The 57671-nt window shown below is 71.7% G+C and carries 48 protein-coding genes and 1 tRNA gene (1 of these 49 cut by a window edge); 26 read left to right on the top strand and 23 right to left on the bottom strand.

The features are described from left to right. The 3 genes from malQ to ACZ60E_RS18715 all read right to left on the bottom strand — a co-directional run. Window positions 1–1095: the 5' portion of a 4-alpha-glucanotransferase gene (gene malQ, locus ACZ60E_RS18725; RefSeq protein WP_469441723.1), read on the bottom strand. The gene continues 1083 nt to the left of window position 1, outside the view; 1095 of the gene's 2178 nt are visible here — the first part of the coding sequence; the start codon lies at window positions 1093–1095; the stop codon falls past the left edge of the window. Beyond that, window positions 1095–1364: a hypothetical protein gene (locus ACZ60E_RS18720; protein WP_384802493.1), complete on the bottom strand. Its 270-nt coding sequence runs from the start codon at window positions 1362–1364 to the stop codon at window positions 1095–1097. Before ACZ60E_RS18720 ends, malQ begins: the two co-directional genes overlap by 1 nt. Before the next feature lie 508 nt (window positions 1365–1872). Then, window positions 1873–2409 (bottom strand): HNH endonuclease, encoded by a 537-nt coding sequence (locus tag ACZ60E_RS18715; protein ID WP_107016193.1) that lies wholly within the window; start codon window positions 2407–2409, stop codon window positions 1873–1875. A 229-nt stretch (window positions 2410–2638) separates the two neighbouring features. Here ACZ60E_RS18715 and ACZ60E_RS18710 point away from each other — a divergent pair, with 229 nt between their 5' ends. The 3 genes from ACZ60E_RS18710 to ACZ60E_RS18700 all read left to right on the top strand — a co-directional run bounded on the left by ACZ60E_RS18710 (window position 2639) and on the right by ACZ60E_RS18700 (window position 4629). Then, window positions 2639–3766, top strand: coding sequence for a mechanosensitive ion channel family protein (locus ACZ60E_RS18710; RefSeq protein ID WP_384802481.1), 1128 nt, complete (start codon window positions 2639–2641; stop codon window positions 3764–3766). 236 nt (window positions 3767–4002) lie between these two features. Beyond that, entirely contained in the window at window positions 4003–4344 is a 342-nt protein-coding gene (locus ACZ60E_RS18705; RefSeq protein ID WP_469441721.1) for a hypothetical protein, read from the top strand. 9 nt (window positions 4345–4353) lie between these two features. Beyond that, window positions 4354–4629, top strand: a complete 276-nt coding sequence (locus ACZ60E_RS18700; protein WP_469441720.1) for a Uma2 family endonuclease — start codon at window positions 4354–4356, stop codon at window positions 4627–4629. Between the two features lie 193 nt (window positions 4630–4822). On the opposite strand, the gene ACZ60E_RS18695 is transcribed toward ACZ60E_RS18700, so the two are convergent. Together ACZ60E_RS18695 and ACZ60E_RS18690 are read right to left on the bottom strand one after the other, a co-directional pair. Further along, on the bottom strand, window positions 4823–5044 hold the full coding sequence (locus ACZ60E_RS18695; RefSeq protein ID WP_469441718.1) for a hypothetical protein: 222 nt from the start codon (window positions 5042–5044) through the stop codon (window positions 4823–4825). A gap of 28 nt (window positions 5045–5072) precedes the next feature. Further along, a complete protein-coding gene (locus ACZ60E_RS18690; protein ID WP_469441716.1) occupies window positions 5073–5567 on the bottom strand; it encodes an ATP-binding protein in 495 nt (164 codons plus the stop codon). A 226-nt stretch (window positions 5568–5793) separates the two neighbouring features. Between ACZ60E_RS18690 and ACZ60E_RS18685 the strand changes: the two genes are divergently transcribed. Together ACZ60E_RS18685 and ACZ60E_RS18680 are read left to right on the top strand one after the other, a co-directional pair. Continuing rightward, window positions 5794–6606 (top strand): helix-turn-helix domain-containing protein, encoded by an 813-nt coding sequence (locus ACZ60E_RS18685; protein WP_469441715.1) that lies wholly within the window; start codon window positions 5794–5796, stop codon window positions 6604–6606. A 2-nt stretch (window positions 6607–6608) separates the two neighbouring features. After that, complete coding sequence (locus ACZ60E_RS18680) at window positions 6609–6803, top strand: DUF397 domain-containing protein (RefSeq protein WP_469441712.1); 195 nt, start codon at window positions 6609–6611, stop codon at window positions 6801–6803. Window positions 6804–6816: 13 nt separating this feature from the next. Here the strand turns inward: ACZ60E_RS18680 and ACZ60E_RS18675 are convergent, their stop codons facing one another. Beyond that, complete coding sequence (locus tag ACZ60E_RS18675; protein WP_384802469.1) at window positions 6817–7206, bottom strand: hypothetical protein; 390 nt, start codon at window positions 7204–7206, stop codon at window positions 6817–6819. 125 nt (window positions 7207–7331) lie between these two features. Here ACZ60E_RS18675 and ACZ60E_RS18670 point away from each other — a divergent pair, with 125 nt between their 5' ends. The 14 genes from ACZ60E_RS18670 (at window position 7332) to ACZ60E_RS18605 (ending at window position 27001) form a co-directional block, all read left to right on the top strand. After that, window positions 7332–8429 carry a glycoside hydrolase family 43 protein gene (locus ACZ60E_RS18670; protein WP_469441710.1) on the top strand — a complete coding sequence of 366 codons (1098 nt, stop codon included), beginning with the start codon at window positions 7332–7334 and terminating at the stop codon, window positions 8427–8429. Window positions 8430–8640: 211 nt separating this feature from the next. Further along, window positions 8641–9855 carry an ROK family transcriptional regulator gene (locus ACZ60E_RS18665; protein ID WP_384802462.1) on the top strand — a complete coding sequence of 405 codons (1215 nt, stop codon included), beginning with the start codon at window positions 8641–8643 and terminating at the stop codon, window positions 9853–9855. 101 nt (window positions 9856–9956) lie between these two features. After that, window positions 9957–11294: an ABC transporter substrate-binding protein gene (locus tag ACZ60E_RS18660; RefSeq protein ID WP_469441706.1), complete on the top strand. Its 1338-nt coding sequence runs from the start codon at window positions 9957–9959 to the stop codon at window positions 11292–11294. Window positions 11295–11300: 6 nt separating this feature from the next. After that, the gene (locus ACZ60E_RS18655) at window positions 11301–12263 is read left to right on the top strand and encodes a carbohydrate ABC transporter permease (protein ID WP_469441703.1); all 963 of its coding nucleotides are present in this window, start codon (window positions 11301–11303) and stop codon (window positions 12261–12263) included. Between the two features lie 2 nt (window positions 12264–12265). Next, window positions 12266–13189, top strand: a complete 924-nt coding sequence (locus ACZ60E_RS18650) for a carbohydrate ABC transporter permease (RefSeq protein ID WP_384802452.1) — start codon at window positions 12266–12268, stop codon at window positions 13187–13189. A gap of 2 nt (window positions 13190–13191) precedes the next feature. Continuing rightward, on the top strand, window positions 13192–14457 hold the full coding sequence (locus tag ACZ60E_RS18645; RefSeq protein ID WP_453792827.1) for a 6-phospho-beta-glucosidase: 1266 nt from the start codon (window positions 13192–13194) through the stop codon (window positions 14455–14457). Window positions 14458–14501: 44 nt separating this feature from the next. Next, complete coding sequence (locus ACZ60E_RS18640) at window positions 14502–15476, top strand: N-acetylglucosamine kinase (protein WP_469441816.1); 975 nt, start codon at window positions 14502–14504, stop codon at window positions 15474–15476. A 202-nt stretch (window positions 15477–15678) separates the two neighbouring features. Next, window positions 15679–17136, top strand: a complete 1458-nt coding sequence (locus tag ACZ60E_RS18635) for a hypothetical protein (RefSeq protein ID WP_469441701.1) — start codon at window positions 15679–15681, stop codon at window positions 17134–17136. Between the two features lie 14 nt (window positions 17137–17150). Next, entirely contained in the window at window positions 17151–18170 is a 1020-nt protein-coding gene (locus tag ACZ60E_RS18630; protein WP_469441699.1) for a glutamate ABC transporter substrate-binding protein, read from the top strand. A gap of 124 nt (window positions 18171–18294) precedes the next feature. Then, entirely contained in the window at window positions 18295–19617 is a 1323-nt protein-coding gene (locus tag ACZ60E_RS18625) for a coiled-coil domain-containing protein (RefSeq protein ID WP_107016184.1), read from the top strand. Then, window positions 19614–22436, top strand: a complete 2823-nt coding sequence (locus ACZ60E_RS18620) for a serine/threonine-protein kinase (protein WP_469441696.1) — start codon at window positions 19614–19616, stop codon at window positions 22434–22436. The genes ACZ60E_RS18625 and ACZ60E_RS18620 overlap by 4 nt, the downstream gene beginning before the upstream one ends. Before the next feature lie 3 nt (window positions 22437–22439). Then, window positions 22440–23987 (top strand): PP2C family serine/threonine-protein phosphatase, encoded by a 1548-nt coding sequence (locus ACZ60E_RS18615; RefSeq protein ID WP_469441693.1) that lies wholly within the window; start codon window positions 22440–22442, stop codon window positions 23985–23987. A gap of 155 nt (window positions 23988–24142) precedes the next feature. Further along, entirely contained in the window at window positions 24143–25489 is a 1347-nt protein-coding gene (locus ACZ60E_RS18610; RefSeq protein ID WP_384802431.1) for a vWA domain-containing protein, read from the top strand. A gap of 114 nt (window positions 25490–25603) precedes the next feature. Further along, window positions 25604–27001 (top strand): FHA domain-containing protein, encoded by a 1398-nt coding sequence (locus ACZ60E_RS18605; RefSeq protein ID WP_469441690.1) that lies wholly within the window; start codon window positions 25604–25606, stop codon window positions 26999–27001. Window positions 27002–27055: 54 nt separating this feature from the next. On the opposite strand, the gene ACZ60E_RS18600 is transcribed toward ACZ60E_RS18605, so the two are convergent. Next, the gene (locus tag ACZ60E_RS18600) at window positions 27056–28051 is read right to left on the bottom strand and encodes a methyltransferase domain-containing protein (protein ID WP_469441688.1); all 996 of its coding nucleotides are present in this window, start codon (window positions 28049–28051) and stop codon (window positions 27056–27058) included. A gap of 175 nt (window positions 28052–28226) precedes the next feature. Between ACZ60E_RS18600 and ACZ60E_RS18595 the strand changes: the two genes are divergently transcribed. From ACZ60E_RS18595 to ACZ60E_RS18580, 4 genes are all read left to right on the top strand, one after another. Continuing rightward, complete coding sequence (locus tag ACZ60E_RS18595) at window positions 28227–28640, top strand: globin (RefSeq protein WP_107016178.1); 414 nt, start codon at window positions 28227–28229, stop codon at window positions 28638–28640. 226 nt (window positions 28641–28866) lie between these two features. Further along, window positions 28867–32421: an FtsX-like permease family protein gene (locus ACZ60E_RS18590; RefSeq protein ID WP_469441686.1), complete on the top strand. Its 3555-nt coding sequence runs from the start codon at window positions 28867–28869 to the stop codon at window positions 32419–32421. 1 nt (window position 32422) lies between these two features. Next, window positions 32423–35395: an FtsX-like permease family protein gene (locus ACZ60E_RS18585; RefSeq protein ID WP_469441813.1), complete on the top strand. Its 2973-nt coding sequence runs from the start codon at window positions 32423–32425 to the stop codon at window positions 35393–35395. Between the two features lie 109 nt (window positions 35396–35504). Further along, the gene (locus ACZ60E_RS18580; protein WP_469441685.1) at window positions 35505–36518 is read left to right on the top strand and encodes an ABC transporter ATP-binding protein; all 1014 of its coding nucleotides are present in this window, start codon (window positions 35505–35507) and stop codon (window positions 36516–36518) included. A 96-nt stretch (window positions 36519–36614) separates the two neighbouring features. Here ACZ60E_RS18580 and ACZ60E_RS18575 read toward each other — a convergent pair whose 3' ends face one another. The 7 genes from ACZ60E_RS18575 to ACZ60E_RS18545 form a co-directional block, all read right to left on the bottom strand. Then, window positions 36615–37313, bottom strand: a complete 699-nt coding sequence (locus tag ACZ60E_RS18575) for a DUF8185 domain-containing protein (protein ID WP_469441683.1) — start codon at window positions 37311–37313, stop codon at window positions 36615–36617. After that, window positions 37310–37729, bottom strand: a complete 420-nt coding sequence (locus ACZ60E_RS18570) for an acyl-CoA thioesterase (RefSeq protein WP_469441681.1) — start codon at window positions 37727–37729, stop codon at window positions 37310–37312. Before ACZ60E_RS18570 ends, ACZ60E_RS18575 begins: the two co-directional genes overlap by 4 nt. A gap of 5 nt (window positions 37730–37734) precedes the next feature. Beyond that, complete coding sequence (gene ettA / locus ACZ60E_RS18565) at window positions 37735–39399, bottom strand: energy-dependent translational throttle protein EttA (protein ID WP_384802407.1); 1665 nt, start codon at window positions 39397–39399, stop codon at window positions 37735–37737. A gap of 279 nt (window positions 39400–39678) precedes the next feature. Next, complete coding sequence (locus ACZ60E_RS18560; RefSeq protein WP_453792837.1) at window positions 39679–41094, bottom strand: Cys-Gln thioester bond-forming surface protein; 1416 nt, start codon at window positions 41092–41094, stop codon at window positions 39679–39681. Between the two features lie 303 nt (window positions 41095–41397). Continuing rightward, a complete protein-coding gene (locus ACZ60E_RS18555; protein WP_469441679.1) occupies window positions 41398–41964 on the bottom strand; it encodes a single-stranded DNA-binding protein in 567 nt (188 codons plus the stop codon). Between the two features lie 314 nt (window positions 41965–42278). Continuing rightward, window positions 42279–44240 (bottom strand): YfjP family GTPase, encoded by a 1962-nt coding sequence (locus ACZ60E_RS18550; protein WP_469441812.1) that lies wholly within the window; start codon window positions 44238–44240, stop codon window positions 42279–42281. Window positions 44241–44245: 5 nt separating this feature from the next. Continuing rightward, window positions 44246–45853, bottom strand: a complete 1608-nt coding sequence (locus ACZ60E_RS18545; RefSeq protein ID WP_469441677.1) for a dynamin family protein — start codon at window positions 45851–45853, stop codon at window positions 44246–44248. Window positions 45854–46164: 311 nt separating this feature from the next. On the opposite strand from ACZ60E_RS18545, the gene ACZ60E_RS18540 reads away from it, so the two are divergent. After that, a tRNA-Arg gene (locus tag ACZ60E_RS18540) sits at window positions 46165–46237 on the top strand. A gap of 100 nt (window positions 46238–46337) precedes the next feature. Here ACZ60E_RS18540 and ACZ60E_RS18535 read toward each other — a convergent pair. The 4 genes from ACZ60E_RS18535 to ACZ60E_RS18520 are packed head-to-tail and all read right to left on the bottom strand — an operon-like array spanning window position 46338 to window position 51699. Beyond that, on the bottom strand, window positions 46338–49463 hold the full coding sequence (locus tag ACZ60E_RS18535; RefSeq protein WP_469441676.1) for an ATP-binding protein: 3126 nt from the start codon (window positions 49461–49463) through the stop codon (window positions 46338–46340). Beyond that, the gene (locus ACZ60E_RS18530; protein WP_384802393.1) at window positions 49460–50071 is read right to left on the bottom strand and encodes a hypothetical protein; all 612 of its coding nucleotides are present in this window, start codon (window positions 50069–50071) and stop codon (window positions 49460–49462) included. The genes ACZ60E_RS18535 and ACZ60E_RS18530 overlap by 4 nt, the downstream gene beginning before the upstream one ends. 30 nt (window positions 50072–50101) lie before the next feature. Continuing rightward, window positions 50102–51187, bottom strand: coding sequence for a hypothetical protein (locus tag ACZ60E_RS18525; protein WP_469441672.1), 1086 nt, complete (start codon window positions 51185–51187; stop codon window positions 50102–50104). A gap of 8 nt (window positions 51188–51195) precedes the next feature. Then, window positions 51196–51699 (bottom strand): DUF4365 domain-containing protein, encoded by a 504-nt coding sequence (locus ACZ60E_RS18520; protein WP_469441671.1) that lies wholly within the window; start codon window positions 51697–51699, stop codon window positions 51196–51198. 216 nt (window positions 51700–51915) lie between these two features. Between ACZ60E_RS18520 and ACZ60E_RS18515 the strand changes: the two genes are divergently transcribed. Both ACZ60E_RS18515 and ACZ60E_RS18510 read left to right on the top strand, forming a co-directional pair. Further along, on the top strand, window positions 51916–53517 hold the full coding sequence (locus tag ACZ60E_RS18515) for a serine/threonine-protein kinase (protein WP_469441670.1): 1602 nt from the start codon (window positions 51916–51918) through the stop codon (window positions 53515–53517). A 196-nt stretch (window positions 53518–53713) separates the two neighbouring features. Beyond that, on the top strand, window positions 53714–53980 hold the full coding sequence (locus tag ACZ60E_RS18510; RefSeq protein WP_384802381.1) for a chaplin: 267 nt from the start codon (window positions 53714–53716) through the stop codon (window positions 53978–53980). Between the two features lie 146 nt (window positions 53981–54126). On the opposite strand, the gene ACZ60E_RS18505 is transcribed toward ACZ60E_RS18510, so the two are convergent. The 5 genes from ACZ60E_RS18505 to ACZ60E_RS18485 all read right to left on the bottom strand — a co-directional run bounded on the left by ACZ60E_RS18505 (window position 54127) and on the right by ACZ60E_RS18485 (window position 57321). Further along, entirely contained in the window at window positions 54127–54993 is an 867-nt protein-coding gene (locus tag ACZ60E_RS18505; RefSeq protein ID WP_384802378.1) for a tyrosinase family protein, read from the bottom strand. Continuing rightward, window positions 54977–55480, bottom strand: coding sequence for a tyrosinase family oxidase copper chaperone (locus ACZ60E_RS18500; protein ID WP_469441668.1), 504 nt, complete (start codon window positions 55478–55480; stop codon window positions 54977–54979). Before ACZ60E_RS18500 ends, ACZ60E_RS18505 begins: the two co-directional genes overlap by 17 nt. Before the next feature lie 41 nt (window positions 55481–55521). Continuing rightward, on the bottom strand, window positions 55522–56028 hold the full coding sequence (locus ACZ60E_RS18495) for a hypothetical protein (RefSeq protein ID WP_384802372.1): 507 nt from the start codon (window positions 56026–56028) through the stop codon (window positions 55522–55524). A gap of 199 nt (window positions 56029–56227) precedes the next feature. Next, window positions 56228–56725, bottom strand: a complete 498-nt coding sequence (locus ACZ60E_RS18490; protein WP_384802369.1) for a DUF5949 family protein — start codon at window positions 56723–56725, stop codon at window positions 56228–56230. 299 nt (window positions 56726–57024) lie between these two features. Then, complete coding sequence (locus tag ACZ60E_RS18485) at window positions 57025–57321, bottom strand: hypothetical protein (protein WP_384802366.1); 297 nt, start codon at window positions 57319–57321, stop codon at window positions 57025–57027. Between the last annotated feature and the right edge of the window lie 350 nt (window positions 57322–57671).

The following is a 57671-nucleotide window of genomic DNA, read 5'->3' as shown; positions in this document are numbered from 1 at the left end:
GCGGTCCATCAACTCGGCGCGGGCGCGGGCGGTTTCGGCCGAGCGCGGGTCGCGCAGGCCCTGCGGCCACCGCGTCCAGTCGGAGCCGTACACCTCCGCGAGGGCGTACCAGGTGGCGTGGTCCTCCAGCGCCTCGCCCTCCTCGGCGAGGAAGTCGCAGTAGGCGGCCCGGCGGCCGGGCCCGAGCGGCACCTCGCGGACCAGTTCAAGAGCCTCGCGCTTCAGCTCCCAGACGGCGTCGCGGTCGATCAACGCGCCTTTGTCGAGCACGGATTCGCGCAGCCGGCGGGCCCGTGTCAGCAGCGCGAGCAGCCGTTCACGGTCGCTCTCGTCGACGTACGCGAACTCGGGGATGTCCTCGACGCGCAGATACACGGGGTCGGGGTAGCGGCGCGAGGACGGCCGGTACGGGGACGGGTCGGTGGGTGCGCCGGGCACGGCCGCGTGCATCGGGTTGACCTGGACGAACCCGGCCCCGAGCGCACGCCCCGCCCAGGCCGTCAGCTCGGCGAGGTCGCCGAGGTCGCCCATGCCCCAGGAGCGCCGGGACAGCAACGAGTAGACCTGCACGAGCAGCCCGTACGTACGTCCGGTGGGCGCGGGCAGCTTCGCCGGGGCGACGACGAGATGGGCCCGCGCGATACGCCCGTCAGGAGCGGCGGCCTCCAGCACGTGCACCCCGGTCGGCAGCCGCTCGACGGTCTCCCGGACCTCGCCCTGCTCGGTGAGGACACTCAGCCGGGTCCCGGCGGGGAGCGCGGCGAGGGCGGCTTCGAGCGAGGAGCCACCGGGGGTTCCGGGGGTTCCGGGGGTTCCGTCCGGCGTGGCGGGACCCGAGCCGCCTTCGTCGGGTACGGACTCGGGCGCGGGCGTGCCCCCGGCCCAGCTCACCACCGTCGGCGGGAGCAGCCGTTCCCGGAGTTCCGTCTCGCGGGCCGCGAGGGAGGCGCGGACGGCGGCCGGTGTGCCCGCGGCGACTCCCAGCGCGGTGAGCGCGGCGACGACCGCCGTGTCCGAGGCCGCGACCGTGCGGTCAGGGGACGGACTGTAGGACGTGGCGACGCCGTACAGCGCGGCGAGCCGGGAGAGCGGCATCAGACCCCCGACGGGTCCAGGCCGGCGGCGGCACCCAGGGGAGTCGGCTCACTCGTCAGGGGCGCGGCGTCGGCGAGCGGAGGTTCACTGGTGAGGGGCGCGGCGGCGGCCAGCGGCGGTTCGCTGGTCAGCGGCGCCTCGGCGCTGGAACCCTCGGCGCCGGCGTTGAAGATGCAGTAGAGCGGGTGCGGGTCGGATCCGGGGTCGGCGGGCACGTCCGCCGGACGTTTGGAGAGGGCCGAGAGCAGAAGCTGTGCCGATGCGGCCACGGGGGCCTCCTTGGTCGTCGTGCGGGCGGGTCAGGGCTGCCCCTACCCAGCGGGCGGGCCCGCAGACGTGAGAGCGAGGACATCGTGCTCCTCTTCACATTCTGTCCCGGATCACCAGAATCACCAAGAGCGCCCGCGCGAACACAAAGAGCGACCGCCGGGCGCTCCTGAAATGGCCCATTCACCCACTATGCGCATTGAGTGCACCCGCCCCGCGGTGCTCCTGGCGGCTGTCGCGGGCGTCGGCTTCACAGGCGTACGTCCGGTGTTCCCCGACGACGTGCGCCACCCGCGGGAGGGCCTGCCGCGCGACGCCTACGGCATGGCGTTCCCCACCACCGGCGTGGACCTGGTGGGCGCGGCCGTCCTGCTGGCGCTGCCGATCAGCCTGAGCGGCTTGGCCGTGGGCGCCGCCGAGTCCGCCGACCACCCGGCGCCCGGGGCAGCACACAGCCCCGGGTCCCACCGGGACCGGGGCCGGCCCGGGGCAAACCAAAGGCCCGGGTCGTCAGGCGGAAATGCCGTCGATCCGGGCCATCGCGTCCTCCGCGCCGTACGGCTGCAGGTAGGGCAGCCAGCGCGGATCCCGGTGCCCGGTGCCGATGATGCGCCACGCGAGCCCCGACGGCGGGGCCGGTTTGTGGCGCAGGCGCCAGCCGATCTCGACCAGGTGGCGGTCGGCCTTGGTGTGGTTGCAGCGGCGGCAGGACGCCACCACGTTGTCCCAGACGTGCTGACCCCCGCGGCTGCGCGGGATGACGTGGTCGACGCTGGTTGCGACGCCACCGCAGTACATGCACCGGCCGCCGTCCCGGGCGAACAGTGCCCGGCGGGTCAGCGGAACGGGCCCCCGGTAAGGGACCCGCACGAACCTTTTCAGCCGGACCACGCTGGGCGCGGGGACGGTGACGGTGGCGCTGTGCATGAAGGCGCCGGATTCCTCAAGAGAAACTGCCTTGTTCTCAAGGACCAGGACGAGCGCGCGGCGGAGCGGTACGACGCCGAGGGGCTCGTACGACGCGTTGAGGACCAGGACATGCGGCACGGACGGCCTCCTTGTACGCCGGCGGCGCGTGGCTCGCGCCGGGACGATCTGCAGTCAGTCTCCCCTCATGCCTGGTGGAAGCGCCACCATGTCCCGGTAACGGGCTGGGAGTGTTTTCGACCACATCTCCTTCATCCCCACGTGAGCACAGTCTCTCCCTCGAACATTGCAACGATCCGCACACGGTGCCCCGTTAGTGTGGTGTTTCCGCCCGTCGGCATTCCACCAAATGTCCCCTGCCACGGGCGGGCCGCTACGCCTGGAGGTACCTGCCGTGTTCTTGTCCGTCCTGTCGGCCGCCGATCCCACCGAGGAACCGACGTCACCGACGCTCCAGGACGCCCAGGAAAGCGCCACCAACGCCGCCAGCTGGGTGGAGCAGAACTGGTCCACCTGGCTCAGCATCGGACTGCGCATATTGCTCATCGTCATCATCGCGGTGGTGCTGAGAGTGGCCGTGCGGCGGACCATCACGAAGTTCATCGACCGGATGAACCGAACGGCCCAGGCGGTCGACGGCACGGCGCTCGGCGGCCTCCTGGTCAACGTCGAACGCCGCCGCCAGCGCTCCCAGGCCATCGGTTCCGTCCTCCGTTCGGTCGCGTCCTTCCTGATAGTGGGCACGGCGGCGCTGATGATCCTGGGCACGTTCCAGATCAATCTGGCGCCGCTGCTGGCCTCCGCCGGTGTGGCGGGCGTGGCGATCGGTTTCGGCGCCCGCAACCTCGTGACGGATTTCCTCTCCGGCGTTTTCATGATCCTTGAGGATCAGTACGGCGTAGGGGACACGGTCGACGCGGGGGTGGCGTCCGGCGAGGTCATCGAGGTGGGCCTGCGGGTCACCAAGCTCCGCGGCGACAACGGCGAGATCTGGTACGTCCGCAACGGCGAGGTCAAGCGCATCGGCAACCTCTCCCAGGGCTGGGCCACGGCCGGCGTCGACGTCACGGTCCGCTCGGACGAGGACCTCGACCGCGTCCGCTCGGTCCTCGCGGAGGTCGGCGAGGCGATGAGCAAGGACGAGCCCTGGAACGAGCGCCTGTGGGGCCCGATAGAGGTACTGGGCCTGGACAGCGTCATCCTGGACTCGATGGTCGTACGCGTCAGCGCGAAGACCATGCCGGGCAAGGCCCTCTCCGTCGAACGCGAACTGCGCTGGCGCATCAAGCAGGCCTTCGACCGCGCGGACATCAGCATCGTCGGCGGCCTCCCGATCCCGGCAGAGGACGCCCCGGCCGCCGACCCGACGGCGGGCATGGCGGCCCCGTCGGCGTACTCCAACACAGGCTCGGCACAGTCCCAGGCGGCGTCCCCCCTGACCCCGCCGGCCGTCGTTCCGTCGAGCGGGGCGAAGTAGGGGCGAGAGGTTTCTCATACGGGCTGATGCGCGTGCGGGGCGGTTTCCGGTGCGATCCGGAAGCCGCCCCCGCTCGCATTCACAGCCCGGCACGACCGCCTTAACGGTTCAGCGTGCTCGTTCGGGTGAACCCCCACAGCATTCGCAGGTCACATGGGGTGCGGGTGCCTCATGGTTCTGCCCGGGGCACCCGGAACGGGCGTAGCCTGGCAACAGCGTGGCGAGGAGAAGCATCAGTGAGTGCCGAACTCAGCATGGAGCCGGTCATGACGCAGCAGGACCCCATCGATCTGCTGATCGCGTTCGAGGAAGCGTCCGAGACGCCGATCCGACCCGAGTACGTCGAAGGGACGGTCATCGTGCCGCCGGCACCGAACGACAACCACAATGACGGCGCTTTCGAGTTGTCCTTCCAGTTCCGCGCCGCCGGACTACGCCTGGTGGGCATGGGCAACGGCTACCGGGCAGCCCACAAGGACGGCCGCACCATGGCCCTGCTCATCCCGGACTTCTATGTACGCCGCCGCAAGGCGACGGAGCTGGACGAGTCGTATCGCAGGGCCCACAAGGGCTGGTAACCCATCGACATGATCGCCCTGGTCGGCGAGGTGACCTCCACCAACCACGAGACGGACACCGGCCCCAAGTTGCGCACCTACGCCGCCGCCGACGTCCCCCTCTACATCGTGATCAACCGTCACCGGAGGACGGCCCACTGCCACTCCGACCCGATCACCCCCGGCGACGACCCCACAGAGGCGTACTACGCCACCGAGGTCAAGGTCGAACTGGGCCGCGCACTCCCGCTCCCGGCCCCGTACCCGACACTGGAGACGGCCCCTTTCCTGGAGCCGCCGGAGTAGCCGAGCCGGTCGGCGAACGCGGCGCCCGACGCGCAACTCCGCACGGTTCGCCAAGTGCCGCCCGGCATGATCAGGCAGGCTTTCAGCCGAACCAGTTCACCTGCACCAGCGCGATCCGCTCGCCTCGCGCATCGGTGATGCCGCCGTCGGCAGACCGTCCAGCAGGTCGTCCTGGAACAGTGCCCACTGCCAGTCAGCCACCCGCGACCTCACGGTGCGCCGTGCGCACGATTTCCCCGGCCTCCCGGATCACCCGCTCACGAGTCGCGGGGTACCGCTCGATCTCGACGACGACGCCCCACTGCCGGTAGAACATCCGGATCGGTACGACGCTGTCCTCGTCCCCGGCACGGACGAACGCCTTCTGCAGATCCTCGAAGAATTCGGGAAGCCGCGACGGTACAACAGTGGCCACGGCCTGACGCAGCGCCGGAAGGATCAGTTCAGGCCGGGGAATGAGCGGACCGTCCTGGTCCGCGTACGGCGTGATCATCGGCCGCCCCTTCTGCTCGTCGCGCGCCCCTGTGGCACGCGCCCACGCCCGTGAGTCCCCACTCCGCGTAGACGGTCTTGTCGGCGCCGCGTACCTCTACGCCCCACCGGTCCGCCAGGGCCGCGACGAGCAGCAGTCCGCGGCCGAACTGGTCGGTGTCCTGCGCCGGGCGGGGCCACGGCAGCCGGTCCCCTCGCGGGTCGCCGACCTCGACGCGGAGCGCGGCGGCGCCGAGTGAGATCCGCGCGCGGATCAGCCGGTCCTGGAGGCTGCCGTGCAGCAGGGCGTTGCTCATCAACTCCGAGACGACCACGGCGACATCCCCGGCGCGGTCGGGATGCCCCCACTCCCCGACGAGCCGCGCGGCCCGCCGCCGGGCGAGCGTGACGCTGTGGGCGAGGGGGGTGTAGTCGAGGGAGTCCTCGCGAAGGAGGGGTTCAGCCATGGGACACGTACCTCTCGGGCAGCAAACGACTCCGCTGAGTCAGCGATTGAGCACTGAAAGTAGAGAGGCAGCAATCTCGGATGCAAGTCACTCGGAGATATTTGTCTCCAAAGAGTGAAGGTGGCATCCGGCCTGGGGTGAGCGGGGCGACACTGAACCCATGAATGGGACAGCGCAACTAGGGAACCGGGTATCAACTGTCCTTGGGCGCAAGCTCGGTGGCGAGTTGCTTCGGCTACGTGACGCCTCGGCGAAAACCCAGCATCAGGCGGCCGAGGTCATCAACGCGACCAACTCGAAGATCGTGAAGATGGAACGGGGATGGGTGCCCATGCGGGACCCGGACATCCGTGTTCTGTGCGAGTTGTACGGGCTGGAGGACCGCGACACGCTCGCCCGGCTCCTGGAACTGGCGAAACTGGACCGTGAACGCCGCAAGGCCAAGGGCTGGTGGCAGCATTCGCCCAACGCCGGCGGTCTGGCCGAGTACGTCGCCATGGAGGACGCGGCGACCCACATCCGCAACTGGCAGTCCTCGCTCGTGCCCGGCCTGTTCCAGACGTCCGAGTACACCCGTGCGCTCTCCGTGAGCGAGGGCGACTGGGAGGATCCGAACGACATCGAACGCTGGGTCGAGGTCAAACAGAGGCGTCAGGAGCGGCTTTTGGGTGCACGCCCGGTCACGGTGTACGCGATGGTCTGGGAAGCCGCGCTACGCCAACAGGTCGGCGGCACCACTGTCATGCATGCACAACTGGAGCACCTGCTGGACCTCACCGCACTGCCGAACGTACGCCTGCAAGTGGTTCCGTTCCGCGCCGGTGGACACCCTTGCATCGCCGGACCGTTCAGCATTCTCTCCTTCGCCGAGACCGAGGCACTCGACGTGGTTCAGGTGGACTCCCTGACAGGCCCAATGTGGGTCGAGGACGAAACGAAGGGCACCATGTACAGCGAGCGCTTCAACCGCACAGCTCGCCTGGCTCTGGCCCCGCGCGACTCCATCACCCTCATCGACGGCCTGCGCAAGGAGATCTGACCGTGTCCGACTTCCACTTCGTGAAGTCCAGCTACAGCACCTTCTCCGGCGAGTGCGTAGAAGTCGCCCTCAACGCCCCGCACACCGTCGCCGTCCGCGACTCCAAGTCCCCCGACGGCCCGATACTCCACCTCTCCCCCACGGCGTGGGCGGAGTTCACCGCCGCACGAGCGCTCGACGGTCCCCACCGACACTGAGCACGCGCACGGCCTACCCCCGGACGTGCGCGAACATCGCTTCGTACCGCGCGTACATCAGGCCCAGTTCCTGCGGCCGGTCCCGTACGTCCAGGAACTCAAGGACGAGCGAGAGCAAGCGATCCACGGCCTCTCCATGCTGCTCCGGAGTCAGGTGGCCCTGGTCCTTCCAGTCGTTGAGCGGCATGTCGGGGAACTGGTCCAGAAGCACGAGCTTGTGCCAGTAGAAGCTGTTCAACTCGCCCCTGCGGACCACCAGCCACTCCGTGAAGCCCCGCATCAGCCCGCCCGACCTTCCGGCGTCGACCCCCGTGAGGAACATGGCCGTCGAGTGATAGGTGCCGTTCAGGCCGTAACTCTCAGGATGTTCGACCAACTTCTCGATGAGCTGCTTGTCGTTCACTCGTCCCCCTGGACCCCGTAATCGAATGCCGTACCTCTGGCCCCGCCATATTGACGGCTGCCCCCCACCCGGAGATGATCCGAGAGCGCTCTCTGACGTGGACACGATCAGGAGGAACCCCCCGGATGTCTCCCACCCGCAGCCGGCTCGCCCGCCTGGTTCCGTTCGGGCTTGCCGCCGTTCTCCTCCTCGCTCTCGGGCAGGCCGCGGCCACCGCCGGGCCCGCCGAGGCCGTCACCGCGGGCACCCTCGGCCGCACCACCCTCGGTGGCGCCGACCCCAGTGTCATCAAGGTCGGTGACCTCTACGTCGCCGCCAAGTCCGTGGACGGCGGGATCGCCGTGCGGACCGCGGCCACCCTGGAGGGCATCGCCGCCGCGCCCAAGCAGCAGGTGTGGCGGGACACCGGCGGGCTCGGTGAGGTCTGGGCGCCCGAGATCGTGCACCACGACGGCGCCTACCGCATCTACTTCGCCGCCGGCACCGGCGCCGCCCACCGGATGTACCACATCAGCTCGGCCAGCCCGGCCAGCGGCTACTCCGCCGCCACCAAGGTCGCCCTCCCCGGCGACAAGTGGGCCATCGACGGCGCCCCCTTCACCTTCAACGGCCAGCGCTGGTTCGTCTGGTCCGGCTGGGCCGGTGACACCAACGTCGAGCAGAACCTGTACGTCGCCCGGCTGAGCGGCCCCACCACCTCCACCGGCGACCGGTACGTCATCTCGCAGCCCCGCGAGTCGTGGGAGCGGATCGTCGGCAACCCGTACATCAACGAGGCGCCCCAGCCGATCGTCGACCCCAACGGGCAGCTGCACATCGCGTACTCCGCGAACGGCAGCTGGAGCGACCAGTACTGCATCGCCGACCTGCGGCTGCGCGCCGGCGGCGATCCGACGTACGTGTGGGACTGGTACAAGTCCAACGGCTGCCTGTTCGGGTCCCACCGCGCGACCATGATGTCCGGCTGGGACCCGACGCTGAACGTCGACGGCCCCGGCCACCACACGTTCGTCCTGCCGCGTGGCGACGCCACCGCCGGGCCGCCGTCGGGCAACCGTTTCCCGACGATGTTCCACGCGGTCGCGAAGGGCACGCCGTACTCGTGGTCGAACCGCTACTGGTACACCGGCACGGCCGTCTGGTGGGGCAACACCACCTACAGCCGCGCCAACGTCCCGGGCTCCCCCACCAACACCGGGTTCAGCCTCAAGTTCTTCGAGTGAGCCTCCACGGACGCCCTCGCACCACCCCGCCCCCGCAGGTAACGACTCTGTTGCCGCGGGGGCAACCTGTTGACGCCTCCCCCGCCCCCGGCCTACCTTCCTCCCATCGATAGGAAAGTTTCCTAACAGTGATCGCAGCGGTGATCCTTCGGTGGACTTTCCGGTAATCACACTGGGAAGCTGGTCAGCCGAGAGGCAGGTGTCGACAGTCATGGCAGCAACATCCGGTACCCCGGGCACCCCGCGCGTGCTGCGCGCCATGAACGACCGCGCCGCGCTCGACCTCCTGCTGGAGCACGGCCCGCTCTCCCGGACCCGGATCGGCAAGCTGACGGGGCTCTCGAAGCCGACCGCCTCCCAGCTGCTCGCCCGGCTGGAGGCCGCGGGGCTCGTCGTCGTCACCGGGACCAGCGAGGGGCGCCCCGGGCCCAACGCGCAGCTGTACGCGGTGAATCCTTCCGCCGCGTACGCCGCCGGGCTCGACGTGACCCCCGAGCGGATCCTCGCCGCCGTCGCCGATGTGACGGGGCGGACGGTCGGCGAGTACGAACTGGCGACCCCGGGACGGCGCGCCGCCCACACCGTCGTACGGCAGGTCACCGACGCCCTCGACGGCGCGGTGAAGGCGGCGGGGCTGGCCCGGGCCGACATCCAGCGGCTCGTCATCGGCACCCCCGGCGCCTTCGACCCGAACACGGGCCGGCTGCGCTACGCCTCCCACCTGCCCGGCTGGCACTCCCCCGCCCTGCTCGACGAGCTCGCGGCGGCGCTGCCGATGCCCGTCGAGTACGAGAACGACGTCAACCTCGCCGCCGTCGCCGAACAGCGGCTCGGCGCGGCCCGGGGCCACGACGACTTCGTCCTGCTGTGGAACGAGGGAGGCCTGGGCGCCGCCCTGGTGCTCGGCGGACGGCTGCACCGCGGCTGGACCGGCGGCGCGGGCGAGGTCGGCTTCCTGCCCGTCCCCGGCGCGCCCCTCGTCCGGCACGTCACCAAGGCCAACAGCGGTGGCTACCAGGAACTGGCCGGTTCCCAGGCCATTCCGAAACTCGCCCGCGAACTCGGCATCAAGCCCATCCCCACCGGCCCGTACAGCGAGGTCGCCGCCGCACTCGTCGAACAGGCCGCGGACATCGACGCGGGCCCGCACCGGGAACTCCTCAAGACATACGCGACCGGTCTCGCCACCGGTCTCGCCTCGCTCGTCTCCGTCCTCGACCCCGAACTCGTCGTCCTCAGCGGCGCCTCGCTCAGCAGGGGCGGCGAACCCCTGCGCGCGCTGGTGCAGGCCGAGCTGGAGGAGCTGGCCGCGTCCCGGCCCCGGCTCGTCGTCGGCGACGTACACGAACAGCCCGTGCTGCGCGGCGCGTTGGAGAGCGCGCTCGCCGCCACCCGCGACGAGGTCTTCGACACCTCCGCCCACTGACCAGCCCCCGACCGGCCCGATGAAGGGCCACTGAACACCCCTCACCCCGGCTCCGCCCTCTTCCCCCGTCCAGCCCGCCCTGCTCATAGGGAGACCCCGTCATGCCCGGAATGCCCCGTAAAGCGGTGCTCGCCGCCGCGTCGATAGTCCTCCTCGCCACCGGCGGCACCGGCTGTACCGGCTCGTCCGGTTCCGGTGCCACGGACGACCCGAACGCGAAGACCACGATCACCTTCTGGCACGGGTGGAGCGCGCCCGCCGAGGTGAAGGCGATCGAGGAGAACATCGCCCGCTTCGAGAAGGCGCACCCCAACATCAAGGTGAAGGTCGTCGGCAACATCAACGACGACAAGCTCAACCAGGCGCTGCGCGCGGGCGGTTCGAACGGGCCCGACGTCGTCTCCTCGTTCACCACGTCCAACGTGGGCAAGTTCTGCTCGTCCGGCGCCTTCGCCGACCTCAAGCCGTTCATCGAGAAGTCGAAGCTCGACCTGGACGCGATCATCCCGAAGCCGATGCTGGAGTACACCCAGTTCGAGGGCACCCGGTGCGCGCTGCCGCTGCTCGGCGACGCGTACGGCCTCTACTACAACAAGGACGCCTTCGCGGCGGCCGGCATCAAGACGCCCCCGAAGACCTGGACCGAGTTCGCGAAGGACGCGAAGAAGCTCACCGAGGCCAAGGGCGACTCGTACGAACAGCTCGGCTTCATGCCGAACTTCCACGGCTACGAGACCGTGGTGGACCACTACATGTCGCAGTGGGACCACTCCTACTTCGACGACAGCGCCAAGTCGAACATCGCCGACGACCCGGCCTTCGCGGAGATGTTCACGTACCAGAAGAAGCTCGTCGACGATCTCGGCGGCTTCCAGAAGCTGGAGAAGTACCGCAACACGTTCGGCGACGAGTGGGGCGCCAAGCACCCCTTCCAGACCGGCCAGGTGGCGATGCAGCTCGACGGCGAGTGGCGGCTGGGGATGGCGAAGGACGCGGGGGTGAAGTTCGAGATCGGCACCGCCCCCATGCCCGTCGCCGACGACGAGGTGGACGAGTACGGCAAGGGGTTCCTGTCCGGCACGATCATGGGTATCGCGCCGCAGAGCAAGAAGCAGAACGCGGCCTGGGAACTGATGAAGTACATGACGACCGACACCGAGGCCGTCGTGTCGTTCGCCAACGCCATCCACAACGTGCCGTCCACGTTCGACGCGCTCAAGTCGCCCGACCTGAAGGTCGAGGACGGCTTCAAGACCTTCGTGGACATCGCCCAGCACCCGCAGTCGAACACCCCGCCGGCCTCCGTCAACGGCTCGACGTACCAGACGACACTCCAGGACTTCGGCTACCAGTACGAGTCCGGCAAGGTGAAGGATCTGAAGGCCGGTCTGAAGAAGACCGCCGACCAGATCGACCGTGACATCGAGCAGGCGAAGTAGCGCCCGATGTCCACACTCCCCGCCTCCACGGCCTCACCCACCCTGCGGACGAAACGCAGGAAACAGGCTCTGCGCACGGCCGCCTTCATGTCACCGTGGCTGATCGGCTTCAGCGTCTTCTTCGCCTACCCGCTGATCTCGACCGTGTACTTCTCCTTCATGAAGTACGACGGCTTCGGCGTCCCGGAGTTCCGGGGGCTGGAGAACTGGAGTTACGTCTTCAACGACTACCCCATGTTCTGGCCGGCGCTGCGCAACACCCTGTGGCTGGTGCTCGTCATGGTCACCTTCCGGGTCGTCTTCGGCCTGGGGATCGGCCTGCTGATCACGAAGATCAAGACCGGTACGGGTGTCTTCCGCACGCTGTTCTACCTGCCCTACCTCGCGCCGCCGGTCGCCGCCACGCTGGCCTTCGTGTTCCTGCTCAACCCGGGTACGGGACCCGTGAACTCGGTGCTCGGCGACCTCGGTCTGCCGACGCCCGGCTGGTTCACGGACGCCACCTGGTCCAAGCCCGCGCTCACCATGCTGGCCCTGTGGGGCGTCGGCGACCTGATGGTCATCTTCATGGCCGCGCTGCTCGACGTACCGACGGAGCAGTACGAGGCCGCCGAGCTGGACGGCGCGTCGGCCTGGCAGCGGTTCCGGTTCGTGACGCTGCCGAACATCTCGCCGATCGTGATGTTCGCCGTGGTCACGGGCGTCATCCAGACGATGCAGTACTACACGCAGCCGCTGGTCGCCGGGAAGGTCGCCTCCGGGATCATCGGCGGCTCGGGCCAGCAGTTCGAACCGGGGTACCCCGACAAGTCGACGCTCACCCTGCCGCAGCTCGTCTACAACCTCGGCTTCCAGCGGTTCGACTACGGCTCCGCGTGCGTGGTCGCGCTGGTGCTGTTCGCGCTGTCCATGGCGTTCACCGCGTTCCTGATGCGGCGCCGCGGCGGACTCATCCAGGCAGGTGACTGACCATGACCCAGACGACTGAAGCCCACGTACCGCTCACGACGGCGGAGTCGGGGCCCGAGTCCCCGAAGCCGCCCGTCACGGCCGCCGAGCGCACCGCCCGGCGCAAGGCGCTCCTGGAGTGGATCGCCGTGCACGCGCTCGGGGTCGCCGCCGCGCTGTTCTTCGTGCTGCCCTTCGTGTTCGTCGTCCTGACCTCGCTGATGAGCGACGACCAGACGCTCACCAGGGACCTCGTCCCGGACACCTGGGAGTGGGGCAACTACACGAAGGTATTCGACACCCCCGGCTTCCTCACCTGGTGGAAGAACACCCTCCTGTACGCGGGCGCCGGCACCGCGCTGACGGTCGCGTCCTCGATCCCGGTGGCGTACGCGCTCGCCAAGTTCCGCTTCCGTGGCCGGAACCTGTCGCTGATGCTGGTCATCTCGATGATGATGCTGCCGCCGCAGGTCATCATCATCCCGATGTACCTGTTCTGGGCGAAGCAGCTGGATCTGTCGGGCACGCTGTGGCCGCTGATCATCCCGATGGCGTTCGGCGACGCGTTCTCCATCTTCCTGCTGCGGCAGTTCCTGATGACGATCCCGAACGAGTACATCGACGCGGCGAAGGTCGACGGGTGCGGGGACCTGAAGACCCTGCTGAAGGTGGTGCTGCCGATGGCCAAACCGGGTATCGCGGCCGTCGCGCTCTTCCAGTTCTTCTACGCCTGGAACGATTACTTCGGACCGCAGATCTACGCGTCCGAGAACCCCGGCGCCTGGACCCTGAGCTACGGCCTGGAGTCCTTCAAGGGCGCGCACCACACCGACTGGAATCTGACGATGGCCGCGACCGTCCTGGTCATGGCACCCGTGATCCTTGTGTTCTTCTTCGCACAGAAGGCGTTCGTCGAAGGCGTCACGCTCACCGGAGTGAAGGGCTGAGAATGAAACTCGCAGTAGTGGGCGGGGGCTCCACCTACACCCCTGAACTCATCGACGGCTTCGCGCGGTTGCGCGACACCCTGCCCGTCGAGGAACTGGTCCTCGTCGACCCGGCGCTCGACCGCCTCGAACTCGTCGGCGGGCTGGCCCGGCGCATCTTCGCCAAGCAGGGGCACCCCGGGCGGATCACCACGACCGACGATCTCGACGCGGGTGTCGAGGGCGCCGACGCCGTGCTGCTCCAGCTCCGCGTGGGCGGCCAGGCCGCCCGCAACGAGGACGAGACCTGGCCGCTGGAGTGCGGCTGCGTCGGCCAGGAGACCACCGGCGCGGGCGGCCTCGCCAAGGCGCTGCGTACGGTCCCGGTGGTGCTGGACATCGCCGAGCGCGTCCGGCGCTCCAACCCGGACGCCTGGATCATCGACTTCACCAACCCCGTCGGCATCGTGACCCGCGCCCTCCTCCAGGCCGGTCACAAGGCGGTCGGACTGTGCAACGTGGCGATCGGATTCCAGCGGAAGTTCGCCACGATGCTGGGGGTCGCCCCCACCGATGTGCATCTGGACCATGTGGGCCTCAACCACCTCACGTGGGAAACCCATGTGCGCCTCGGTGGCCCGGAGGGCGAGAACGTCCTCCCGAAGCTGCTCGCCGAGCACGGCGACACCATCGCCGGCGACCTGCGCCTGCCGAGCGGCGTCCTCGACCGCCTGGGAGTCGTCCCGTCCTACTACCTGCGCTACTTCTACGCGCACGACGAGGTCGTACGGGAGCTGGGTACGAAGCCGTCGCGGGCCGCGGAAGTCGCCGAGATGGAGCGGGAGTTGCTGACGATGTACGGCGACCCGGCGCTCGACGAGAAGCCGGCGCTGCTGGGCAAGCGGGGCGGGGCCTTCTACTCGGAGGCCGCCGTCGACCTCGCCGCGTCGCTGCTGGGCGGGGGCGGCAGCCCGTACCAGGTGGTGAACACCTACAACCGGGGGACGCTGCCGTTCCTGCCCGACGACGCCGTGATCGAGGTGCAGGCGGCGGTCGGGCACTCGGGGGCCGCCCCGCTGCCCGTGGCGCCGGTGGACCCGCTGTTCGCGGGGCTGATGGCGAACGTGACCGCGTACGAGGACCTGGCCCTGGAGGCCGCCCTGCGCGGGGGCCGCGAGCGGGTGTTCCGGGCGCTGCTCGCCCATCCCCTGGTCGGCCAGTACGCACTGGCCGACGGCCTCACCGACCGGCTGATCGCGCACAACCGGGAGCACCTCGCGTGGGCATGAGCGCGTCCCACACGGGGCCCGAAGACACCGACCCCGCCGCCCGTATGGAGGCCGAACACACCGTCCTCGCCGTGGACGCGGGGAACAGCAAGACCGACGTCGCGGTGGTGGCGGGCGACGGGAGCGTGCTCGGCACGGCGCGCGGCGGCGGGTTCCGGCCGCCCGTCGTCGGCGTCCGGGAGGCGGTGGACACGCTCGCCGACGCCGTCGGCCGGGCCTTCGCCGCCGCGGGCGTCAGCGCGGTCGGCCATGTCTCCGCGTGTCTCGCCAACGCCGATCTGCCCGTGGAGGAGGAGCAGTTGGCCGCCGCGCTGCACGCGCGCGCGTGGGGGGCGACCGTGGACGTCCGCAACGACACCTTCGCGATACTGCGCGCCGGTGTCGAGGAGCCGCGGGGCGTCGCCGTGGTGTGCGGCGCGGGCATCAACTGCGTGGGCATGCGACCCGACGGCCGGGTCGCCCGCTTCCCCGCCCTCGGCCGGGTCTCCGGCGACTGGGGCGGCGGCTGGGGCCTCGCCGAGGAGGCGCTGTGGCACGCGGCGCGCGCCGAGGACGGCCGGGGCGCCCCGACCGAACTGGCCCGCGCCCTGCCCGCGCACTTCGGCCTGGACACGATGTACGCGCTGATCGAGGCCCTGCACCTGGGCCGCGTCGAGGACGCGCGGCGCCACGAGCTGACGCCGGTCCTGTTCGCCACGGCCGCGGACGGCGACCCGGTGGCCCGCGCCCTCGTCGACCGGCTGGCGGACGAGGTGGTGTCCATGGCGGTCGTCGCCCTGACCCGCCTCGACCTGCTGGGCGAGGAGGCGCCCGTCCTGCTCGGCGGCGGTGTGCTGGCCGCCCGCCACCCCCAACTCGACGACCGCGTACGGGAGCTGCTGGCCGAGCGGGCCCCCAAGGCCGTACCCCGGGTCGTCACCGTCCGCCCGGTCCTCGGGGCCGCGCTCCTCGGCCTCGACCACCAGGGCGCCCCGGCCCGGGCGCACGCCCGCGTGAGGGAGTTTTACGAGAGGGTCTGAGCACGCCGGGAACCGAACAGTTCGGGTTGGCGTATTCATGAACAGGGGGGTGCGGGATCTTCGCCGGGCCGCAATCCGACCAAGATCGCGTCAAGGCCTGTTCGGATGTCGGTCCCGGCGGCGATACTTGCGGCCGTGCGTCTCTTCCCGTGCTCCTCGGCGCCGGGCGGAGGTGACCGGCGACGACCATGGGGGAGGTCAGGTGACACACCAGCAGCACAGCACCGCGGCGCCACCGCAGGGGCGGGCGGGCGCGTCGCCTGCGGTCCCGCCGCAGGCCACGCCGCCGGGGTCGCAGGGCCGGCCGGGCGCGCCCGACGCCGGGCCCCCGAGGCGCACGGCGTGGGCGGAGGGCGTCGACCGGCTGCGGGCCGGGGCGACCACCGAGCCGGGGCGGCTGCGCATCATCGGCGCGGTCCTCGCCGTCCTGGTCGTCGCGTTCGGCGCGCTCACCGCCTGGGAGATGACGGACCGTTCCGCCGCCGCCGACGACGTGCTGCACAGCAGCCAGCCGCTGAGCGCCGACGCCGCGGACATCTACCGTTCCCTGGCCGCCGCCAACACGGCGGCGTCCAGCGGCTTCCTCGCGGGCGGCCAGGAGACGAAGAGGTCCCGCGACGACTACGAGCGCAACATCGGCCAGGCCGCCGACAAACTGGTGACGGCGGCGGCCAACTCCCAGCCCGGCTCCACCTCGGCGAAGACCATCACCGAGCTGAACACGATGCTTCCCGTGTACAAGGGCCTGGTCGAGCGGGCCCGCGCCAACAACCGGCAGGGCTACCCCCTTGGCGGCGCCTACCTGCGGTACGCGAACGCGAAGATGCAGATCATGCTCAAAGACGCCGAGCGGCTCTACAAGGTGGAGAACCAGCGGCTGCGCTCCGACTACGACGACGCGACGCCCTATCCGTGGATCGCGATCGGCGCCGGCGTCGTGGCCGTCGGCGGTCTCGTGTGGGCGCAGCGACGCAACTACCGCCGCACCAACCGCGTGCTGAACCACGGCCTGGTCGCCGCCACCGCGGCCACCACGGTCGTCCTGCTCTGGCTGGTCGTCGGCCACACCGTCGCCCGCGCCGGGCTGAACGATTCGTACGACCACGGTGTGCGCTCTCTGACCACGCTGAACGACGCCCGGCTCGCCTCGCTCAAGGCCCGCAGCAACGAGAACCTCACGCTGGTCTCCCGCGGCGCGGAGACCAAGGACGTGGTCACCGAGGCCGGGACCGAGTCGGTCGACACGTTCGACTACGACTTCGAGAAGCAGATGAAGGACCTCACCGCGAAACTGGCCGCCGCCGAGGACCTCGCCGACGACGCCGCGGGCGTGAAGCCGGTCGAGGCCGCGACAGGCAACATGAAGGTCTGGAAGCAGCGGCACGCGGAGGCCCGCGAGAAGGACCAGCTGGGCGACTACCAGGGCGCGCTGGTCCGGATCATCGGCTCGAAGGCCGACAAGCCGACGGGCGAGTGCTTCGACAGCGTGGACAAGAATCTGGCGGCAGCGCTCACGCACGAGCGCGCCGAGTTCGAGCAGGCGGCCGGTGACGGCCGGGGCGCGATGAACGGCCTCGTGGTGGGCGCCGCGGTGCTCGCCGTGCTGGCCGCGGCCGGCGCGGTGCTGGGCATCGGGCGCAGGCTGTCGGAGTACCGGTGAGAGGGGGCATGACGATGAACGCACGACGTCTGCGGGCCAGCCTGAGGGGCTGGGGCGGTGTGGCGGCCATGGCGGTCGTCTGTGCCCTGGCGGTGGTCTTCGCACTGCTGCTGCCGGTGACCCAGTCACGTGGGGACGACGCCGAGGACCTCGCCGCGCCGGGCACGGCCAGGGGCGACCAGGTCAGGGCCGCAGAGGATTGCCCCGACCCCGAGAAGCAGAGTCTGTCGCCGTCCTCGGGCGACCAGAACGGCAAGACGGTCCAGAAGATCAAGACGCGCGGCTACCTGGTCGTCGGCGTCGACCAGAACAGCTACCGCTTCGGCTACCGCGACCCGAACAGCGAGTCGGACAACGCCGAGCTGGAGGGCTTCGACATCGACCTCGCGCACGAGATCGCGAACAAGATCGTCGGAGACAAGCCGAACAACGTCCGCTTCCGGGCCATCCCCACCGATCAGCGCATCAAGGCGATCCAGGGCGAAAAGGTCGACATGGTGGTACGCACCATGACGATCAACTGCGACCGGCTAAAACAGGTCGCCTTCTCCTCGCCGTACTTCGAGACCGGCCAGCAGGTGCTCGCCCCGAAGAAGTCGGACATCACCGGGCTCGACAAGTCCCTGGCGGACAAACGCATCTGCACGGCGAAGAGCTCGACCGCCCTGGAAGCGCTGAAGGCGGCCGAGGGGGACGGCACCCTCCCGGCGTCCGCCAAGTTCAGGGACCGCACCGTGCCGAACCAACTCGACTGTCTGGTACGGCTGCAGCTCGGCGAGGCCGACGCCGTGGTGACCGACGGGGCGCTCGCCGCGAGCCAGGCCGCACAGGACCCGACGGTCGGGCTCAAGGGCAAGCCGTTCACGGACGAGTTCTACGGCGTGGCGATGAAGAAGGGCGCCGACGATCTGGTGCGCCGGGTCAACCAGATCCTCGTGGACTACCGCAAGGACGGGTGGCAGACGTCGTACGACAAGTGGCTCGCCGAGAGCCTCGGTGAGTCGTCCGGGCCACCCCCGGTCCAGTACAAATGACCATGACACTCCCGTAGTTCCACGGATGATGCGGATGATTTCGCACCGGGACGACGAGATGAGCGGCGCGGGACGAGCGGTACAGGACAGACCAGCGCGGGCAACAGGAAACGAGGGGTGATCGATGGGCGTCGCGGGACCATCCGGGCCGGTACTGGACCGGGACGAGGTGGACCGTGCGCTGGCGCGGCTCGGCGCGGAGCACGAGGCCATCGAGACCTCCCTCCTCGCCCTTCAGGACCACGCGGGCCGCAGACTCCTCGAAGGTGCCGAGCTGACGGGCACCACCAAGGAGCGCTGGGGCACCGCCGAGGCGTCGATCACCCTGCTCTGGTCCTACTTCGACGCGTACGCCGACGCGCTGCGCTCCGCCCGCGAGATCCGCTCCCGCAGACGCTGGTCCAGCCGCGACGACCTCGTGGAACTGACGGAACTGCTGCGCGGCGAGAGCGTCACGGTGGCCGGCAGCGCCTCCGCGACGGCCGCCGCGCCCACGATGGCGGGCACGGGCCGGCTGAGCGAACGTTTCACCCTCGCCGAACTCGTCGAGCGGATGAACGAGTTGTACGCGACCTCGCTGGACATGGTCGTCACGGCCGACGCCGTCTGGTCGGCACTGCCCGCGCGGATAGATTTACTGGCCGCAGAGCTGCAGCGCACCCGCAGGCTCGCGCACTCCGTGGGCGTACGGCCCGGTGAGCACCCCTCGGGCGACGACCTGGAGCGGATCACCCGCACCCTGACGTCGTTGCGCGAGCAGGTGGTGTCCGACCCGCTGGCCTTCTGGGCTCCCGCGCAGGGGAGTTCGGCGCCGGGCGGCGGCCGTCCCGACACGACGCGCTACGACCGCGAGGCGCGCGCCCTGGAAGAGGTGCGCCGCGAGATCGACGCCGTGCTCACCGTGCGGCAGGACGCGGAGGCGCGGCTGGTGCGGCTGCGGGACGTGCTGAGCCGCGCGGACCGCACGCTGGCCGAGGCGAGGAGCGCGCGCGGCGAGGTGCTGGCGAAGATCGCCGCCTCCGAGGTGCCCGCGGTGAGCGGCCCGCCGACCGCGCTGCAGGAACAGCTGGCCATGGCCTCCGAGTACCGCAGGCACGCGCAGTGGCACCGTCTGTCGCCCCTGCTGGAGTCCCTGGAGGAGAAGGCCGAGGACGAACTGCTGCGCGCCCGCGAGTCGTTGACCGCGGTCACCGCGCCGCTCGCGGTCCGCGCGGAGCTGCGCGGCCGGCTCGACGCGTACAAGGCGAAGGTCGCACGGCTGGGCTTCGCCGAGGATCCGCTGCTGGTGGAGCGGTACGACGCGGCGCGCCGCATGCTGTGGAGTGCGCCCTGCGACTTGCGCGTGGCGGAACAGGCGGTGCTGCGCTATCAGCAGGCAGCCGCCGAAGTACTGGTGCCGAGGGTCCCCGGGGACGGCGGGCCACAGGACCGGAGGGGGGAGTCATGAGTCAGCCGAACGAAAGCCGGCCGAGTCAGGAGAGTCAGCAGAAGCAGTGTCAGCGGCCCGGCTGCCCCGGGTCGTACGAGGACATGGGCGGCGGCGAGCTGTACTGCGACACCTGCGGTCTGGCGCCGGTCGTCTCGTCGACCGGCATGGTGGGTTCGCCGCCGACCGGGATCACGGCGGGCGGCAGGGGCTCCCGCGGTTCGGGCAGCGGGAGTTCACGCTCCGGCTCCCGTGCGTCCGCCCGCTCCACGTCACGTTCCGCGCAGTCCCGGCGTTCGGTGTCGGGCCGCCTCTCGCGGGCCGTCTCGGGGCGGTCGACGGGCCGTTCGGTGTCGGTGCGCAGCTCCGGTTCGGCGGCCGGGTCCTCCAGTCGCGGCCGGCTCGGCGTCGGCCTCGTACAGGTGCCGGACGTGCCGCGGCCCGATCCGCGCGCGATGGTGCAGGAGAACCCCGAGGTTCCGGAGCGGAAGCGATTCTGCTCGCGGTCCGACTGCGGGGCGCCGGTGGGGCGTTCGCGCGGGGAGCGGTCCGGCCGTACGGAGGGTTTCTGCACCAAGTGCGGCCACCCGTATTCGTTCGTGCCGAAGCTGCAGACCGGCGACATCGTGCACGGTCAGTACGAGGTCATGGGCTGTCTGGCGCACGGCGGGCTCGGCTGGGTCTATCTCGCCGTGGACCGGGCGGTGTCCGACCGCTGGGTGGTCCTCAAGGGCCTCCTCGACACGGGCGACCAGGACGCCATGGCCGCCGCGATCTCCGAGCGCCGCTTCCTCGCCGAGATCGAGCACTCGAACATCGTGCGGATCTACAACTTCGTGGAGCACCTCGACCAGCGCACCGGCTCCCTCGACGGCTACATCGTCATGGAGTACGTCGGCGGCAAGTCCCTCAAGGAGATCGCCAACGACCGCCGTACCGCGACCGGCAAGCGCGACCCGCTGCCGGTGGAGCAGGCCTGCGCGTACGGCATCGAGGCGCTGGAGGCGCTCGGCCATCTGCACAGCCGCAACCTCCTGTACTGCGACTTCAAGGTCGACAACGCGATACAGACCGAGGACCAGCTCAAGCTGATCGACATGGGCGCGGTGCGCAGGATGGACGACGACGAGTCGGCCATCTACGGCACGGTCGGCTACCAGGCCCCGGAGGTCGCCGACGTCGGCCCCTCGGTCGCCTCCGACCTGTACACGGTCGCCCGCACCCTGGCCGTGATGACCTTCGACTTCCAGGGCTACACGAACGTGTTCGTGGACTCCCTGCCCGACCCCGACAACATCGAGGTCTTCCGCACCTACGAGTCGTTCTACCGGCTGCTCGTACGGGCCACCGACCCCGACCCGGCCCGCAGGTTCGCCTCCGCGCAGGAGATGGCCGAGCAGCTCACGGGGGTGCTGCGCGAGGTCGTCTCCATGCAGACGGGCCGGGCGCGGCCCGCGCTGTCCACCCTGTTCGGACCCGAACTGAAGGTCACGGACACGGAGTTGTTCGGCAAGCTGAGCGGCGACGTGTCGCGGCTGGGCGTACGGGTGGAGCCCGTACGGGAGAAGCGGGGGAAGCGGGAGAGGAAGGGCGCGCCGGCCGTGCCGGCCGGGGCGAACGGCTCACCGCAGCTGCCTGCCGGAGCATACGGATCACCGGCTCCGAGGGCCGGAACGAACGGTTCGCCGCAGCTGACGGCGGGAGCGAACGGCTCACCCGAGACCCGGACGGGTGCGGGTACGGGTACGGGGGCAAGTACGGGTACGGGTGCGGGGGCAAACAGTTCCCCTCTTCTGGCGCCCGCTCCGGCCTCCCTCGTGAAACCGCTGAACACCTCGGCCGCCTCGCTCGCGCTCCCGGTCCCCCATGTCGACCCCGGCGATCCGAACGCCGGCTTCCTGGCCGGCCTCATGACGTCCGCGCCCGGGGAGCTGATCAGCGCCCTGCAGTCGGCGCCCGCCGGCTCCCCCGAGCTGCGGCTGCGCGAGCTGCGGGCCCGCCTGGAGCTGGGCGAGCTCGACCAGGCGACCAGGGCGCTCGAAACGCTGGAGACGGACCACCCCGACGACTGGCGGGTCGTCTGGTACCGGGGCGTCGCCGCGCTCGCGGCCGGCGACCACGAGATGGCGGCGGTGTCCTTCGACGCGATCTACGACGCGTTCCCGGGTGAGCCCGCGCCCAAGCTGGCCCTCGGCCTGTGCGCGGAGGTCCTCGGACAGCTGGACAACGCCGCCGAGTACTACCGCCTGGTGTGGACGACCGACCCGAGCTATGTCAGCGCCGCGTTCGGCCTGGCGCGCGTCCAGCTCGCGGCGGGCGACCGCACCGGCGCCGTACGGACGCTGGAGTCGGTGCCGGAGTCCTCGATCCACTACACGGCGGCCCGGGTCGCCGCGGTCCGGGCGCGGCTGAGGCAGCGCCTGGCCGAGGCCGCTCCGCGCCCGCCGGGAGCGCCGGGGGCTCCGCTCGGGGCTCCAGGGGCCCCTGTGACTCCTGGGACTTCTGAGGGCCCTGTGGCGCCGTTCCTGGACGACCTGACCTCGGCCGCGGCCCAGGTCGAGGCACTGGACGGGTACGGCCTGGACGCGGTGCGCCGCGAGCAGTTGTCCACAGAGGTCCTTGGCTGCGCCCTGGACTGGGTACTCTCCGGTATCCAGGGTTCCGCCCCGTCGAACACGGGTGCGCGGACCGTACTGCTCGGCAGTGACCTGGACGAGCGGGGCCTGCGCTTCGGACTGGAGCGTTCGTACCGGACCTTGGCCCGGCTCGCCCAGGGTGGCGAGGAGAGGATCGATCTGGTGGAGCGCGCCAACCGCTACCGCCCCCGGACGTGGGTGTAATTCATGTCGCAGATGCCCCAACTGGCCGCCTGCCCCAGCTGTGAGGAACCGCTGGAGTCGGGAGACCGCTTCTGCGGTGCGTGCGGCTACGACCTGTCGGCCGTGCCCGCGCCGCCGGACGACCAGCCCACGATCACCATGAACGGCTCGGCGCCACGGCCGCCTTCGGCCGTGGCCGGGGCGGCGCCCGTGGCCCCGGTGACCGCCGTGGACTGGCCCGTCGCGCCCGAGGCCGACAGCTCGGGCACACCGGCGGCCGTGGTGCTGCCGGCGGACATCGAGGGCCGCGAGTCGGGCGGCTCCGACAGCCCCGGCGTGCGCTTCGACCGCCCCGCCGGTTCGCCCGTCCCACCGCGCGCGCAGTCGTCCGCCCTGCCACCGGAGCGGTCGCAGCCCCCCTCGCCCGCCCAGCCGCATGCGCGACCGCAGTCGCCGGCCCAGGGGCACGGGCAGGGGCATGACCAGCCGTCGGCCCACGCGCCGGCCCGCGCCGCGGCCGAGCCGGACGAGTACCCGCTCGCCGCCCCGTTGCCTCCCGAGATCCCGGCGGACGAGATGCCGACCGTCGAGGTGCCCACGATCGAGGCGTCGCCCGCCGACCCGCGGACGGCCGACCTCGTGACGCCCGCCACCGGTCTGAAGGTCTGCGTGGCGTGCCGCGCGGGCCAGGTCGACCGGGACGGCTACTGCGAGAACTGCGGCCACGCGCAGCCGCGCGAGCGCGACCACATGGAGCAGGAGCTGGACGCGGTCGCCGCGGTCAGCGACCGCGGGCTGCGCCACCACCGCAACGAGGACGCGTTCACGGTGTCCGCGACCGCGCTGCCCGACGGTTCGCCCGCGGTCGTCGCGATCGTCTGCGACGGCGTCTCCTCGGCGACCCGCCCCGACGAGGCCTCCCTGGCGGCCTCCCGCACCGCGAACGAGTCGCTGCTCGCCGCCCTGCCCTGCGGCACGCACCCGCAGCAGGCCATGCACGACGCGATCCTCGCCGCCGCCGAGGCGGTCAACTCCCTCGCGGACCCCGCCGCCCCGTCCCAGGAGCACCAGCCGCATGTGAACGCCCCGGCCTGCACGCTCGTCGGCGCCGTCGTCACCCCCACCCTGCTGGTCGTCGGCTGGGTCGGCGACAGCCGCGTCTACTGGGTGCCCGTCGACCGGTCGGCACCGCCCGCCCGGCTCACCGAGGACGACTCCTGGGCGGCCCAGATGGTCGCCGCGGGCCTGATGAGCGAGGCCGAGGCGTACGCGGACGACCGCGCCCACGCCATCACGGGCTGGCTCGGGGCGGACGCGTACGAACTGGAGCCGCACACCGCTTCCTTCAAACCGGACCGGCCCGGCGTGGTCGTGGTGTGCACCGACGGACTGTGGAACTACGCCGAGGGCGCCGAGGAGATGGCCGAGGTCATCCCGGCCGACGCCGCCGACCGGCCGCTGCACAGCGCCCAGGTCCTGGTGGGCCACGCCCTGGACGGCGGGGGCCACGACAACGTAACAGTGGCCGTGCTTCCGTTCCCGGCACCGCAACAAGGGGCAGGATCGGCCTAAGAGGCCCAAGCGGTACGAAACGGTAGAGACAGCAGCGACGGTAGGGACGACCGGGAGAGGGCAGGGGCCTCGGCCCGGTCGGGGCCGGAGGGGACCGGTCCGCCTACCGACATCACCCACGACCTGTGGGAGTCCTGAGGGGGAGCAGAGAACGCATGGCCAATTTCTCGAAGTCGAACGTGCCGCAGTTCTCGGTGGAGGTCTACCAGAACGAGTACCTGCCGGAGGGCGGCCGCGAGGTCAACGCGATCGTGACGGTCACCTCCACCGGCGGCGGCACGGTCGGGAGTGCCGTCGCGGCACCCCATCTGTACACACCGGGACAGAGCCCGGACGCGGCCGTGGCGATCATGGTCGACTGTTCCGGGTCCATGGACTACCCGCCGACCAAGATGCGCGGCGCCAGGGACGCGACCTCCGCCGCGATCGACGCCCTGCGGGACGGCGTGCACTTCGCGGTCATCGGCGGAACGCACGTGGCCAAGGAGGTCTACCCGGGCAACGGTGAACTGGCCGTCGCCGACGCCCGGACCCGTGAACAGGCGAAACAGTCGCTGCGCAAGCTCAGCGCGGGCGGCGGCACCGCGATCGGCACCTGGCTGAAGCTGGCCGACCGGCTGCTGTCCTCGGAGGACGTCACCATCCGGCACGGCATCGTGCTCACCGACGGCCGCAACGAACACGAGTCGCCCGAGGACCTCAAGGCCGCCCTGGACGCCTGCGCCGGCCGTTTCACCGCGGACGCCCGGGGCGTCGGCACGGACTGGGAAGTGAAAGAAGTCACGGGGATCGCGTCCGCGCTGCTCGGCACCGCCGACATCGTGGCCGATCCGGCGGGCCTGTCCGCCGACTTCACGCAGATGATGGAGACGGCCATGGGCAAGGAGGTCGCGGACGTGGCGCTGCGGCTGTGGACCCCGGTCGGCACCTCCATCAAGTTCGTCAAGCAGGTCGCGCCGACGGTCGAGCCGCTGACCGACCGCCGTACCGAGGCGGGCCCGCGCGCCGGGGACTACCCCACGGGCTCCTGGGGCGACGAGTCCCGCGACTACCACGTGTGCGTGGAGGTGCCCGAGGCCGGCCTGGGACAGGAGATGCTCGCCGCCCGGGTCTCCCTGGTGATCCCGCACGGCGACGGCACCGCCCAGACCCTGGGCGCACAGGGGCTCGTACGGGCCGTGTGGACCGACGACATGACGGCGTCCACGTCGATCAATCCGCAGGTCGCGCACTACACGGGTCAGGCGGAACTGGCGCAAGTCATCCAACAGGGCCTGGATGCCCGTAAAGCGGGAGATGCCGACGGGGCAACGGCCAAACTGGGCCGCGCGGTTCAGCTCGCGAGTGCCTCCGGAAACGCGGATACGGCGAAACTGCTTGCGAAGGTGGTGGACGTGGTCGATGCCGCGGCGGGTACTGTGCGATTGAAGGCGAAGGTCGCGGAGGCCGACGAGATGACTCTCGAAACACGGTCCACAAAGACTGTTCGTGTAAAGAAGTAGCGCAGTGCACACGCACCGCGCACACAGTACGTAGCGAAACGCGAGCATCACGCACGCCGTTCTGCACGATTTACGGTCCCCGGTGGGCCGGACATGAGAGGGGGAAGCGCCGACATGCCGACCTGCCCGAACGGACACCAGTCGGGTTCCGACGACTGGTGCGAGGTCTGCGGTCACCGCATGGCCGGTGCCGTGCCCCCGCCACCTCCGCCACCGCCCCCGGCGGCCGGTTACGGCTATCCCCCGCCCGGTACGCAGCCGCCGCCCGGCCAGGGCGGCCGGCCCCACCTCTCCGCGGTGCCCGACCCGGCGCCCGAGGCGGAGCTGTGCCCGCAGTGCCGCACCCCGCGCGAGGGCGGGGCGCCGTTCTGCGAGGAGTGCCGGTGGAACTTCCTGACGAACACCGCGACCTCGTACACCCCCGCCGCGCCGCGTCCCCCGGGGCCCGGTCCCGGCGGTCCGGGTCCCGGCGGCCCCGGCGGCCCGGGTGCGGGTCCCGGCGGACAGAACCCGGCGCTCCGCTTCCAGCAGCAGCCGCCTCCCGGGCAGCCAGGACCGACCCACGGCGGCTTCGACTACCAGGGCTCCCGGCCCTCCCAGATGAACCGGCCCGCGGAGCCGATCCCGCCCTACGGCGAGGACCCTTCGGGCTTCCCCGGTGATCCGTCACGACCAGTACCGGCACCGCCCGGTCCCGGGGGCACCAGCCCCGGGGGCCCCGGCGGGTACGGCGGTCCCGGCCCCGGCGGGCAGGGTGGGTACGGCGGTCCGAACGGTCCCGGTGGCCCGAACGGTCCTGGCGGCCCCCAGGGGTTCCAGCAGCCCGGTCCTCCCGGGCAGTCCGGTCCTCCTGGACAGCCCGGCCTGCCCGGTCCGCCCTCGTATCAGCAGGAGACCGCGTATCCGCCGGAGACCGGGCGTCCGCAGGCTCCGGGCGGTCCGTCCTTCGGGGGCGGCGCGGACGACTGGGTGATCTCACCGCCGGCGCCCGGCAGCCCCGGCGGCCCGCCCGCACCCGGTGGCCCTGGTGGCGGTTACGGCTACCCGCAGGCCGGCTCGACGCAGGCGCCCGCCGGGTACCAGCAGCAGCCGCAACAGCCACAGCAGTCGTCGTGGAGCATCACGATCGGGCCCGACCGTGAGTACTTCATGGCGATGATGCAGCGCTCGGGACCGGAGGCCGCGGGGCTGAACCTGCCCGCGTACTCGCCGGAACAGCAGCGTCCGCTCAGCGGCAACCAGATCACGATCGGCCGTCGCCGCCACTCCACGGGCGACACCCCGGACATCGATCTGTCGGTGCCGCCGGAGGACCCGGGCGTCTCGCACCAGCACGCGGTGCTCGTGCAGCAGCCGGACAGCAGCTGGGCGGTCGTCGACCAGAACTCGACCAACGGCACCACGGTCAACGGCGCCGAGGACCCCATCCAGCCGTTCGTCCCCGTCCCGCTCCTGGACGGCGACCGCGTGCACGTGGGCGCCTGGACGACGATCACGATCAGGCGGGGCTAGGCGCTTCGGGCGCGGTACGGCAGCGGTCACCGGACAGCAGTCACCGGGCGGTGGTCACGGCAGCGGCCAGGTGTGCCGCCCCCCGGGGTCGTCCAGCCACGCCCACGCGCGGTCGCCGGCGACCGTGATCCCGTACCGCTCGCGCGCCGGCCAGCCCCCGTGCTCCCACAGCGCGTGCAACTCGTCCGAGGTGAGGCCGCCCGCCGTCAGGGTCAGCAGGAAGCGGAGCAGCTCGTGCTCCCTGGCCCGGCGCGGCAGACCGGAGAGGTGCACGTCAGGGGCCTCGGGCTCGGTCCGGGTGCCGCCGCGCAGGGGCACGAAGTAGGCGGACGTGTGCAGGAAGCGGCCTTCGGCGTGCCCGGCGTCCCGTACCCGCAGGGCGATCAGGCCGGTGGCGAGCGGGGCGAGGATCCGGGCGCCGGGACGGCACTGGGCGAGCCAGGGGCGCGGGACGGTGTTCAGCGCGCAGGTGGCGACGACACGGTCGAAGGGGGCTCGCTCGGGGCAGCCGCGCGCCCCGTCGCCGGTGACGACGGCCGGGCGGCGGCCCGCGGCGGCCAGGTGCCGCCGGGCGGACTCCGTGATCTCCGGGTCCAGGTCGACCGTGGTGACCAGCTCGTCGCCCAGCCGGTACGAGAGCAGCGCCGCGTTGTAGCCGGTGCCCGCGCCGATCTCCAGGACCGCGTCCCCGTCCCGTACCGCCAGCTCGGCCAGCATCTTCGCCATCAGGGACGGCTGGCTGCTGGACGACAGCAGCTCGCCGTCGCGCATGCGCGTGGCCAGCGGGGTGTCCGCGTACGCCCCGCGCAGCCACTCCTCGCGTCGGCGCGCACTGGGGTCCTCGCCCCATCTGCGCTCGTAACCGCCCCGCGGGCCGCCCGCGCCCACGTAGTAGTACGGCACGAAGAGGTGGCGCGGGACTGCCCCGAAGGCCGCCCGCCAGACCGGGTCGGCGTCCCAGGCCCCGCTCGCGTCGATCTCGCGCACCAGCGCCGCCCGCGCCGTGGCGGCGAGGTCGTCGAGCCCGTGGTCGACCGCGTACGTGCTCATGCCTCCACTGTGCTGCGGGACGGGCCGGGAGGCGAGCGCCGGCGCCGCCCGATCCGGAACCGGTCCCTTCGATTCGGCGACCGGCCGCCCCTCCGGCCGGGGAACCGGCCCCTCCGGTCCGGCCGATTCCTCGGTGGTCCTAAGTCTTGAGTCCTCGGTCGGCCCGTCTGAGACCATGGACGGTGTGAAAGAGATTCGGCGCGGCACGCTTCAGGAGCAGACCTTCTACGAGCAGGTCGGCGGCGAGGAGACCTTCCGGCGCCTGGTGCACCGGTTCTACGAGGGTGTCGCCGGGGACCCGCTGCTGCGGCCCATGTATCCCGAGGAGGACCTGGGCCCGGCCGAGGAGCGCTTCACGCTGTTCCTGATCCAGTACTGGGGCGGTCCGACCACGTACAGCGAGAACCGCGGTCATCCCCGGCTGCGGATGCGGCACGCCCCCTTCGCGGTCGACCGGGCGGCGCACGACGCCTGGCTGAAGCACATGCGGGTCGCCGTCGACGAGCTCGGCCTCTCCGAGGAGCACGAGCACACACTGTGGAACTACCTGACGTACGCGGCGGCTTCGATGGTGAACACCGAGGGCTGATTCGATGGTGAACACCTGAGGCGGGACTGCAACGCCCGTACCGGGCGGCACAGCAGCACCGGTCTTGGGTTCAACAACCCCGGCTGACGCGCGGATTCCGGTCGCGCGTCGCCGGATTCCGGTCACGATCCGGTCAAACCCGGTCCTCAAGCGCTTACCCGCGCCCCCTCACCTCTGACAACATCGTCGAAGATCCGGGAAGTCCGGCGATACGGCGGGGGGCCGGGTGACGGGGTTCGTCCTACTGCGTGTGCGAGCGCATCGTTTGCTGCTGACCGCCGCGCTGCTCACCGTCCTGCTGACGACGGCCGTGCTGGCGACCCTGACCGCGTACTCGGGTGCGATCGGCGACGCGGCGCTGCGGCACTCCCTCCTCGACACGTCAGCGACCACGACGGGCCAGACCGACCAGGCAGACCAGGCGGACCAGGCGGACCAGGAGGGCGAGGCGTCCGGGACATCCGGGGCGTCTGGGGCGGCCACGCAGAGCGCCGCGGCCACGACGCTGATCGTCAAGGCCGACGTCCCCGCGGCGGAGCGCGAGGCCGCCGACCGGGCCGTACGGGACGGGGCCGGGCGCACCTTCGACGGGCTGCCCATGACGGTGCGGACGCTGACCCGGTCGGGGCCCTACGCCCTGCCGAGGTCCCTGCAGGAACCCGCCGCCCGCTCGAAGGACCCGGACCTCACCCACTTCGCGGCGCTGGACCCCTCCCAGGTGCGGACGGTCGAGGGACGCGCGCCCCGGGCCCCGGGCGACCGCGCCGACGGCCGCGAGATCGAGGTGGCCCTTCCCGAGACCGCCGCCCGCCGGCTGGCGGTCGAACCGGGCACGCGGCTGACCCTCGTCGACCGTTTCGACGGCCCGAAGGTACGGATCCTGGTGACCGGCCTCTACCGGCCCGTACGCGTCACCTCGCCCTACTGGCAACTGGACGACCTGCACGGACGCGGGGTCAGCAAGGTCGACTTCACGACGTACGGGCCGCTGCTGACGGACCCGTCGGTGCTCGCGGCCACCGGAAGCGGGCGGCCGGTCAGCGCCGGGCCGACCGCCTGGCTGGCGTCCGCCGACTTCTCGGCGCTGACGACCGGGCGGATCGGTGCCCTGCGGGAGACGGCCACCGCCGGGCCCCGCGCCCTGCTCAAGTCGCCCGCGCTGCACGGCACCACGGCCGTCACGACCTCGTTGCCTGAGGAACTGGAGCGGGTCGAGCGGTCGTTGCTGGTCTCCCGGTCGACGCTGCTGATCGTCGCGCTCCAGCTCGCCCTGCTCGCCGGTTACGCGCTGCTGCTCGTGGCCCGGCTGCTGAGCGTCGAACGGGCCGGTGAGACACGGCTGTTGCGGGCACGCGGCGCCTCACGCGGGCGGGTGGCCGCGCTCGCCGCGCTGGAGGCCTCGCTCCTCGCCCTGCCGGCCGCGGTCTGCGCGCCGCTGCTCGCCGGGCCGCTGACACGGCTGCTGGCCGGACAGGGGGCGCTGTCGCGGATCGGGCTGCGCCTGGACACCTCGGCGACGGCCGGAGCGGTGTGGACGACGGCTGCCGCGGTCGCCCTGGGATGCGCGCTGGCGGTGACCGTACCCGCGCTGACCGCGCGGGAGGAGACCGCGGAGGGCGGCCGGGCCCGCTCGCTCCCGGCGCCGGTGCGGGCCGGTGCGGACATCGGCCTGCTGGTCGTCGCGGCCGTCGCGTACTGGCAGTTGAGCCGGCAGACCTCCGGCGCCGTCGGCTCCACCGGCCCCGGCCGGTCGGAGGCCGCGCCCACGGACACGCTCGGCATCGACCCCCTGCTGGTCGCCGCCCCCGCCCTGGCCCTGCTGGCCGGGACGGTCCTCACCCTGCGCCTCATGCCGCCCGTGGCCCGTCTCGCCGAGCGGCGCGCGGCCGGTGGCCGCGGGCTCCCGGCCGCGCTCGCGGGCTGGCAGTTCAGCCGCCGCCCGATGCGCGGCGCGGGACCGGTCCTGCTGCTCGTCCTCGCCGTCGCCATGGGCATGCTCGCGATCGGCCAGGGCGCGTCGTGGAACCGCTCGCAGGACGACCAGGCGGACTTCCTGGCCGGCACGTCCGTACGGGTCCTGTCGGGCGGCGAGGACGGCCTGTCCCGGGCCGGGCTGTACGCGGACCTCGACGGCGTGCGCGGGGCGGCCCCCGCCATGCGTACGTCGCTGCCGCTGTCCGGCAACCGGACGGCCGCGGTGCTGGCGCTGGACACGGAGGGTGCCGGGGCGGACTCCGGCGACGGCTCCGGAGGCCGCTCCGGCGACGGCGGCTCCGGGAGCGGGGACGCCGCCGCGATGCTGCTGCGCGGGGACCTCGCGGACAGGCCCGCCGGGCCGCTGCTGGCGGGGCTCGGCCCCGGCCGGGCGGGATCGACGGGCGTGACCCTGCCGAAGGACAGCACGCGGATGGAACTGGAGCTGCGCATCCGGGCGGGCGCGCAGCCCTCGGCCCCCGGCTCGGCGGCGTACCGCTCCAAGATGTCGGCGGAGGTGACCGTGACACTGGAGGACCGCTACGGCACCCCGTACCGCATGTCCGCGGGCGACCTCCCCGCCGACGGAAAGGCACACCGCCTCACCGTGCAGCTGGCACAGGCCGAGCAGGCGCCGTCCGACCGGGCCGCCGAACCCCTCTCGCTGACCGGGGCGCAGCTGGACCTGTCCCAGCCGACCGGGCGCGCGGAGGAACACCGGCTGTCCGTCGAGCAGTTGACGGCCACGACGTCCGACGGGACGCGGCGGACGCTGTCGGCGCCCCCGTCCTGGCAGGTGACGTCGGAGAACAACCAGACCACGGCGGACCCCAAGGCGGGCAACACCCCGACGAGCCCGGACGTGACGTCCGAGCGCCCGCTGACCGTGACCTACGGAACCGGCTACATCCCCCGGGAGACCCCCTGGGAGACCTCGTCGGTGACGATCCGGCTGCAGGCGGAACGGCCCGCCGCACCCGAGGTCGAGGCCGTCGCGACCGACGCCTTCCTGAAGGCCGCGGGCGCGCGCGAGGGAGAACGCCTCGACGTCCCCTTCGGCGGCTCGGCCGTACCCGTACGGATCGTGGAGAGCGTCCGCGCGCTGCCGACCACGGAGGGCACGGAGGGCTCCGGCACCGCGCGGAGCTCCGGCGGGGCCCTGCTGGTCGATCTGCGTTCCGTGAACCGGGTGCTGGAGGAGCGGTACGGGGAGAGCGTCGCGCCCACCGAGTGGTGGCTGCGCACCGAGCCCGGCGCCGAGGCGCGGGTGGCGGCCGAGTTGCGCGAGCGGCCCGATGTCGAGCCGTCGCAGGTCGTCGTGCGCGACGAGATCGCGGAACGGCTGCGGGACGATCCGTTCGGGGCGGGGCCGGAGGCGGCGTTCGCCGCGGCCTCCGTGGTCGCCGCCGCGCTGGCCGCGGTCGGCTTCGCGGTGAGCACGGCGGGCTCGCTGCGAGAGCGGAGCGCCGAGTTCGCGCTGCTCCGCGCGCTGGGGGCGCCCCGCCGCCAGCTGGCCCGGCTGGTCGCGGCCGAGCAGGGCGTCCTGGTGGCGCTGGCCCTGGTGGTGGGGGTGGCGCTGGGAGCGGTACTGACCCGGGCGGTCATTCCGTTGATCGTGCTGACGTCCCGGGCCACCCGGCCGGTCCCGGAGGTACTGGTGGAACTGCCCCTCGCCCGCGTCGCGTTCCTGCTGGCGGGCCTGGTGGCCGCGCCGCTGATCGTGACCGGTGTGCTGGCGCTGCGGCGGGGCGACTCGGCCTCGTCGCTGCGGTCGCTGCGTGTGCTGCACGAACAGGGAGGTGAGTGAGATGGGCAGGGAGGAGAGCGAAACGGACGGAGAAGTGAGTGGGACGGGCAAAGAGGTGAGGGAGACGGGCCGCCGCCGGACCTTCACGCGTCGGGGTGCCGAACCCCCCGTCGTCGCCCCCTGGATCCGGACCCGGCTGCGCGCCGCACCCGGTGCCGCCGTCGCCCTCGCCCTGCTGGTGCTGGCGACCGTCTGCCTGGCCGCGTCCTTCCCGCGTGCCGTCGACCGTTACGAGGACGCGGGTCTGCGCCGGGCGGTCGCCGACGCCACGGCCCTCAGGACCTCCGTGCAGCTGTCGGCCCCGCCGCCCTCCCTCGGCGCCACGCAGCAGGAACGCGAGTCGGTCCTGCGCCCGGCCTCCCTGCGCGAGCAGTACCGGAGCATCCTGAAGGTGATCGAGCGGCCCCTGGTCGCCGACCCCGGGCAGTCCGCGTACGGCGTGCGAACCACGAAATCCCTCGAAGCGCCGGAGAAGTGGCTGCCGCGGCCGACCGGGCTGCCCGCGCAGATGACCCTCGCCGCGCAGAACGGCCTCGCCGACCACTCCCGGCTGCGCGAGGGCCGCCTCCCGCGCGCCGGCGGCACGGTCACCGCCTCGACGCCGGAACTGGAGGCCGCGGTCACCACGGAGACCGCGGACAGCCTCCACATCAAGGTCGGTGCGGTGATCCACGTACCCGCCGTCGAACGCGCCCCGCTCGCCGTACGTGTCACCGGCATCGTCGCCCCGCGCGACCGGGAGGGCGCCTACTGGGCGACCCAGCCCATCCTGCGCACCCCGTCCCTCGTACGGCTGCCGACCCAGGGCGCCGAACCGAGCATCTACTGGCTCGGCGCGCTCCTCCTGGCCCCGGACGCGGCGCCGGCCCTCCTCGGCACCCCCGGCGCCCCCGCCCGCTACTGGCAACTGGCCCCGTCCCCCGCCGCCCTGACCGCGAGCGGACTGCCCCGGCTGGCGAGCGCGATCGCCGCGCTGGAGTCCGGCCCCGGTCTGCTGAAGGTGCGCGCGCTCACGGATCCGGAGGCCGACGCGAGCACCGACCTCGACGACGTCCTCGCCTCGTACGCCGGACTCCGCTCCGGCATCCGCCCCCTGATCGCCGTCGCCGCCTTCGGCAGTGCCACGGTCGCGGCCGTCGTCCTGCTCATGGCGGGCGGCCTCACCGCCGACCGCCGCCGCGGCGAACTCGCCCTGCTGCGCGCCCGGGGCGTGTCCCTGCGCGGCCTGACGGCCCGGCTGTTCGCCGAGACGGCGGTGGTCGCGGTACCGGCCGCCGCGCTCGGCCTCGCGGCAGCCGTGCTCGCCGTCCCGTACGGCCGCCTGTCGTACGCCGTCTGGACCGCCGCCGCGGTCGCGCTCCTCGCCTGCGCCATGCTGCCCGTGCGCGCCTGGATCACCCACCGCGCCGTACGCGTCCACGGCGCCCGTGAGGACCTCGCGTCCGTACGCCCTTCGCGCCGCCGTACGGTCGCCGAACTCACCCTGCTGGTACTGGCGTCGGCGGCGGTGTTCGCGCTGCGGAGCCGGGGGACGTCGGGCGGTTCCGCCGGTACGGGCGGCTCGGGCGACCCCGCGGACCTGGACGCCTCCGGCTCCGGTGATCAACTCGTCGCGCTGGCACCTGTCCTGATCGGTGTGATCGCCGCGCTCCTGCTGGTCCGGCTCTACCCGCTCCCCCTGCGCTGGCTGGCCCGTCCCGCAGGCCGGCTGCGCGGTGCGGTCGGGCATCTCTCCCTGGCCCGTGCGGGCCGCACCTCCGTCTCCACGGTGCTGCCCCTGCTCGCCCTGCTGACGGCCCTCACCACGGCCGCGTTCGGCGGGTCCGTCCTCGCGGGCGTCGCGGACGCGCGGGACCGGGCGGCCCTGCTGAGCCTGGGCGCCGACGCCCGCGTCGAGGTGATGGGCGCGCTCCCCGCCGACCTCCCCGAACAGCTCCGCTCGGCACGCGGCGTACGCGAGGTCACACCGCTGAGCATCGGCTACCAGGCCAGGCCCGGGACCGGCGTGGAGACGGTACCCCTGGCGGGCGTGGACCCCGAGGGATACGCCCGGCTGGCGCGCAGCACACACCTCGGGGCCTTCCCCGCGGGCGAGTTGACGGCACCGGCGGACGCAAGGCCCGCGAACTCCTCGAAGCCGGCGAAGTCCGCGAAGCCCACCAAGTCCGCGAAGTCCGCGAAGTCCGCCGAGAACGGTGCGTCGGTCGCGTCTCCGCTGCCCGCCCTCGCCTCCCCCACCGTCGCCGAGCGGTTCGGCACGCAGCCCTTCCCGGTGCGCCTGGAGGACGGCAGCGACATCACCGTCCGCATCACCGTGGTGCGCGAACTGACCCCGGCCGTCTCGGGAACCGAGTTCCTCGTCGTGGACCGCGCCGGCCTCGGCGCCGCCCCCGCCCGTCCGACGGCCCTCCTGCTGACCGGGGACCGGATGGACGCGGGCGCCCTGCGCAAGGCCGCGGGCAGCGCCGCGGACGTCCGCCTGCGGGCCGACGAACGCGCGCGGTACGTCGACTCCCCTCTCCAGTCCGGCGCCGAACGCGTCTACGCGGTGGCGGTCGCCGCCGGCTCCGGCTACGCCGTACTCGCGCTGCTGCTCGCCCTCGTACGCGCCGCTCCCGAACGCTCCGCCCTGCTGGCCCGGTTGCGCACCATGGGCCTCACCCGCAGCCAGGGCCGTCGGCTGCTCGTGCTCGAAGCGCTGCCGCAGGCCCTGCTCGCCGCGGTGGGCGGGGTCCTGACGGGCTGGGCGGCGGTCCGCCTCCTGGCGCCCGGCGTCGACCTGACCGCCGTGGCCCTCGCCACCTCCAGCGGCAGCCCTCCCCCCGGCACCGCCGCGCTGCACACCGACCCGGCGTCCCTGCTCCTGCCCGCGCTCGCCGTGCTCCTCGTCGCCACGGGCATCGCCGCGGCCCAGGCGTGGTGGACCGGACGACGGGGTTCGGTCAGGGAACTGCGGGCGGGGGACGCCCGATGACCCCTCCCGAAGCCGCTCGAAGCCGCTCGAAGCCGCCCGAAGAAAGTCGCCCGACGACGACCACGACCAGCCGGAGCCACCGGATGACGACCACGATCGGAGACGCCCGATGACGACCACCGACTCCGTCGGTCCCACCGGTTCCGCCGGTCCGGCCGGTTCCGCCGGTCCTGCCGGTCCTTCCTTCGCCGACCTCGCCCGGCGTGCCGCCGACCGCCGCGACCGGCCCGCCTACGGCCACGACGCCCTGATCACCTGTGACCGGCTGGTGCGGATCTTCTCCACGGACGGCGTGGAGGTCCAGGCGCTCCAGGGCCTCGATCTCCTCGTGCGCGAGGGCGAGTTGATGGCGCTGGTCGGCGCGTCCGGCAGCGGCAAGTCGACCCTGATGAACATCCTGGCGGGTCTGGACACCCCCACCGCGGGCGCCGCCCGGGTCGCGGGGCACGACCTGCTGACCATGGGGGCGAAGGACCGGCTCAGCTACCGGCGCGGGACCGTCGGCTTCGTCTGGCAGCAGACGGCCCGCAATCTCCTGCCCTATCTGACGGCCGCCCAGAACGTCGCCCTGCCGATGCAGCTCGGCGTCTCCCGCAAGGGCCGTCGCGCGCAGGCCCAACGCGCCCTGGAACTGCTGGAGTTGCTGGAGGTCGGCGAGTGCCGGGACCGCCGCCCGTTCCAGATGTCCGGCGGTCAGCAGCAGCGCGTCGCCATCGCCGTCGCGCTGGCCAACGACCCCTCGGTCCTCCTCGCCGACGAACCCACCGGTGAACTCGACTCCCACACCGCCGAGCAGATCTTCGCCGCCTTCCGCACCGCGAACGAGCGGCTGGGCACGACCATCGTGATCGTCACGCACGACCAGGCGGTCGCCACCGAGGTCCGCCGGACCGTCGCCATCCGGGACGGCCGTACCTCCACGGAGGTCCTGCGCCGCACCGAGGTCGACGCCACGACCGGCCACGAGACGGTGGTGGCCCGCGAGTACGCGATGCTCGACCGGGCCGGCCGGCTCCAACTGCCCGCCGAGTACACCGAGGCCCTCGGTATGCGCGACCGCGTCGCCCTCGAACTCGAACCGGACCACATCGGCGTATGGCCGGACGACAGCGAACACCGCTGACCCGCGGTCGAAGGGGGCCGTGAAAAGGAAGCGCTGAAGGGGACGGCCTCCCGGGGGGCTCCGGGGGGGCCTCCCGGGGTCTCCGGAGGAGAACGCTCAGCGGACGCTGACGTCCAGCGCCCCGAGCCCGGCCTTGCGCACGGCGACGGTCCCGTACGGCGTCCGCAGCCTGAGCCACGCCCCCGACGAGAGCAGGCGCAGCGGGGCCTCGTCGGGGGCGGAGGCGGAGGCGGTGCGCGCGGGCCTGAGGAAGCCCAGCGACTGGGCCGCGTGTGCGGCCCTTACCGGGAGTTCGGTGTCCCCGACCGGCCGGGACCAGATCTCCCGCCCGATCCCGTCGAGCGCGGCCCGCGTACGTCCCTCGGGCGCCAACTCGTCGATGCGTGAACGGAATTCGGCGACCACCGCGGCCACGATCGTGCGCACCGCGTCGAGGCCGGGCAGCCCCGGCTCCGGCCGCCAGCCGCCGCGCGGCGGCAGCACTCCGGCCCACGGCGGCCCGGTGACGGCGGCGGGCACCGCCGCCGTGGCCGCCGCCTCGTCGAGGGACTCCAGGAGTTCACCGGCCGAGACCGTCACGTCCAGGGTGAGGTCGAGACCGTCCTCGTACGGCTTCGCGAGCCGTGCCGTACGGATCGCGAGCACCTCGAACGACGGCGGTCGGCCGAACACCGCGAGCGTCGTCCCCGACGCCTGCAGCCGCACCGCGGCGGCCCGGTCGTAGTGGATCAGCCGGGCCAGGAAGGCGGCGAGATCCGCCGCCTCCCCCTCGTCGACGAGGTGCAGGGCCGTCATGCGGCGACGGCCCCCGCGGAACCGGCCCCGTCGTCCGCGTACTCCTGGAGGAACTCGCGCTCCTCCGCGGTGATACGACGCGGCCGCTGCGCCTCGAAGTCGAACGGCACTATCACCGTCTGGGCCCGCACATACACCTGGTCCGGGTCCTTGACCTCGTAGGAGATGGTGAACGAGGCCGCTCTGATCTGCGTGACCCACAGCTCGATGTCCACCGGGGTGTGCCGGTGCACCAACTGCTGCTTGTAGTCGATCTCATGGCGCGCCACCACGGACCCCTGCTGGAAATCCTTGTCCGGGCGGAACAGGAAGTCGATACGCGCCTCCTCCAGATAGCGGAGGAAGACCACGTTGTTGACGTGGCCGTACGCGTCCATGTCCGCCCAGCGCAGCGGGCAGCGGTAGATGTGCCGCAAGGAGATCAGCCCCGGGTCAGCTTCTTGTAGGTGGCGCGGTGCGGACGGGCGGCGTCCGCTCCGAGCCGCTCGACCTTGTTCTTCTCGTACGACTCGAAGTTGCCCTCGAACCAGTACCACTTCGACTCACCCTCGTACGCGAGGATGTGCGTCGCGACCCGGTCCAGGAACCACCGGTCGTGGGAGATGACCACGGCAGCGCCGGGGAACTCCAGCAGCGCGTTCTCCAGCGACGACAGGGTCTCCACGTCGAGGTCGTTGGTGGGCTCGTCGAGGAGCAGCAGGTTGCCGCCCTCCTTGAGGGTCAGCGCCAGGTTCAGGCGGTTGCGCTCACCACCGGAGAGGACACCGGCCGGCTTCTGCTGGTCCGGGCCCTTGAAGCCGAACGCGGAGACGTACGCCCGCGACGGCATCTCGACCTGGCCGACGTTGATGTAGTCGAGCTCGTCGGAGACGACGGCCCACAGCGTCTTCTTCGGGTCGATGTTGGCGCGGCTCTGGTCGACATAGCTGATCTTGACGGTGTCGCCGACCTTGATGGCGCCGGAGTCCGGGGTCTCCAGACCCTGGATCATCTTGAAGAGCGTGGTCTTGCCGGCGCCGTTGGGACCGATGACCCCGACGATGCCGTTGCGCGGCAGCGTGAAGCTCAGGTCATCGATCAGAACCTTGTCACCGAAGGCCTTGGACAGGTTCTGGACCTCGACGACGATGGAGCCGAGTCGCGGGCCCGGCGGGATCTGGATCTCCTCGAAGTCCAGCTTCCGCATCTTGTCGGCCTCGGCCGCCATCTCCTCGTAACGGGCGAGGCGGGCCTTGGACTTGGTCTGGCGGCCCTTGGCGTTGGACCGCACCCACTCCAGCTCTTCCTTGAGCCGCTTCTGCCGCTTCTCGTCCTTGCGGCCCTCGACCTTGAGGCGGGCGGACTTCTTGTCGAGGTACGTGGAGTAGTTGCCCTCGTAGGGGATCGCACGGCCGCGGTCCAGTTCGAGGATCCACTCGGCGACGTTGTTCAGGAAGTACCGGTCGTGCGTGACGGCGACGACGGCGCCCGCGTACTTAGAGAGGTGCTGCTCCAGCCAGTTCACCGACTCGGCGTCGAGATGGTTGGTGGGCTCGTCGAGGAGCAGCAGGTCGGGCGCCTCGATGAGGAGCTTGCAGAGCGCGACGCGGCGCTTCTCACCACCGGAGAGGTTGGTGACCGGCCAGTCGCCGGGCGGGCAGCCCAGCGCGTCCATGGCCTGCTCCAGCTGCGCGTCGAGGTCCCAGGCGTTCGCGTGGTCCAGGTCCTCCTGGAGCTTGCCCATCTCGTCCAGGAGCGCGTCCGAGTAGTCGGTCGCCATCAGCTCGGCGACCTCGTTGAAGCGGCTGAGCTTGCCCATGAGCTCGGCGGCGCCGTCCTGGACGTTCTGCAGAACCGTCTTGCTCTCGTCCAGCTGCGGCTCCTGCATGAGGATGCCGACGCTGAAGCCGGGCGACAGGAACGCGTCACCGTTGGACGGTTGCTCAAGGCCCGCCATGATCTTCAGCACGGTCGACTTGCCGGCACCGTTCGGCCCGACGACGCCGATCTTCGCCCCCGGCAGGAAGTTCAGGGTGACGTCATCAAGAATCACCTTGTCGCCGTGCGCTTTGCGCGTCTTGCGCATGGTGTAAATGAACTCAGCCAAGAGAAACCGTCCGGACGCTTGAATTCGGCAGTGGGCAGATACACCCCATCTTGCCGTACCGCCACCCCTCGGGGGAAACGCGTATGGCGGAGGCCGCCGAGCTGGGACACGGCGGTGAGCCTTGAGCAGTCGGCGCAACAATGAGTTCATGTCCGGTGACTCACTGTTGACTTGTCAAGGTGCGACTTCTCGTTGCGGGGGCCGTTTTCGCGGCGCTCACGCAGCTGGAATCCGAGCGCCCTGGTCCCGAGCGCCCTGGTTCAGCCCCCGCCCCGGGCTTCAGTCCTGCGTGGGCGTCTTCTTCTTGCGGAGGAAGAGGATCGTGGCGCCGCCGATCAGGACCAGGCCGATGGCGATTCCGGCTATCACCGGGGTCGCGCTCGACGTGCCGGTCTCGGCGAGGTCCGTGGTCGTGGCGGCCGTGCCACCGACCGTGGCGGGGCTCGGCTCGTTCAGTGTCCGGACGGTCTCCTCGGCGGCGGCGCCGCTCTGCGTCTTGCAGTCGAGGACGCCCTGGAACCGCTTCTCGTAGCCGCCGGGCCCCTCGACCGTGAAGTCGTACGCCTGGTCCTCCTGCAGCGGAACCGTCACGGTCTGTGACGCGCCCGCCTCGACGGTGTGCTCGGTGCCCAGCAGCTCGAAGGTGAACGGCTCGTCGCCCTCGTTCACCGCCGTGACGTCGAGGCCGCCCTCCGCGCAGTTCTTCTCGGCCGACAGCGCGGGTATCGCCCCGGCGCCGGCCCAGTTCGCGGTCGCCGCCGCGGAGACCGTCGACTCGCTGGAGCCGGCCAGGATCTGGGTCTGGCTCCTCGTCTCGGAGGCGAAGGCCCGCCCGACCGGCACGGTGGTCGAGGCCTGCACCGTCAGCGCGGCCGAACCGTCCGGGGCGTCCTCGGCCACGTCGAAGAACAGCTCACTGCCGTCGGTCGCGGACGTGATCTCCTTGCCGTCCCGGCCGACGACCTTCACTCCGCTCGTGGCGTCGGCGAGCGGCGTCACCGTCACCCCGGCCGCGTTGGTGCGCACGGTGACCGGGCCGAGCAGTTCACCCGGGCGACCGGAGACCGCCGGCGGATCCAGCTCCAGGGACGCTGCGGGCTCTGCCAGGTCACGTGCGCTGCGCTGCAGATAGTCGGCGAGCTTCTCCGCTTGCGGGTCCACGGCGTCCACGTCGGCGCCGTCCGAGTAGCGCCAGATCGCCACCTGCGTGCCGACCGCCGCGTCCTGCTGCGTGAGGCCCTTCGCGCCCGCCTTCTCGGCCAGCGCGGCGAGGTCGTTGACCTGCGGGTAGGAGTTCTGCAGGATCCAGCGGATCCGGCCCGCGTCGGGGTTCCCGTTCAACGACGTGCCGCTCCAGGGGGTCTCCTGGTACTTGGCGTCCTTCTGCGTCGGGCTGTAGATGTCGACGCAGTAGGTCTGCAGCGTGCCGCCGTTGTCCACGGACATCTCGAAGAGCCCGGCGGAGACCTGCTTGTCCCCGCCCTCCTCGTGGATGACCGCGGGCCCGGACGTCTTCAGGCCGCCTATCGTGGCCGTCGCACCGCCCTGACTCAGAGGGACTTCGTCCGCGACGGCCGCACCGGCTGTGGTCACGGCGCTCACGGCGACGAGGCCGGACACGAGCATCACCGCGGCCAGGCGGGCGGCAGCGGCACCTCGCCCGTGCACGGACGGCGCAGAGAACGAAGAAAGCACAGAATTCCCTTTCGAGCGGGACCCGTTGAACTGGAGGGTTACGGTCCCACCAGCGGAATCAGCAGCCCCGAGAGCTATGCCCGGCATCCTAAGGACGGGGCGCAGCTCCCTCCCCGGTCATGTCATCCGATCAGTGATCCGAATCGGAATCGTTATCGCCAGGGCCGATTGAGCGCCGCGCTTATCGACAAATCCACTGGGACCGTTCGCAACACATTCGCCGATAAGCCGCACTTCGGTCAGGCCGAGATTTCACCACGCAGAGTCACCGCGGTCAGTCACCGCAGTCGGTCACCGCGTCGGTCATCCCGCCAACGCCGGTTCCTGCCGCCGCAGAGCCGCCTGCCCGGTCGGCTCGGCCCCATCGGTCGACTCGGCCGCATCGGTCGGCTCGACCCCATCGGTCTGCTCGGCCGGATCTGCCCGATCGGCCGGCTCCGTCTCCCAGCTCGGCTCCGGTCGGGCCGCCCCGCCCGACGACTGGCCGGGCACCTGCTCCGACGCCTGGTCGCCCCTGAGCGATCGCCGGAACGCCGCGGTACCGCGCGCCAGATCGTGCCCGATCGCCGAGGCCTCGATGTCCGCGCCCGTCCACGACTGCCCGTCGCGCTGCTCGGAGCGGACCTTCAGCCTGCCTCGCACCAACAGCGGCTCCCCGAGCGACACGGACGCCTGCACGTTCGCCGCCAGCGCCCGGTTGGCCCACACCGTGAAGAAGTTGGTGTGCCCGTCCCGCCACACGCTCTTCTCCCGGTCCCAGAACCGCTGCGTGACCGCCAGCCGGAACCGCGCCGACGGACCTGCCGCCGTCTCCCGGAACACCGGCTGTGTCGCCACGTTCCCCACCACGCACACCATCGTCTCGTTCATCGCGGAAGCCCTCCCTGCCCACGCGCACGGGCTCGTCCCGTACGGCTGCGTCCGTCCGTCCCGGCGGACGCGACCCGGCGCTCATGCTTCGACCTCCCATGAGCACCTCATCACCGCGCCACGACCGCCTCGCGATCACGTCACGATCACGTCGTGTCCGCCGAGACCTCAGACTGCCTCTGTCCGCCCGAACCCGCTGAGCCCTGTGGGCCGCCCCCCGGTTGTGGACAACTCCGCCACCCGAACGAGAACCTCCGCCCGCACCCTCTCGCCTCCCACCCCCTCGCGCTTCCCTCCCCCCTCCCCCTCTCACCTCACCCCGCCGACACGGTGATCCCCGAGACCCGCAGAAACTGCTCCCGCACCTCCCGGTACCGCAGCAGCTCCGCCGCCACCGGATCGAGAACCCGGGCCCGGCCGCATCCCGACGCCGCCTCCCGCAATTTCCGTTCCGCCTCGGACCCGTACCGCCGCGCGGGCCCGTTCGCCGCGAGTCTGCAGGCCCACTCGACGCCCGGGCCGCCCACGATGCCGATGACCATCAGCAGCACGGGCACCCCGAGGTTCGGCGACATGAAGCCGATGACCTGGGCCAACAGCCAGAGCCCGCCGAGAACCTGGAGGACGGTCATGGCCGCCTGCGCGAGTACGGCGGCCGGCCACCAGCCCGGCCGCGGCGGTCTGCCGACCGGTGTCCCGGCGCGTACCGCCAGTTCGTCCAGGGCCTCGCACAGCCCCTGCGACCCCCGTACGGCCGCCTCACGGACCGCCTGTGCCCAGGGCGCGGGCAGTCCGTCGGTCGCCTGCTCGGCCACCGTGCGCACCGCCTGCTCGACGCGCTGACGCGCCGTGGCCTCCTCATCGTCGTACGACCGTACGGACAGCCGTCCCGTCGCGGGCTCGCGCCGGTCCTCGTACCAGCGCCACAGGCGCAGCCAGGGTGTGCCGCACGCGCGGTTGGCGTTGCGGCGCCACGCGCGCTCGGCGGCCTCGCCCGCCGCCGTGGCGCCGACCGCGTCGGCGAGCCGGTCGGCGAACTCGTCGCGTGCCTCCTCGCTGAGCCCGGCCTGCCGCCGGTTGGCGTAGACGGGCCACAGGTGCACCGCTGCCGCGTCCACGTCGGCGGAGATCCGGCGGGCCGCGGCGCCCCGTTCGGCCACGAAGTGCCCGAGCACCTCGCGCAGTTCCCCGATGCCGTCCCCGGTGAGCGCGGACAGGGCGAGAACGGTCGCGCCCGGCTCGCCGTACTCGCCGAGCGCGATCCCGTCCTCGTCGAGCAGCCGCCGCAGGTCGTCGAGGACCTGGTCGGCGGCGTCCCCGGGCAGCCGGTCGACCTGGTTGAGGACCACGAAGGTGACTTCCGCGTGGCCCGCCATCGGCCGCAGATAACGCTCATGGAGTACCGCGTCGGCGTACTTCTCCGGGTCGACGACCCAGATGACGGCGTCCACGAGCCCGAGGATCCGGTCCACGTGCTCCCGGTGCTGGACGGCCGCCGAGTCGTGGTCGGGCAGGTCCACCAGGACGAGCCCGCGCAACTGCGCCTCGGCCTCGGCGCTCTGCAGCGGCCTGCGGCGCAACCGCCCCGGGATGCCGAGCCGGTCGATGAGCCCGGCCGCGCCGTCGCTCCAGCTGCACGCGATGGGGGCGGCGGTGGTCGGCCTGCGTACCCCGGTCTCCGAGATGGCCACTCCGGCGAGCGCGTTGAAGAGCTGCGACTTGCCGCTCCCGGTGGCTCCCGCGATGGCGACCACGGTGTGCTGCCCCGAGAGCCTGCGCCGCGCCGCGGCCTCGTCCAGGACCTGCCCCGCCTCGGCGAGGGTCCGGCTGTCCAGCCGCGTCCTGGAGAGCCCCACCAGTTCGCGCAGCGCGTCGAGACGGGACCGCAACGGCCCGTCGTACGCGAGAGGGGCCACCACGGGCGGCCTGTTGTCCACGACGGTCTCCGGTACGGGCCTGGCGTGCCCCTCGGCCGTGGCGGACACGCGCCGCGCGATCAGCCCGTCGTCCCAGCCGCCCAGCGCGTCCGCGGAGCCAGCGACGTCCGCGCCTCCGGAGCCGGGGTCGGAACCGGAACCCGCCCCGGAGCCCACCCCCGTAGCCTCCCGAGCGTCCCGATCATCCCGGGCGTCCCGACCGGAATCACCCTTCTCCTTGTGCCCGGCTTCCCTGCCGGACCTCTCCTTGCGCACGATTTCCCCGCCGGGGCCCTTCTTGCGGGCGTCGTCGTCCCCCGGCTGGTCGGCGTGATCCGTGTGGTCCGTGACGGCGGTCACCGCGGTCACCTCTCCTTCTGCAGTACCGACAGCGCGGCGATGAGTTCGGCCTGGGGTTCGGGATGGACGTCGAGTGCGTCGAGCGGGGCGAGCCGCCGCTCCCGTTCGTCGTGCAGCGCCTTGTCGAGGTAGTCGGTGAGCAGCCGGCCGCCCTTGTCGCGCAGCCGCAGCGCCCCGTGCGCGCCGATCCGCTCGGCGAGCCCCTCGCCCGCGGAACGCGCCCGCCGGCCGCCCAGGAGCGCGGTGGCGACCAGCGCGGCCACCACTTCGGGATCCGGCGCGACGCTCTTCTCCAGGGCACGTACCTCGTCCTCGGCGTACTCCTCCAGGACGCGGCGCCAGCGCCGGGCCGCCATCCCGATACGGTGCTCGGCGCTCTCCAGCGTGGGATCGCGGTCCGTCAGCCCCGGGGCGCCCGCGGCGGGTTCGCGGCGCCACGCCTCGTCGATGCGCTCGTCGGCCGCGGTGACGGCGCACAGCAGGAGTGCGGCCAGGCTCTCGACGAGCGCGTCCAGCAGTTCACCGGCGCTGGAGTCCAGCGGGTAGCTGCGCCACCGTTTGAGCGCGCCCCCGGCGAGGACCGCCCCGGCCTGCAGCCGGCCCCGCAGACGGGTGTACTCGCTGTCGTACGCCCCGTCGACGGCCGCGGTGAGCCGCAGCGCGGCGGCGTACTGGGCCGCGGCGGCGGAGGCCAGCTCGGGCATCCGTGACTTGAGCGAGTCGAGCGCCCCGTACGCGGTGCGTGCCATGGTCCGGTGCCGGGCGCCCGGGTCCTGGGCCTGCTGGGCCAGCCAGGCGCGCAGGGGCGCCACGGCGGTGGCCGGAAGCAGTCCCCCGCCCCAGGCCGACTCGGGCAGCTCGGGCACCGTGAAACGGGGCACGTCGCCCAGCCCCGCCTTGGCGAGGAGCGCGCCGAACTGCCGCGAGACCTCGGACACCACCTGGTGGGGCACCCGGTCGAGCACGGTGACGAGGGTGGCGTCATGGTCCTTCGCGGTACGCAGCAGATGCCACGGCACCGCGTCGGCGTACCGTGCCGCCGTGGTGACCATCACCCAGATGTCCGCCGCGCACATGAGCTCGGCGGCGAGCACCCGGTTGCCGGCCACCAGGGAGTCGATGTCGGGCGCGTCGAGGAGCGCGAGCCCCCGGGGGAGGATGTCGGCGGTCTCGATGCGCAGGACACGCATGTCCTCCTCGCCGGGCAGCAGCGGATCGTCGTCGACGTCCTGTTGCGGCATCCACACGCGCGTGAGGTCGGGCAGTACGCGCATCCCGCTGAACCAGTGATGGTCCTCGGGGTGGCACACGAGCACCGGAGTACGCGTCGTGGGCCGGAGCACCCCGGCCTCGCTGACCCGCCGCCCCACAAGGGAGTTGACCAGCGTCGACTTGCCCGCCCCGGTCGATCCTCCGATCACGGCGAGCAGGGGTGCTTCGGGTTCTCTCAACCGGGGCACGAGATAGTCGTCGAGTTGCGCGAGCAGTTCGTCGCGGTTCGCACGCGCGCGTGGAGCCCCCGCCAGGGGCAGCGGGAAGCGTGCGGCGGCGACACGGTCGCGCAGGGCGGAGAGTGCGTCGAGCAGCTGGGGCCGTACGTCCAAGGTCACCACATGCGAAGAATGCCCAATTTTGCAGGCTTTCTAAAGCATATGGGCATGTCTGCGCGCCGATTGGACACACGGGGCCTAAGGGATGACTGGGGCGCAGGCATAACGAGTGCACAACACCCGGGGCGTGAGGCGCCAAAAGCGATGCACGATTCGTACCTGCCTGCGATTATCAGGACCGCTTCACTGAACCTCCACATCGAGCCACGGAGGGGAGGCGCGAGGCGCAGGGACCCAGGAGCTCTATCCTTGTCCCCGGCAAGGTCACAGCCCCGCCCATACCCGGGCACCAGCACCACAGGCCACCACACCCGGCCCCCGTAGCTCAGTGGATAGAGCAGGCGCCTTCTAAGCGCTTGGCCGCAGGTTCGAGTCCTGCCGGGGGCGCACCGCTGCACACTGCGTTCTCGCAGGCCAGGTAGCCCGTATCGGGCGACACGCCAGGATCCCGGCACGGCCCCGGACGCGCTCACCGCCGCACGACCGCTCAGGTCCCCCGGCGGGCTCGCTCGACGATCTCGTCCTCCGTGAGCGGCACATCGTGGTGACTGAGGCAGATCGGCACCTCGATCTTGCTGAATCCGGTCCCCTCGCCTGCGGCGTTGAACTGGCCGGCCTTGAGACCGGCGAGGTTGTCGAGGACCGCGTTCCGCGCCTGAGCCATGGTCCTGGCCGCCTCGATGTGGGCGGGCCCTGTGAGTCGGCCGATGAACTGGTTCACGGTGTTGCCCAGCGCCTGGTTGTGGATCCCCCTGGGGAGCTGTGAGGCGAGGACCATCCCGAGTCCGTACTTGCGTATCTGGCGGATGAGTTCGACCGTGCTGTCCCTGCTCGGATTCGATGCACCGGAGGGCACGAAGTTCTGCGCCTCGTCCATCACCAGCAGCCCGCCCAGGGCACGGTCTCCGACCGGGTGTGCCCTGAACCATGAGAACAGGGTCGCCTGGAGGCGGCTGACGAATTGGGCCGGTCCGTCGCCGGACAGGCCGGTGAAGCTGATCACCGAGATACGGGCGGTCTTCCCCGTCGACGGGATCAGGAGCATGCCGGGATCGGCGGGTGCGCCGGACTCCCCGAACAGCGGGTCGGTTTCCGACGAGGCTTCCAGCGTGTCCGCCATCTGAACCGCTAAGCGCATGGTCCTGCTGTTCACGATGTCGGTCGGGGCCTCCGCGAGCAGCTCGACGAAGCCGGCCAGGGTCTTGCCGCCGTCGCGCGCGTACCGTTCGAGGGCACGTTTGAGGACCCCCAGCTGCTGGGTCGCGCGCGCACTGCTGCCGCGTACACCGGCATGTGGCGCGAGTGAGGTCACGGTCGACCTGACCAGACGGGGGAAGTCGTCCTCGTCGTCGAGGACGGGACCGAAGTCGGGAAGCGGGTGGAAGGAGATCGGACGTCCCCGGTTCAGACCCGGTGTCCACACCACCACTTCGACCTCCGCGAAATAGCGTCGGGCCTCGCGCTCATGGTCGTCCGTCCACCCCTTCGGCGGGCGCGACCAGGGGTCGCCGAGCCGTGCGAGGTCGTCGTTCGGATCCAGCACGATCACCGAGACGCCGCGCAGAGCGCACTGCTCCACAAGTCGCTTGATCAGGACGGTCTTGCCCGATCCCGCCGCGCCCACCACCGCGGTGTGCATCCGGAGCCCTTCCATGGGCACCGCGAACGAACGGCCGCCCCGGACGGTGGTTCCGACGACGATCTCGGTACGGGCGGGCTCGGCGTCCTCCGGTGTGGCCGCCGCATCCCCCGCCACCCCGGAGCCGACTTCCGTGGTCGCGATGCCGACGATGCCGAGATGCTGCCGCAAGTCGCCCAGCACCGGCGCGAAGACCTCGATGCGGGAAGCCTGGTGCTCCTGTCGCAGCCATGCGTCCAGGCCCGACGTACGGTCGTCGAGCATGGCCCGGAGGGCGGCCAGGGTCCGGAGGTCGGCGGCGCCGATCGGTAACGACACCCCGCCCCGCGCCTCGAAGTCGTCCTTGATGTCCTTGGTCCTGGGGCCGCTCGGGTACGGCGTGTTCCGCAGCAGGATCAGCCGGCGGCTCGTCAGTTCGGCCGTCAGGCCGGCCTCCACGGCCGCGTTGCGGATCCGGTTCTGGGCGGCGATGGCGTTGCTGGCGGCGATCGCCCGGAAGGACCAGTGGAATTCGTTCTCGCTGGCCTCGTCCATGACATAGCGCAACCGGGCGTGCAACGCCGCCTTGCGGCCGAAGTCGGTCTCGATGGAGAACCGCGTCTCGTCGGCACCCAGTTCCCTGAGCAGACTCCGCAGCCCCGCGTCCAGCAGAGCGGGCATCTGCCCGTCCTCGGCTGCGTGTTCGAGCGGCCCGAGGTCGTCCGCGTCGGCACGGAGCTTGTCGAAGGTCTCCGTCAGGGTGCTCAGGTCGACGGCCCTCGCCGGTGCGGGCGGTGCGGCTGCCGTGGGCTCCGCGCCCGCCAGGGAGGTCAGTTCGGCCGCCGTGCCGGTCTGCAGACATGCCTCGATGTGCTTCTGGACCCGGATGAGCAGCCGCCGTGCGGTGTAACGGTGCGGGGCTTCGGCCAGCGCCGCCGGGGTGACCGGCCAGGTGGGAGACCGCGGGGTGAACCCCAGCGACTCGTAGTAGGGCCGGAAGCGGCTGCTGACGATGGCGGCGGCGGTGGCCTCGTCGGGAATCGCGCCGAGCGTCGGCAGAACCTCGAACCGGTCCAGGGCGGACCGGACCGCCTCCCGGGAGATCTGCTCCCAGGTGTCCTCGTGGCACGCCACGACCAGCAGGGTCCGGCGGGCTTCCTCCCGCAGTTCCATCAGGCCGGTGGCGATCTCACCGCTCAGCCGCTTCGCGGCCCGGCCCTCGCCGGAGGCAGGCGACGTCAGCGACGACGTCTCCGCGGCGGACACCAGGGTGTCGAGCTGGTCGAAGGCGAACACCAGCGGTCCGACCAGGGCGAACAGGCGCGTCAGATCGCGGAGGACGAGTTGGGCCTGTCGCCCGCCCGGCGACATCCCCCAGGCGGCGCGCTTGTCCCCGTCGTCGTCGTTGAGCGCGAAGTAGGCCCTGCCGATCTCCACGGGATCGCCGGCGGAGGCCAGGAGCGCCAGCGCGCGGGCCGTGTCCGCGGCCTCGTTGCCCACCTGTCGGTCGATGGTCCGGATCCCCCGGACGAACGCGTCGACATGGTCGCGCGTCACCTCGCCCCGGCCGGTGACGGCGGTACGGGTGTCCGTGTCGAGGCGAGCCCGCCGCGAAAGCTCGTCGAGCAGGCGAGTCAGTTGTTCCTGGCCGCCCTCGTCCTCCCGGTAGAGACCGTCGACGAGACTGTCGGTGGCGCTCTCCCAGAAGTTCCGGCCGGTGACGAGCTTGATGTAGAAGAAGGACCCGCCGCGCTCCTGGATCTCGTGGCGGGCCCAGCCGAGCAGATGCGTCTTGCCCGAGCCGGTCTCGCCGCGCACCACGGTCGCCACCGGCGAGTGGGCGCGCTCGACGGCGCCCATCGCCCTCCCCAGCCGCCGGAACACCTCGGGATGAAGGCCGTCGACGTGGTAGGAGGTCACCGGTGTCCAGATCTCCTCCTGGGTCAGCGCGGTGCTGATGTACAGCGTCTCCAGGGCGGCGAGTTCCCCGTTCACGCCGGTCCGATCCGCAGCAGGTGGCGGGGTTCCCCGCCGATGTCGACGGCGGCCCTGCGGTCCTCGTCGCTGAGCGTGCGCCGGTTGAGCTCGCCCATCAGCTGTACGTCGTCCTGCTCGATCATCCGGTCGAGTTCGGCGTCGACGGCCCCTCGCGGCAGGTCCCCGAGCCATGGGCGCAGCGCCGACAGTCTGACCCAGCTGCCCGGTTTCCGGCGGCCGGTGAGTTCCGTGTAGACCGCGCGGATCCAGTCCTCGACGTCGGGCTGGAAGAACTCGCCGAACTTGGTGCCGGAGCGGGCCAGGTACTGTCCGACGTTGTCCAGCACCGCGTAGAGCACCCCGGCCGGAAACTTCGCTCCGTCCGGGCGTCCGGCCACCAGGGCGGACTCGCACCAGGTCCGGCCCGCAGGCGTGAGCTGGTGCGTGTTGACCGCACCGCGCTTCCTGGTCACGATCCGCTCGGCGTCCTGGTTCACCCGCCGTCGCACCACCGCGGTGATCTCCAGGCCGGCGAGTTCGCGCAGTTCACGGTTGGTCACCGGCCGTGCGACCACCATCAGGGCGAACAGCGATGCATGATCCCGTACAGTCAACTCCGTCGGCACAGTACCCCTCCTCGATGAGCCGGAATCCGGTCAGATGTCGAACCCCCGCCTGGGCACCAGTTCCACCCGGCCGGTCATGCTGGACAACTCGCCCATGACGGTGATCACCTGCCGTTCCCGATGCGCGGTGATCGCACGGTCGTACGAGGCCTGGTCGGGGAGCCGCACCCAGACGGCCCGCCGGACCAGTTCGGTGTGCTCGGTGCGCAACTCACCGCGGACCTTGATCCGCCACCGGTCGTTGCCGGAGGAGTCGTCGTGCAGCCCCTCGACCACGCCGGAGACCGTCGCGGCACCGGTGGCGTTGAGGCCGCTGAGCCGCAGGGACGCGGCGTGCAGGAGCGATCCCGAGTTCTCCGGGAACGCGACGACGTGTGACGGCACATCGAGTGGCCGCGAGCGCGCCCACCGGAAGCCGATCTCGAAGGGCTCGCTCCGGTCGTGGCCGGAGAGCTCACTGAGCGCCTTGCACAGATCCGCGGAGACGCCGGCCGTGACGGTCTCGTCGAAGGCCGCGGGCGCGTCCGCCGCCACGGCTGCCTGGGCCGCGCTCACCGCTTCGAGCATCTGGACCAGCACGGCCCGACCGGTGACCTGCTCCCCACTCAGGGTTCGGGCCGTCGCGTCCGCCGCCACCCGGATCTCGACGACGTAGCTCCCGGCGCGGGAGGGGCCGAGTTCGGCTGCGCGCAAGAGGTCGCCCACCACGCCCGGTTGCCGGCCGGCGAAGGCGAAGTGCGGACCCTGCACGACGGTGCGCGCCGCCGCCGTCAGGGCGTTGCGGACACCCAGCACCGTCTGCGTACCCAGGAGCAGCGAGGTGTAGCCGGGGTCGTGGCCGGTGGGGAACGTGCGGAAGGACTGCTTGTCCAGCTGCGGTCTGGCGATCTCCAGGGCGATGTCGCCCGCCGGCCGGTCCTCCAGCGCGCACAGACAGCGCAGGATCTCCCGTAATCGGCGGTCGCTGTCGCCCATGCCGTCGCGAGCGGGTACCAGCACCTCGTAGTCGCCCGGGTGTTGCCACACACTCGCTCCGCGCCAGCCTTGTGGATCCCGCTCCCAGCCCGTGTCCGCCAGATAGCTGGCGATGTCGTCGACCTTCAGCGGAATCGTCATCGCTTCCCCTACCAGTCGGACTGCGTCTCGGTGAGCCGGCGCAGTGAGGCGGCGGTGAGCACGTTCGCTGTCGGAACCCTGACCGGACGCCTTCGGTCACGGTCGGGGTCCTTGATCTGCTCCTCGGCGCGGAGCGAGACGAAGTAGCCGAGGTGACGGAGCATCACACCGTCGGTGCTCATGGCCGCGTACGCCTGGTTGTCGGCGGGGACGCAGATGACGAACAGGAACCGCGGCACGGTGAAGTCGGGACCGGCGAGCTTGTTGAACTGCCGTTCGTTGAGCCCGCGGAAGTTCAGGTGGCCGGACGACACGGACGGCTTCGACCATGTCTTGATCTGAGCCTCGACAGTGGGTGACATCGTCCGTCCGTAACGGCCGGTGGCGCGGAACCCGAGATCGACCCCGTCCACGTCGAGATCGCCTTGCACGACGATCAGCCCCGCCGCAGAGGCCAGCACACGGACGTAGTCTTCGCCGAACTTGCCCTGATGCTGCTTCGCATCGAGCACGAAAGCCCCCCAATGTCCCCCGGCTGTGGCACACGGCAGTCGGAATATTACGGGACACGCCGACGACTGTCAGGGCCCCGTAACGGACCTTCCGACAGGCCGGCGAAACGACGGCCGGCGGGCAGCTGTTCATCCCTGATGCGATGGAGGGCCCCGCGCCCCCACTCCCCGCCCACCCCGTCGGCCCCGCTCACAGCCCGCACTAATCTGTCCGCCATGAACGCTCCGGGGGACATGATCGACGGTCGGTTCGAGCTGGTCGCGCGGCTCGGCAGTGGCGGAATGGGCACGGTGTGGCGCGCGCGGGACAGCATGCTGCACCGGGATGTCGCGCTGAAGGCCGTACGGCACGACGCGGCGGCCTCCGAGGCCGTCCGCGCGCGGGTGCTGCGGGAGGCGCGGGCGCTGGCCCGGGTCAGCCACCCGAACGTGGTGATGATCCATCACATCGTGAACGACGACCCGCACCCCTGGCTCGTGATGGAACTGGTCGAGGGCGTCTCGCTGCAGGAACGGCTCGCCGAGGGCCCGTTGTCGCCCACGGAGGCCGCCCGGCTGGGCCGCCAGGTGCTCGGCGCCCTGCGCGCCGCCGACGCGGCCGGGGTCCAGCACCGGGACGTCAAACCCGCCAACATCCTGCTGCGCGCCGACGGCTCCGCGGTCCTCACCGACTTCGGCATCGCGGCGCTCCAGGGCTCCACCGCCCTGACGGCGACCGGCGAACTCATCGGCTCACCCGAGTACATCGCCCCCGAGCGGATCCGCGGCAACGACGACGACCCGGCGTCCGACCTGTGGTCCCTGGGGCTCGTCCTGTACGTGTGCGTCGAGGGCGTCAGTCCGCTGCGCCGCGGGACGACCCTGGCCACCCTGGCCGCCGTGCTCGACGAGGCCCTGCCCCCGCCGGTGCGCTCCGGCCCGCTGGCACCCGTGCTCCAGGCCCTGCTCGTACGGGATCCGGCGGGCCGCCCCGACGCGGCACGGCTGGACGCGATGCTGGCGCAGGTCGAGTCGGGTACGACGCCGGACTGGGCCCTGCCGACGACGACCGCCCCGCTGCCGCCCGGCCCCACAGGGACCCCGGCCCCCGCACCGGGCGCCCCGTCCGCGCAGGCCGGCCCCGGCGGCCCGCAGCACGCCGGAGCAGCCGCCGGGACACCGGGCCCACCGGCCCCCGCACCGGGCGAGGAGCCGACACGCGTCGGGGACGACCGCCCGTCAGGGCGCGGAGGGCGTGCGTCGCTCGTCGCCACCGTCGCCGTCGTCGTGGTCGCCCTCGCGACGGCCACGACCGCTCTCGTACTCACCCTGGGCGACCGGGGCGGCGGCGACGGCAAGGAGGACGGCGCCAAGGGCGTCGGCAACCCCGCCACCACGTCGTCCTCGTCGAGCTCCACGCCCTCGCCGTCCTCGAAGCCGTCGCCGAAGCGGTCGTCGACCCCGACGCCCACGCCGAAGCCCTCGGCCGAGCAGTCCTCCCCCGCCTCCGGGGGCCGGTGGATCGCCCAGCTCTTCTCCGAACCGGTCGGGTCCGGCACCGCCGCCCGGGACCGGCGGCTCGACGCCGTGCGGAAGTCCGTCCCCGAGGCCGTCTACCTCCGCAGCGACGACTACGCGTCCCTGCGCCCGGGCTACTGGGTCGTCTACGCGCCGGGCCCCTTCACCGACGGCCGCGAAGCCCTGGCCTTCTGTGAGGAACGCGGCAGGACCTCGCCGACCACCTGCGTCGGCCGGTACGTGAGCACGAGCGCGGACGACTACAAGCTCCAGTGCCGCCCCCCGGCCGCGGACCCGACGGGCTTCTGCACCCGCCCATGAACGGCACACCTCTGCGAACGCCACGCGCGCGTAGACCCCGCCAAACCGACCAGCTCATATGATCTATGGCCCGGTATGACACATCTTGGTGAATGATGTCAGCTTGGGTGCCGTTACCCGCTGTGAGTCCTCGCGTTGAAGGGTCAGTGCGGTCGCGTTCATGCTTCCGCGCTCACCGATTCGAAGGAGAAACGTGATGTCTCGCATCGCGAAGGCAGCGGTCGTCGCTCTCGGCACGGGTGCCGTTGTGCTCAGTGGTGCCGGTCTGGCCATGGCGGACGCGGACGCCGCGGGCTCGGCCGTCGGCTCGCCCGGCGTGGCGTCGGGCAACGTCGTCCAGGTTCCGGTCCACGTCCCGGTCAACCTCTGCGGCAACACCGTGAACGTCATCGCCCTGCTGAACCCGGCGTTCGGCAACCAGTGCGCCAACATCTCGGACACCCACGAGGGTTACGGCCGCTGAACCGCCGCACCACCGACGCGAAGGCCCCCGGCGGTATCCACCGCCGGGGGCTTCCCCGTATCCCAAGTACCTCAAGTACCCCGCCCGACCCGTGCACCCCCGCGTGACCCGCGTGACCCGCGCGCCTCACCGCCCGCGCGAACGCCTCACACGTACCGGTAGATCCGGCTGTGGTCCTCCAGCTGGTCCGGCGTCACGCCCCACGGCGGCATCTCCTCGTGCCGCGCGACGATCCGCCCGTACGCCCGCTCCCCGAGCTCCGGCGGCGACTCGGGCAGATACCGCGCGCCCTGGTGCCGCTTCTGCCAGCGCGTCCAGAGCAGGTCCACGAAGGAGTGGTGCAGCCAGAAGACGGGGTCGTTGACGGAGCCGCCGCCCAGCATGTGCCCGCCGACCCAGCGGTGGACGCGGTTGTGGTTGCGCCAGGCGTCGTTGCCCCGCCCGGTCCCCCACCCCTCCAGCTTGTTGCGGAAACCGCGGCCGGAGGTGGAGTCCCAGGGGGCCGTGTCGTACACGGGATCGTCGAGGGCCGTGGCGAGTTCGCCCGCGGTGGGCAGGGCCAGCGGATCGCGGGGCCTGCCGAAGTCCCGCGTGAGGTAGTCGCCGTCGGTCATCGACTCCTTGACGACCCACTTCTTGTGCCGGCGCGCGAACGGACCGGTCGTCACCTGGTGGTCGGACCGGCGTCCGTTGCCGCCGAGGAGGTCCTCCCCCCACAGCGAGGCGGCGGGGGTGCGGTCCTTCGTCCAGTCCCAGTACGGCACGGACACCCCGGAGTCCACCTTGCGCAGCGCCCGCTCCAGGTCCAGCAGGAACCGCCGGTGCCAGGGCAGGAAGGAGGGAGCCATATGGGCCGCACGCAGCCCGTCCTCACCGTCCGCCACGTAGTGGTCGATGTGCATACGGACGAATTCGTCGTACTCGCCGGTGCGTTTGATCTCCAGGAACGCGCCGACGAGCCTGCTCTTCTCCGTACGCGTCAACGCGTTCACGTTCTTACGCGTGTACGCCATGCCCGTGCCCCTCCCCCGGTTCCGCGTCCATGCCGGCCGCGCGCAACCGCAGCGTGCCGCCCAGTTCGTCCACGACGGCGCGGGCGGCGGCCAGCGGTGTCGGGTACGCCTGGTAGTGGTCGACCATCGTCAGATAGCCGCCGTCGGCCCGCCGCATGAGGTGCAGCGGCCGGTCGTCCACCGTGACCCGCCAGGCCCCGGCGCGAGCCGTACGCGCGTCGCCGGCCGGACGTACGCCGTCCGCCGTCCCGTCCTTGCAGCCTCGGATGCGGCATCCGCCGTACATCTCGTCGAACCCGGCCGCGAACCGCGCCTCGAAGTCGGCCAGTTCGCGCGACGGCCCACCGGCGGGGCCGTCCGGCGCGGCCGGCTCCTCGCGCGTCGGTCCCGATGCCGCGACGAACGGAGCCACTGCTGCCGCCACGGCCGCGGCGAGCACCCCTCTCAGGACGTCACGCCGCGTGCCGTTCCCCACTCTCAACCGCATTCCCCGCCCCCTTGGATACGTCCTGTCCCTGCTGTCGGCGCCTACAGGCCCGGAGCGAGGCCCAGGGTCGCGCCCGGTGCCGCCTGCAGGACCGGGGTCAGCACGGCCACCTGGGGCAGCTTCGCGGCCGGCAGGCCGAGCATGTCCGCGCGCGGCGCGGTCAGCGGGGCGTCCAGCGAGGCGCCGGGCGTCAGGGCGCGCATCCCGGAGGTGGGCGTGCTGGCCGCGAGGTGGTCGAAGGTGTCGCCCAGCACCCGCGGCAGGGGCGTACGCAGGTCGAGCGAGGGCAGGTCGCTGGTGACCGGCAGCTGCGGGAGGGCCCGCTCCGGCAGCAGCCGGCCCTCGACGTACCGCGGCCCGTCGGGGCTGCCCGGCGTGATCAGCGGCACGGTGCCGCTGATGCTGGGCATCTCCATGTTCAGGGAGTGCTCCACACCTTCCAGGGGCACGGCGACCGGAACCCCGTCGGCCGCGACGGCGGGCGTCGCGACGGCGGCCGCCACACAGGTGACGACGGCGGCAAGAGTTCCTCGGGTGGTCGACTTCATCTCAGGCACGGGCCTTTCGGGATTCGGGAGGGTGCGTCCGAAACGGGTAACGACCCGGCACACGGGATCCGGTCAAAATTCCCCCGGTCGATGCAATCTTCAGCTCGTCCATAAGTCCCACCGCGGCGTCGACGCGAGCCTCCCGGGGCCCCGGTGCCCCGGCGGCCCCGGGTCGCGTGACCGGGCGCGGTGCGCGGGGTCAGGCGCGCAGGCTGCGGGCCGGTACGAGGGCGTGCGCCGCGCTCTTCAGGGTCTCCTCGTCGCCGGCGAAGGCGGCCAGCGCCTCGGGCTCGACGGGCTTGCCCGGCTCGGCCTCGGGCCACGGGCGGGTGGTGAACAGGAAGTAGGCGTAGCCCCGTTCGCCGACCGCGGCGAGCCACTCCGGCGGTACGGGGCACTGGGCGTTGAGCTGGGTCATGCTGACGACGGCCTGGCCCGACTCGACGAGGAGGCGGACCGGGAAGCTCGGCTGCCGGGTGGCGTCGACGACCTCGTCGCCGAGGGGCAGTCCGTTGGCCGTCAGCAGCTGCTCGACGGCGGCCGCGGAGCCCTCGGGGCCGTTCGCGCCGTCACCGAGGGAGTAGGCCAGGAGATAGGGCATGTCGCCGTCGGGCTGTTCACCGCTCCACGCCATGACGACGAGGGTGCCGAGGTCCGCGGCGGGGAAAGGGCGCGTTTCACTTGAGATTGAGGTCACCGCGGAACCGTATCGACGTGTCGGAATGCCTCCGCCCCCTTTCTCACCCGCCCGGGGGATTTCCTTGAAGGTCTCCACACGAACGAGGGACGGCGTCGAACGGACCGGAAGAGAGAAACAGCCCGGACACCGGAAAGGAACAGCCGGAACGCGGCGAATGGCCGGGGCGGCGGGACGGGGCGGTAAGGCCCCCGGGGGACGAGGAGCGACGCGAAGGACCGGTCCCGCGCTGATGCGCAACCGGCCCCGCGTCACTTCCGGTCCCGTACGGACCCCTGTCGGTTCCGTACGGCCCCGCGTCACTTCTGGAGGGGAAGACCGCCCAGGAGAGCCGTGGGCCCGCCCGCCGAGTTCAGGGCGTCCGTCACGTCGTTGAGGGTGCTGAGCGCGGAGTCCTGGTTCTCCGTGTCGAGGGCCCTCGACTGCGACTGCAGCGGCATGGCGTCCACCGGCTGGGTGGTGAGCTGGGTGAGAGCCGAGTTGAGGCCGCCGTTGAGGCTCGTGGGGGGCGTGAGGTCGGCGGCAAAGGCGGGCGCGGCGACACCAGCGATGGCCATGGACCCGGCAACGACAGCGGCGGCCTTCAGGGACTTCATCGTGTTCCTTTCATCGGTGACTCGCGTCACCAGAGGGAATTCTCACTGTTCAGGCAGCGTGCATGCCTGCTCTCGCACTGCTTCCTGCCCAACGACCCCTCGTCCGGGCGGAAACCCCGAACGCTGAAAATTCCTGGAACCCACCCGATTGAAGGCTGTGTTTCATCACCAAATGGGATCCCTCATATGAGAACCCTGAAAGATTGTGCAAACAGAGGGTGGAACAGCCGTGGGGGGGGGCCCGGGGGGGGGGGGGCCCCCCCGCCCCGGGGGGGGGGGGGGGGGGGCGGCCCCCCCCCCCCCCCCCCCCCGGGCGGGGGGGGGGGGCGGGGGGGGGGGGGGCCGCCCGG

Source organism: Streptomyces sp. NPDC102514, from assembly GCF_055584525.1.
Note: the sequence above shows the minus strand (reverse complement) of the source record. Positions and strands in the feature narration are given on the sequence as shown.

Coding starts and splice junctions, on each gene's coding strand:
- ACZ60E_RS18710 (WP_384802481.1), top strand. CDS start 2,639: ATGTCCCCTGCCACGGGCGGGCCGCTACGCCTGGAGGTACCTGCCGTG.
- ACZ60E_RS18700 (WP_469441720.1), top strand. CDS start 4,354: ATGATCGCCCTGGTCGGCGAGGTGACCTCCACCAACCACGAGACGGAC.
- ACZ60E_RS18690 (WP_469441716.1), bottom strand. CDS start 5,567: ATGGCTGAACCCCTCCTTCGCGAGGACTCCCTCGACTACACCCCCCTC.
- ACZ60E_RS18670 (WP_469441710.1), top strand. CDS start 7,332: ATGTCTCCCACCCGCAGCCGGCTCGCCCGCCTGGTTCCGTTCGGGCTT.
- ACZ60E_RS18665 (WP_384802462.1), top strand. CDS start 8,641: ATGGCAGCAACATCCGGTACCCCGGGCACCCCGCGCGTGCTGCGCGCC.
- ACZ60E_RS18660 (WP_469441706.1), top strand. CDS start 9,957: ATGCCCGGAATGCCCCGTAAAGCGGTGCTCGCCGCCGCGTCGATAGTC.
- ACZ60E_RS18655 (WP_469441703.1), top strand. CDS start 11,301: ATGTCCACACTCCCCGCCTCCACGGCCTCACCCACCCTGCGGACGAAA.
- ACZ60E_RS18650 (WP_384802452.1), top strand. CDS start 12,266: ATGACCCAGACGACTGAAGCCCACGTACCGCTCACGACGGCGGAGTCG.
- ACZ60E_RS18645 (WP_453792827.1), top strand. CDS start 13,192: ATGAAACTCGCAGTAGTGGGCGGGGGCTCCACCTACACCCCTGAACTC.
- ACZ60E_RS18640 (WP_469441816.1), top strand. CDS start 14,502: ATGGAGGCCGAACACACCGTCCTCGCCGTGGACGCGGGGAACAGCAAG.
- ACZ60E_RS18630 (WP_469441699.1), top strand. CDS start 17,151: ATGAACGCACGACGTCTGCGGGCCAGCCTGAGGGGCTGGGGCGGTGTG.
- ACZ60E_RS18625 (WP_107016184.1), top strand. CDS start 18,295: ATGGGCGTCGCGGGACCATCCGGGCCGGTACTGGACCGGGACGAGGTG.
- ACZ60E_RS18620 (WP_469441696.1), top strand. CDS start 19,614: ATGAGTCAGCCGAACGAAAGCCGGCCGAGTCAGGAGAGTCAGCAGAAG.
- ACZ60E_RS18615 (WP_469441693.1), top strand. CDS start 22,440: ATGTCGCAGATGCCCCAACTGGCCGCCTGCCCCAGCTGTGAGGAACCG.
- ACZ60E_RS18610 (WP_384802431.1), top strand. CDS start 24,143: ATGGCCAATTTCTCGAAGTCGAACGTGCCGCAGTTCTCGGTGGAGGTC.
- ACZ60E_RS18605 (WP_469441690.1), top strand. CDS start 25,604: ATGCCGACCTGCCCGAACGGACACCAGTCGGGTTCCGACGACTGGTGC.
- ACZ60E_RS18600 (WP_469441688.1), bottom strand. CDS start 28,051: ATGAGCACGTACGCGGTCGACCACGGGCTCGACGACCTCGCCGCCACG.
- ACZ60E_RS18595 (WP_107016178.1), top strand. CDS start 28,227: ATGGACGGTGTGAAAGAGATTCGGCGCGGCACGCTTCAGGAGCAGACC.
- ACZ60E_RS18585 (WP_469441813.1), top strand. CDS start 32,423: ATGGGCAGGGAGGAGAGCGAAACGGACGGAGAAGTGAGTGGGACGGGC.
- ACZ60E_RS18580 (WP_469441685.1), top strand. CDS start 35,505: ATGACGACCACCGACTCCGTCGGTCCCACCGGTTCCGCCGGTCCGGCC.
- ACZ60E_RS18575 (WP_469441683.1), bottom strand. CDS start 37,313: ATGACGGCCCTGCACCTCGTCGACGAGGGGGAGGCGGCGGATCTCGCC.
- ACZ60E_RS18555 (WP_469441679.1), bottom strand. CDS start 41,964: ATGAACGAGACGATGGTGTGCGTGGTGGGGAACGTGGCGACACAGCCG.
- ACZ60E_RS18525 (WP_469441672.1), bottom strand. CDS start 51,187: ATGACGATTCCGCTGAAGGTCGACGACATCGCCAGCTATCTGGCGGAC.
- ACZ60E_RS18515 (WP_469441670.1), top strand. CDS start 51,916: ATGAACGCTCCGGGGGACATGATCGACGGTCGGTTCGAGCTGGTCGCG.
- ACZ60E_RS18510 (WP_384802381.1), top strand. CDS start 53,714: ATGTCTCGCATCGCGAAGGCAGCGGTCGTCGCTCTCGGCACGGGTGCC.
- ACZ60E_RS18505 (WP_384802378.1), bottom strand. CDS start 54,993: ATGGCGTACACGCGTAAGAACGTGAACGCGTTGACGCGTACGGAGAAG.
- ACZ60E_RS18500 (WP_469441668.1), bottom strand. CDS start 55,480: ATGCGGTTGAGAGTGGGGAACGGCACGCGGCGTGACGTCCTGAGAGGG.
- ACZ60E_RS18495 (WP_384802372.1), bottom strand. CDS start 56,028: ATGAAGTCGACCACCCGAGGAACTCTTGCCGCCGTCGTCACCTGTGTG.
- ACZ60E_RS18485 (WP_384802366.1), bottom strand. CDS start 57,321: ATGAAGTCCCTGAAGGCCGCCGCTGTCGTTGCCGGGTCCATGGCCATC.